This window comes from Franzmannia pantelleriensis (assembly GCF_900102875.1).
Lineage (GTDB): Bacteria > Pseudomonadota > Gammaproteobacteria > Pseudomonadales > Halomonadaceae > Franzmannia > Franzmannia pantelleriensis.
Window position 1 is genome coordinate 1 of sequence record NZ_FNGH01000016.1, and the last position, 56,736, is coordinate 56,736.

Below are 56,736 nucleotides of genomic sequence, written 5' to 3' on the forward strand. Positions count from 1 at the left end.
CAGGGAAAACGCATGAAAAATCCTACACCGCGAGAACGTCGGCCAGATAGGTCTCATCCAGGGCGGCTTTCTTCTGCTTCCGCCGGATTCCGCCTTTGAAACGCGTCTCCCCTTTGAGGTAATTCAAGGCGATATGACGCACCCTGGCGAGATTTTCAGCGGCCTGACCGCGATGGATTTTGCAAGCATCCTCGCGGAGCGCCACATCCAAGGACCAGTGGAGCTTATTCTCGACAAACCAATGCTGGCGAGCCGCTTCGGCGAGCTTCTTGGCGCTCAGTTCGGCAGAGCTGATGTAGTAACGGATCATTGGCGCCTCTGGTGCGTCATCACCTTGCTGGCGGAAACTCATCACCACGCTCACCGTTTTCAGGCCTGGCCATTCATAGCTAAGCTCCTGAAACTCTTCAGTAACTTCGCTGACAATATGGTACCTCGTCTCTTTTCGGCCACGGTTCTTCTCATCTGTGACATAGGCGTCACCCTCGAAGCTGACTACCTTGGCCATAGGAAACGCGGCCTCGAAGGCGTCTGCCAGGGCCGGCTGATTGTCCTTCACGGACAGTAGGTAATCGGCGCCCTTCTGCAGGACCTGTGTGGCGATCTTCTTCTGGCATCCCATGGCATCGATCGTCACCAGGCAGCCTTGCAGATTGAGAAGCTTGAGCAGCTCGGGAATCGCCGTGATCTCGTTGGACTTTTCGGCCGTCTTGACCTGGCCCAGCACCACACCATTCGCCGCACTGAAGGCACTGACCATGTGGATCGCCCCTTTGCCCTTCCCTCGGCAGTACGACCCACGCAGCGTCTTGCCATCGATGGCCACCACCGCGCCCTCCGTCACATCGTGGCAGGCCTTCATCCACTCGGCGAATGCGCTTTGCAGCTGCTCGGCATTCACCAGGGCCATGACCCTAGCCAAGGTGTCATGGCTCGGCACGCCAGCTTCAAAATCGCCGTACTGGCGCAGAAAGTCGAGCTTTGCGTGGCCAAAATCCTCGATTTCGTCCCAACCCTCGGCACCACAGATCACCGCACAGACCGTCAGAAACAGGATATCCGACAGCTGATGCTGCACTTTCCAGGCCTGGCGGAAGTCGGGAACGATCGATAAATGGTGCATAAGCGATGGTGTCAGCATGAGGTCATCTATGAGCAAAAGCCGTTAGATGACCACATTAGCTCCTACTGGTAAAGCGCTACGAGGCCCGTCGTAGAGCGGTTTTTCATGCGTTTTCCCTGCAGAACCACGTTGCTCCCGGCGAGCTGTATTCCCGCCTTACAGCATCAAATCTCCACAGCTAAACAGCAACTTAACTATCGCCTGCAGTATTGCCGCGTACCGGTGACCCTACCCCACGCGCTGGATCGTAAGTACCCGAACGCGGGCATCTCCGTGGCTTGGCAGTGGCTATTTCCTGCCACCCGGCCCTGCTGCGACATGGATGGGGAGGTTGTTTTACACCATATCCACCCATCGGCAGTGCAAAGGGCGGTCAGAAATGCCATGCGTGCCGCATCGCTACCACGCCCCGGCTCCTGCCATACGCTGCGGCACAGCTTCGCCACTCAATTGCTGAGCCAAGGGACGGATATTCGCACCGTTCAGGAGTTGCTGGGGCACAAGAGCGTGGAAACTACCCAGATCTATACTCACGTGCTGGGTAAGGAATTCGCCGGTGTTCGTAGCCCGCTAGGCTAGGTGATTGATGGCTGAGTCCAGGCACGCTACCGCCCCTACCCGGCAGCATGAATGATGGCAGTATCATCCCTGATGCGGCAGCCCTTGCGTACGTCTTGGTAAAACGGCCATCTTCAGTGGCCTTTGCCTTACCGTAAACAAACGCCATGCGCTGAGCAACGCCAACAACGTCGACACCGCACAAGAGCATTATGGGAAGAGAGGGATGCTACGCAGGGCTCTGCTCTCGCCCTATATCGCCTAGCATGCCCTCCAGCTCGCTTTCATCAACGCCGAGCATCTGCAGGATGTTGCGCTGGGCGGCGTTGAGGATATGCTGTCGCTCCGCTTCACCAGGTAGGCTCTTGGCGATAGCCACGGCGCCGACCAGGGAGGCGAGAATGGCACGTGACTTGTCGGCGATAACTTCGCGATCCGGCTCGAAGGGGAGTTTATTTAGACGGCTCAAGGCGATAAGACGGGTTTCCAGCATCTTTTTCATGCGCAGGTAGGAGGCCTCAAACAGCGTACGGATCTCGGCGTTATCGTTGCCGATCTCGTTGAACAGTACCGACTCGGGCCCCGGCTTGCGCTTACGTTCCAACTCCTGGAGGTTCCAGCAGTTCGCGACCAGCTCCGTCAGATGCTTCACTGATAGAGGTCCTTTGACCAGCCTGGCCGCGCGGCTGCTCTCCAGCGTTTCCTGCACTGAGGCGTGATAGAGCGCCTCCTTTGAAGCGAAGTGGGCGTAGAAGGCGCCGTGGGTCATCTTGGCCAACGTCATGATCTGCCCGATGGAGACTTTCTCGAAGCCTTGACGGCTGAACAACTCGATGGCCGACCTGAGAATGCGTTCGCGCGACTTGGCCTTACGGTGCGTCGAGTTGGGCATGCCCACCTCACTCTCCTACGCTGAATATTATCTTGATCATATCAAGTCCAGTGTTAGCTTGGCACAAACCCAAGCTGTTCAGGAAACTACCATGCAATCTCCACTCGTGATTACCGGTATGGGCATGATCAGCCCGCTTGGTTGCGGCGTTAAGGCGGGCTGGGAGCGCCTCCTTGCCGGCCGCTCCGGCATTTCCTCCATCACCCGCTTCGACACCGGCGAGCTGCCGATCAAGGTGGCGGGCTCGGTACCCAGCTTCGAGGACGATCCCGAAGCCGGCCTCGACCCAGATCAGGTGCTGGATGCCAAGGAGCGTCGCAAGCTGGAGCTGTTCAGCCTCTACGCCATGGGCGCCGCCGAAGAGGCCCTGACCCAGGCCAACTGGTTCCCCACGAGCGAGGCGGAGCGCCTGGCCACGGCCACCATCGTGGGCTCGGGTATCGGCGGCTTCCCCACCATCACCCAGGCACAGAACACCCTCTTGACGCGCGGCCACCGCCGGCTCTCGCCTTTCACCGTGCCAGCCTTCCTGGCCAACCTGGCGGCGGGCAATGTGTCGATCCGCTATGGCCTTCGCGGGCCGATGGGCTGCCCAGTCACCGCCTGTGCGGCAGGCGTGCAAGCCATCGGCGATGGCATGCGCATGATACGCAGCGGCGAAGCGGAGGTGGCCCTGGTCGGCGGCGCCGAAGCCTGCATCGACCCGCTGTCGCTGGCCAGCTTTCACGCCATGAAGGCGCTCTCCACCGAGCAGGACGCTCCCACCAAGGCATCGCGCCCCTTCGACCAGGCCCGCAATGGCTTCGTCATGGGAGAAGGTGCCGGGCTGCTGGTGATCGAGACCCTGGCCCACGCTGAGGCCCGCGGGGCAACGCCGCTGGCGATCCTCAGCGGCTACGGCACCAGCACGGATGCTCACCACATTACCGCCGGCCCGGAAGATGGCGCCGGGGCCGCGGCAGCCATCCGCGCCGCACTGCGGATGGCAGGACTGTCTCCCGAAGCGATCGACCACATTAATGCCCATGCCACCTCGACCCCCGTAGGTGATAAAGGTGAGATCGCCGCCCTGCGCAACGCCTTCGATGACGCTCTCGCCGGCATCCCGATCTCTGCCACCAAGTCGGCCACCGGCCATCTGCTCGGCGCGGCCGGTGGGGTGGAGAGCATCTTCTCTACCCTTTCGGTCATGCACGACCGGCTGCCCCCGACCCTGAACCTGGAGAACGTTGATGACGACCTGCGCGATCTGGACATCGTCTCGGGCACGGCACGCGAACATGCGACCCAACACGTGCTGTGCAACGGTTTCGGGTTCGGTGGGGTGAATGCGGCGCTGATCGTCAGTAAGGTGTAGCCCCCAATGGGCCGAGCACGGGAGACGCGCGAGATATGCCAACACTGATCGATTTCACCGCCGGGGATGAAATCCCCCGCTGGCACGCCATCAACGACGATGTGATGGGCGGCGTCTCCCAAGGCGCCATGCATGAGGCAGAAGGCATTGGCGTCTTCGCCGGCGAGCTTACGCTTACCAACGGCGGCGGCTTCGCATCGGCAAGGCGCGAGCGCGAGCCGATGCGGCTTTCCGACTATGCCGGCGTAGTGGTCAGGGCGCGTGGCGACGGGCGCACCTACCAACTGCGCTTATACACCCATCAGTTGACCGACGGCGGCGCCTACCGCGCCCTGGTGCACCCCCCTGCGGGAGAGTGGCAGCGTATCGCCCTGCCCTGGCACGCCTTCGAGGCAATTCAACGTGGGCGGTTGCTGGAGAATGCCCCGCCGCTCGCGCCAGACGATATCCAGCAGCTCGGCCTGTTGATCGCCGACCGTCGCGATGGCGCCTTTCGGCTGGAAATCGCCCGTATCGAGACACTGGACGCTCGCTAGTACGCTACGCTGCGCCTATACCAGCAGGGCAAAGGCCACCTTGCCGTCGCTGGCAGAATCAGGAGATGCTGGCGACATGTGTGCTACCAAGCCCTCCCCGACTCGGGCGCAGCATACCTTCAAGCGCCCTCACCGCCTTGCGCTGGCAACGCTGCCGCCGCGTACCTTCGCGTTTTGCCACACCTTCGGGCTCACGGTATGGATCGCACTGGTAGAGGGCAGAGGCTGGGCACTGATCCTGCCGGCCCTGCTACTGCTGCTGTGGCCGGCGGTGGCGTTTGTACATGCCACCCTGGCGCGCAACTCCAAACGCGCCGAGTTCAGAAACCTCTATTTCGACAGCCTGCTGTTTGGCGCCTGGTGCGGCGTGCTCGATTACTACCTATGGGCCACGCTGTTCATCGGGCTTGCCTGCTTCATGAACAACATGGTGGTTGGCGGCCCGCGGCGCATGGCCGCCTCGGTGGCGCTGTTCGCTAGCGGGGCTCTGGGCTGGGGCGTATTGACGGGATTCACGTTTCGCCCTTACGTCAGCATCGGGCTGGACATCTACCAGGTGAGCGGCGCGGTGATCTACATGCTGACCATCGCCCGGGTAATGTACGGGCAGAACCGTCAAATCGGGCGCAGCATCACGGAAATCAAGTACCAGAACCGGGTCTTTCACGCGCTTCACGACCTCGCCGTGGTGGCCAACCGGGCCCCGGACATCAATACCCTGCTCAATGACTCCTTGAAGCACCTGCATACCGACTTCCCGGAGTATGGGTTTGCGATATTCCTCCAGGAACGACAGCGCCCGGAAGTCACGCGCTACGCGGCCGTCGCCGGCCTTCGTCTGAGCCTGGAGGAGGAACGTCGCTTGAGCAGCAGGTTGGCGACCCTGCACGAGCAGGATGCCGGCACCATCAAGCTGAACGAGAGAACCCATGGCGAACAGCTCTATGCCACCTCCATGGCGGGGCGGCTCAGCCTGTACGAGGGCTGGCTGGTGGTGCGTGCGCCCCGGCTGGACGAGGCCCTGGAGGGCGTCCTGACGCTGCTCGTCGACCAGCTGGCGGCGGCGACCGAGAACAAGCTGCTGCATTTGGCACTGCAGAAAGCGGCCGAGCGCGATGGGCTGACGGGGCTCTATAACCGCGGCTTTTTCGAAGCGGCGCTGCAGCAAAGCATCCAGGGTAAGACGCATCAGCCGGGGCTGGATTTCGCGGTGCTGATGATCGATGTCGATGGGCTCAAAGAGGTCAACGATCAGCACGGCCACGTGGTCGGCGACCAGCTCATTACCACCGTCGCCGAACGCCTGGTGATGCAGTGCCGAGAGAACGATATTCTGGCGCGCTATGGCGGTGATGAATTCGTGATCCTGTTTCCCTCCGCCGACCTGTCGGCACCGCAGCGCGTGGCCACCTTGATCAGGACGCATCTGGAAGGTCAGCGCTGTGTTTTCGCCTCCCCCCAAGGTGAGGACGTCGCGGTAACGCTGCGCTTGAGCCTGGGCAGTGCCAGCTCCAGTGAAGTACCCGCTCAGACGGTGCTGACCCTGGCGGACCACCGTATGTACGAGGACAAGACCCAGCGCCGCAAGAACAGCGTCCTCGGTTGAGGCGTATGCCGCGAGCGCCTTTAGACTTAAGTAGAAGCTTGCTATCATGCGTTCGCTCTAGTCGGCGCCATTGCTCGACGGCCCGTCCATCCTCCGTAACTAGAGCGTCCCCATGTCTGCCAATACCCCCACCCCTTCTACAGGGGCCTCGGCGCTGTCGCGCCTGGGCGATCCCCTGGTACTGCTGCTCACGGTCGGTTTTATCGTGGCCTTCGTCGGCCTGTCGCTGTTCGACATCGAGCGGGTGGCTAACAGCATCAGCACCGGCTTTGCCTGGACGGCGGCCACCCTCGGCACTTACTTCCAGCTCCTGCTGCTGCTGACGTTTCTGATCGCCATCGGCGTGGCCGTCTCGCCGGCGGCTGGGGCCCGGGTGGGCAACCTCGACACCCCGCAGATCGGCACCTTCAAGTGGCTATCAATGATCATGTGCACTCTGCTGGCCGGTGGCGGCGTGTTCTTCGCCGCCGGTGAGCCGGTCTATCACTTCGTGGTGACGCCGCCGGCCTTCGACAGCGAGGCGGGCACCGCCGAGGCCGTGGCCGGTGCCCTGGCACAGTCGTTCATGCACTGGGGCTTTCTGGCCTGGGCGGTGCTGGGATCGCTCTCCGCCATCGTGCTGGCCCACGCCCACTACGTGAAAGGCCAGCCGCTGCAGCCACGCACCCTGCTCTACCCGGTGTTCGGCGAACGGGTCATGAAGGGTGTGCTGGGCAGCCTGGTCGACGCCTGCTGCGTCATCGCAGTGGTGGCCGGCACCGTCGGGCCAATCGGCTTCCTGGCCACCCAGGTGAGCTTCGGCCTGCACGAGCTGTTTGGCATCCGCCAGGGCTACGCCACCCAGCTCGGCATCCTGGTGCTGCTGGCCGTGGTCTACGTCGGCTCGGCGATGACCGGCATCCACAGGGGCATTCAGATGCTGTCCCGCTTCAATGTCTTTCTGGCCCTCGCCATCGCCGCCGTGATCCTGGTGGCCGGCCCCACCCTGTTCCTGATCAATGCCTTCAGCCAGGGCTTCGGTGAGTACCTGTCGTCGTTCTTCAGCATGGCCACCATGACCGCCGAGACCGCACCCGCCTGGTGGATGCAGTGGTGGACGGTGTTCTTCTTCGCCTGGTTTATCGGCTATGCGCCGCTGATGGCGATCTTCGTGGCGCGTATCTCCCGCGGTCGTACCATTCGCGAGATGATTCTTGCCGTGGCGGTGATGGCCCCGGTGGCTACCGCCATCTGGTTCACCCTGCTGGGCGGCTCCGGCATCCACTACCAGCTGACCGGGGTGATCGACCTCGGCGCAGCGCTCAACGACTTCCAGTTCGACGTGGCCACCCTCACCGTCGCCCAGGCGTTGCCGGGCGGCACACTGATGGCGCTGGCGATCCTGCTCCTGACCAGCATCTTCGTGGCCACCACCGGCGACTCGATGAGCTACGCCATCGCCGTGGTATGCGCCGGACACGATGCCCCGAACCCGCTGGTGCGCGCCTTCTGGGGCATCGCCATGGCCCTGATGGCCGCCATCCTGCTCTACATGGGCGCCGGCCAGATCGGTGCACTGCAGCAGTTCATCGTCATCACCGCGATCCCCGTCTCGTTGGTGCTGCTCCCCTCGCTGTGGGCCGGCCCGCAGGCCGCCTATGCCATGGCGCGGGAGCAGGGGCTAATTGCCACACCCAAGGAGGCATCGGCAACGCGCTAAAGGGTAGCTACGCCGCAAATGCCTCGCCCAAGCCGCATGGATTTCGACAAAAGCGCCCGGTGATATCTGCTATTTCAATGCGGTTCATACATGTCGCATACCTTCTCTTTGGCTGAGCGGACAACAGCGCTGGCGTACTTCCCTTAGGTTGTCCGCCAGCGCTCTATATCGACTGGCCTGGGGATAGATCCGCCAACTCCCGGGCTAATCGTGTCAGAGCGTTAGGGACATATACCCTCCTCAGCCGATACGCATCCCACCCACCACGCGATACTCACGTGGAACGGTGATGCCCATCTCGTCGACAAATGCCTGGTGGAACGCGATGAAGTCTTCTGCAAACCGCTCGCGCTGCGTTGATTCGAGGCTGGTAGCGAGCGTGCGGACCGGGCCATAGCCTTCCGAGAACACTTGCCACGCCGCCAGGCCGTCAGGCTTGCGGTAGTACGAAACACCGTTCTCGAAATGAAGGTCGAACGCGTTACCCAACAGTTGGCGCACCCGCGCCGGATCGCCCCACTCGAAGGGCGACGGCGGCGGCGTTCCATCGGGGGGTGGCATGTACTCCTTGATGACCTTGAACATTTCGAAGACATTGCCATCCGGCGTCCACACGGCAAGCGCCAGTCGTCCACCCGGCCGACAGACCCGTGCCAGCTCGGCTGCGGCATCCTCGGGGCGCTGCACGAACATCACACCGAAGGTGGAAATGACAGCGTCGAAGGCCGCGTCTTCAAACGGTAGCGCCTCGGCATCCCCATGCTGGAAGTCGATATCGAGCCCTCGAGCGGCGGCACGCTCTCGGGCGTGCGCCAGCATGTCGGTGGCAAAATCAACGCCGGTAACGTGGCAGCCGCGCTCGGCCAGGCGCCTGGCACCCCAGCCGGTCCCCGTGGCCACGTCGAGGACGCGCATCCCGGGCTTGGGATCGAGGCGATCGATGGTGTGCTCGATGGCATCCATGATGCCGCGACTGATTTCATCATAGGTGCCACCGCCACTTGACCATACCGCCGACGGGGTCGCGTTGTGCGGACGGATACGCGTCTCGAAAGCTTCATGTGACATCGCCATTGCAGACCTCCTTGCGAATTGCCTCTTCAGGGGGGAGAAGGCAGCGGCAAGGTTCTGCCGTCACTGCCTCCATGACAGAGACAGCGTGCTGAGGCTTAGCCCGTGAAACATCGGTGAAATCACCTATTTTTCGTGGCGGATGCTTCCATGTCTCGACGCACCGCTTCGGCCGCGATCTCGGCTCGGTTGGTGAGGCCACGTTTGTCGAGAATGCTCGAGACATGGTGCTCGACGGTGCGCCGGCTGATGCAAAGGTGCTCGGCGATCGCCGGATTCGAGAGGCCGTCACCGAGCAGGGCCATGACCTGTTGCTCCCGTTTCGTCAGTTCGCCCACGACGCGGGGACCCGGTGTACACCCCGCATCGCCAAGCCTGCGACGCAGGGCCGTGGCCAGATCGGCATCGCGTTGCGCGCCCAGCGCGCGAAAGGACGCCTCGGCGGTTCGCGCTTCCAGCAACGCCATGCGAGGCTCCGTTTCACACAGTGCTTGAGCCAGGCCGAAGCTACTTCGAGCAGCCTCGTAGGGCATGCCCAACTGGCGGAAGGAGGTCAGTGCGGACTCCAGAGCTTCACGACTGGCGACAGTATCTTCCTCGGCATAGCCGATTAGGCGTCGACCGTAGGCGGACAGCACCGCGCCACCGGCCGCCCCCTGTTCCACCAGAGCGCGGCCGATGGAGGCGGCAGCCTCATGGTCGCCGCGAAGCAGCGCGGTTTCCCCCAGTACCTCCTGCAGACGCGCGCTCACCAGCGGCTTACCGGCCAAGGCGCCGCGCCAGTGACGGGCGATATGTGCAGCCCTGTCCAGGTCTCCGCGCATGAGCTGCAGACGAGCCCGGACGACGGCAGTCGGCGGATCTTCTTGCCGGTCAGCGAGTAGCCGTTGCGCATCCCGCTCACGGCCCTGGGCAAGCCGCAGATCGGCAAGTGTGGCCAGCACTTCACCGAAATACACCGGTGCCACCTGGCCACACTCGAGCATTGCCAGGCGCAGTTCGCGCTCGGCCATTGGCCAGTTGCCGGAGAAAAAGAGCAAGGCACCGTAGGTGGTGCGGCAGCCAACGAAGAGAAAGGGACAGTCGTAGCGCTGGCAGAAGCGATCGCTGTTGTGCAGCCACTGCCTGGCGCGCTCGAATTCGGCGCAGTCCTGGCAACCGCGAATCATGCAGCAGCTGGCGAACACCAGCGTGGCAAGATGCGCGCCCTCGCCGCCAATGGCGCCCGCCATAGCCTCATCGAGCAGCTCGATGCCTTCACGGATTCTGCCGCGACGGATATGGATCTCGCCAAGCTGTGCCAGTGCGCAAAGTTCAACGTCAGCATCCCCGGCGCGCCGCCCTAGTTCCATCGCCTCACGCGCATGACGCGCTGCCTCTGGGGCGTCTTCGAGGATCATCGACTCGAACAGGGCTCCATAGCTGCGCAGCCCCTCCAGGCCATGCTCCTCGATCAGGCGTCGCCCACGCGCACACCAGCCCGCGGCCGCCGGCTGATTGCCAAAGAGGGTCTCCTGACACACGGCAATATAGAGCGCGCTCCAGGCTACATCGGCAACCCGTCCGGCACATCGCGCTTCGCGATAGGCGGCCTCGAGCTGTTCCAAGAGGGCGTCGGCATCGCCCAGCCACCATAGCGCGTCGGCCAAGCCCAGCCGGGCCGCAACACCCGCCCCCTTGGCAATGGCGTCCTCGAACGCTTCTCGTGCGGCAGCCCAATCCGCACGTTCAAGCGCCTTCTGACCGCGCGCCAGCAGCTGCCGGGACGGATCTGCCATGTCACTCACCCACTCGCGTCCGGCTATACCATCACGATAGCGGAATCACACTCAGCTCAACAGTCGACAGTCCATGCCGGCTCATTCAGCTTCGGTATCGACGCCTCTTTCATGGACCTGCCGTGTCTCTAGAACGCTGGCAAGCTTTACAAAGCCGCGCCCCCGAGCCAGGCGACCGGCTCGGGGGCGTGCAATGATGGTGGACCACCACCTCAGCGTGGGGTGACGACTTACATGCCGGCCTTCACGGCCCGGTGGGCATGCAGCTTCTTGTAGCTCTCGATCAGCCGCTGGTGCTTCTCCAAACCTTCGAGCTGCATGTTGGTGGGGGGCAGACCGTGGAAGCGCACATCGCCATTCACCGAACCGATCACCGCGTCCAGGGTCTCGTCGCCGAACATCCGCGCGAGATTGTAGCGGAAGTCGTCGAGCGCCAGTTCGTCGTCGAGGGCGATCTCGAGTACCGCCTGCACCGCCTGATAGAAGAGCCCGCGGGCGACGCTGTTGTCGTTGTACTGCAGGAACATCTGCACCCGCTCCAGCGCCTCTTCGTGCTGGCCTAACGCCAGTTGGATCAACAGCTTCAGCTCGAGGATGGTGAGCTGGCCCCACACGGTGTTCTCGTCGAACTCGATGCCGATCAGGGTGATGATGTCCATGTGCTCGTCGAGCTGGGTCTCCTCCAAGCGCTCGAGCAGCGCGGTCAGCTGGTCGTCATCCAAGGCGTGGAGGTTGAGGATGTCCTCGCGGAACAGCAGCGCCATGTTGGTGTTGTCCCACACCAGGTCCTCCACCGGATAGACCTCGGAGTAGCCCGGCACCAGGATGCGGCACACCGGTGCGCCCAGGTCCTCGTGCACGGCCATGTAGGCTTCCAGCCCCATCTCCTCGAGAATGCCGAACAGGGTCGCGGCCTCCTCCGCATTGCTACCGGAGAAGTCCCACTCGACGAACTCGACGTCCGCCTTGCTGCTGAAGAAGCGCCAGGAGATCAGCCCCGACGAGTCGATGAAGTGCTCGACGAAGTTGTTGGGCTCGGTCACCGCCAGCGAGTTGAAGGTCGGCGGCATGAAGTCGTTGAGCCCCTCGAAGCTGCGCCCCTGCAGCAGCTCGGTGAGGCTGCGCTCCAGCGCCACCTCGAAGCTGGGGTGGGCGCCGAACGAGGCGAACACGCCACCGGTGCGTGGGTTCATAAGGGTCACGCACATCACCGGGTACTGGCCGCCCAGCGAGGCGTCCTTGACCAGCACCGGAAAGCCCTGCTGCTCCAGCGCCTTGATGCCCTCGAGAATCGCCGGATACTGCTCGAGCACCGCCTCGGGCACGTCGGGCAGTACCATCTCCTGCTCGATGATCTCACGCTTCACCGCCCGCTCGAAGATCTCCGAGAGGCACTGAACCTGCGCCTCGTGCAGGGTATTGCCGGCGCTCATGCCGTTGCTGAGGTAGAGATTCTCGATCAGGTTGGAGGGGAAATAGATCGTCTCGCCGTCGGACTGGCGCTCGAACGGCAGCGCGACGATGCCCCGCGATGTCTTGCCGGAGTTGGTATCGATCAGGTTGGAGCCGCGCAGCTCGCCGTCCGGGTCGAAGATCGCCCGGCAGTGGTCATCCAGGATCCCCTCGGGCAGCTCATCATTCGGCCCCGGCTGAAACCACTCCTCGTTGGGGTAATGGACGAAGGCGCTGTTGGCGATCTCTTCGCCGAAGAACTGGTCGTTGTAGAAGAAGTTGCAGCTCAGGCGCTCGATGAACTCGCCCAGCGCCGAACACAGCGCGCTCTCCTTGGTGGCGCCCTTGCCATTGGTGAAGCAGGTCGGCGAGGCGGCATCGCGAATATGCAGCGACCACACGTGGGGCACGATATTGCGCCACGAGGCGATCTCGATCTTCATGCCGAGATCGGCGAGGATCACGCTCATGTTGGCGATGGTCTGCTCCAGCGGCAGGTCCTTGCCCTCGATCCAGGTGCTGCCTTCACCTTCCGGCGCGCCCATCAGCAGGGCCTGGGCGTCCTCGTCGATGTTCTCGACGGTCTCGATCTGGAACTCGGGGCCGGTCTGTACCACCTTCTTGACGGTACAGCGGTCGATGGAACGCAGGATGCCCTGGCGGTCCTTATCGGAGATATCCTCCGGCAGCTCGACCTGGATCTTGAAGATCTGGTTGTAGCGGTTCTCAGGGTCGACGATGTTGTTCTGCGACAGGCGGATATTCTCGGTGGGAATGCCGCGGGTGTTGCAGTACACCTTGACGAAGTAGGCCGCGCACATCGCCGAGGAGGCCAGGAAGTAGTCGAACGGCCCCGGCGCCGAGCCGTCGCCCTTGTAGCGAATCGGCTGGTCGGAGATGACCGTGAAGTCATCGAACTTGGCCTCCAGGCGGAGGTTGTCGAGATAGTTGACCTTGATTTCCATGGACGAGCACCGGACGTGGGGAGCTTCGGCGAAGCGAGAGCAGAAAACCTGCCATTATCCAGTTTTTGGCCACCTCCGGCTAGGTGTCGCCGCCCCCTGGGCCAACCGAGGCCGCGGGCTGTGCGCCACCTCGTTTCCTTAGAGCATGTCTCGCTTGAAATAGGTGCTCTTATCGAACTCACTGACATTCATGGCAATTTTAGAAACATCAGGAAACAATGCCGTCAGCTTTGCCACGATGGCCCGGGACAGCCCGGCTTTTTGCTCGGCGGTGCGTCCCGGCATCATGCTCGAGAACACATGAATGAAAGGCGCAGGCTTACCACCCACTAGGCATTCAGTGTAAGGATTGAGCCTGACCTTGATATCGCCAACCTCAAATAGCCCAGATTCAGCCGCCACCGAGTGGACGTGTTCTAGCACATGATCCTCAGGATGAACGTCCAATATGTCTGATGAGCAATCAATGACAAAATGTGGCATAAGCACTCCAAGCATGAAATTTACGCTACCCACCGGGATCCCATAGTGGATATAGCCAAGCCATTATTTATGAATTCAAGCGTCACTTGACGCCCCATATCCTTGAAACAGCACGCTTTGAGCCCAGCCCTCCTAACACGACGGCAACCAGACCCACGCCAAAGAAAACCACGGCCGGTACAATTGCGCCTGGCTGACCACTTGAATAGCCGACCACCGCCGAGCCGAGCGACAGAGACAAGAACAGAGTGCCCAATATATTCAGGGCAACTCTATGGGACTTCTTATAACTCTCTGGTTCTTCGCCTCTTTCAAAGAAACCCAGAATAGGCCAGAACACCCTGGTTAGCCTCTCTTTCATTACAACATTTCCCTCTCTTCGGTGAAGGCCATGGATGCGCGTAACTGGGCCATGGTAGCTGAAAAACGCATGGACGGCCTGCGCCCTCACTGCGCTCTTCGCTTAGCGGCTACTGGGATCACCCTGCATCCGGCGGTCCGACCCAGAACAGCGGGTTGTGGGCCACCTCCCACAGGTAGCCGTCGGGATCGGCGAAATATCCCGCGTAGCCGCCCCAGAACACCTTCTGCGCCGGCTTCACCAAGGTGGCGCCGGCGGCAGCGGCCTGGGCCATCACCGCGTCGACCGCGGCCTCGGACTCGACGTTGTGGGCAAGCGTGAACCCGGGAAAGCCAGCCCCCTGGTCAGGCACCCCGACATCCTCGGCCAGGGCCTCGCGGCCATACAGCCCCAGCCAGCTGCCATCGAGGGTAAAGAACGCCACCTCGGGCGGCGATTCCCTCCGCGGCAGGCCCAGGCCCTGTTCGTAGAACCGTACCGACGCCGCCAGGTCACTGACACCGAGGGTGATCATGCTGATTCTGGGTTGCATGGTGTATTACCTCGTTGGCCACATCACGACGCGCCGCAGGGTCTGCTGCCAATTGCTTACTATGCACGCGTCGCCAAGGTCAGAAAATATCGGTTCTCAATCACCGCAGTGCCGTCCAGCGCGCGGTTGTAGCGGCTGAATACCGTATGCAGGTCGTGCCGGAATTGCTCGCGCGCGTCTTCGGTAGAGGCGGTGGAGGCGCGGATCGCCGGGCCGAAGTAGCTGAGAAACACGTCGACGGCATGCTCCACGGATCGATAGTACTGCAGGGCCGTGTGCTCCTCGCTGGCGATGGCGCTGGTGCCCGCACCGAGTAACGCCTCGAGCCCGGCCTCGGTCCCCCAGCGCAGCGGTGGCTGAAGACCGGGCGGCGGTGGCATGTACTTCGCGTTGGTGGCAAAGAAGTCCCCGCTCCAGCCCTTCGGGATCGGAGTGGCCAAGCCGATCCTGCCGCCCGGGCGACAAACCCGCAGTAACTCGGATGCGGCACGCTGCTGGTCCGGAGCGAACTGCACCCCGTAGACGGAGAGGATGACGTCGAAACTGGCATCAGTGAAAGGCAATGCCTGAGCGTCGGCCACCTGGAAGTGCGCGTCCAATCCATCGGCGGCGGCTCGCAATCTGGCCCGCTCGATCAGCGCCGGGACGTAATCGATGCCCGTCACATCGCAGTAGCGCCGTGCGGCGACCAGTGCGGCAGTGCCACTGCCACAGGCAATATCCAGTACGCGCTCCCCTGCATGGGGATCGACCGCCGCGCAGAGAGCGTCGGCCATGACGACATTCTGTCGGGCTATTTCGTGAAAGTCGCCGGTGGCCCACACCTCTTTCTGGCGCGCGGTCACCGCTTGGTAATCCACGCCTTTGTCATGACTCATACCATAATCCCCTTGTCATGCAGGGGTAGGCTACTTCCCTCCCCAACCCAAGGTGAGATCAAAGTGTAGTACCTCTTCCCGGGTGCCGAGTTTGCTGTATAGGGCAATGGCAGCTTGATCTTCTTCTGCAGTATCCGCCTGGACGAAGATGGCGTGGACGCCTCGCATCGCCGCAACTTGCTGGAGCTGCTGGATCAAGGCAGTGGCAACTCCTTGACGACGATGGGCTTCTACCACCGCCAGGTCGTAGATATAGATCTCGCTGCGCGGCTGCTCGAACTTGTGCAGTTCGTATGCCGCCAGCCCGCCGATCACCGCGCCGTCCTTGAGCGCCACCAGGGCAATAAAGCTGTCACTGCCTAGCAGTCGGCGGGTATAGCCAGCATCGGGAGGATTGCCGGTGTAGGTCTCCGGCTCGTTGAATACCTCGCCAAAGGTCACCAGGAGTGCATCCATCAGTGCCAGGTCATCGGGGCTGAGCTGGTGGATGCAAAGACGCTCGCCATCCATACGATAGTCTCCGCGTAATCAGCAGGCATGTTGTCGTTATTCTAGCCATCTGCGGGCATGCTTCGATCAGCCGGCTCGGGGGAGCACCTGCCGGAGTAGACAACGCGGCGCCTGCTCTGCACCAAGCTGCCTACTCCGGGGCATCGTTAGCTGCGTTCAGGATGCCGGAGGCATCACACCGGCATAGCGTACACCGCTGAGCAGCGCCATTTCGCGATGCCAGGTGGCGAGGTCGTCCTGGTTGAACTGGTGAAGGGCGTCGTGGCCACAGGCACGCGCCATGACCTGCATCAGCTCCACGGAGGCGCCGAAGAAGGTCTTGAGACGCTCTGCCGAGGCGTCCACGTCGAGGCGCTTGCGCAGGTCTTCACGCTGGGTGGCGATGCCCGCGGGGCAGTTGTTGGTGTTGCAGATGCGCGCACCCACGCAGCCAATCGCCTGAATGGCGCTGTTGGAGAGCGCGATGCCGTCGGCGCCCAGCGCCATGGCCTTGACGAAATCGATCGGCACGCGCAGGCCGCCGGTGATGATCAGCGTGACCCGGCCGCTGGCCTTCTGCTCGTCCAGGTAGCGCCGCGCTCGGGCCAATGCCGGGATGGTCGGCACCGAGATATGGTCGCGGAACATCGCCGGTGCGGCGCCGGTGGCACCACCGCGGCCGTCTAAAATGATGTAGTCGGCGCTGGCGTCCAGGGCGAACTGAATATCGCGCTCGATATGGTTGGCGCTGAGCTTGAAGCCCACCGGCACCCCGCCGGTCACTTCGCGAACGCGGTCGGCGAAGCGCTTGAAGTCGGCCACGCTGGAAAGGTCCTCGAAGGTCGGCGGCGAAACCGACGGTTCGCCTTCGGCGATATGCCGCACTTCGGCAATCTTGGCGGTGTTCTTGTTACCCGGCAGGTGACCGCCGGTGCCGGTCTTGGCGCCCTGGCCGCCCTTGAAGTGGAAAGCCTGGATCTTCTCCAGCAGCGCTTCGCTGTAGCCGAACTTGGCGCTTGCCAGCTCATAGAAGTAGCGCGAGTTCTCGGCCTGCTCCTCCGGCAGCATGCCGCCCTCCCCGGAGCAGATGCCGGTACCGGCCATCTCGGCGCCTTTGGCCAGGGCGACCTTGGCCTCCTGGGAGAGCGCGCCGAAGCTCATGTCGGAGACGAACAGCGGGATCTTGAGGGTCAGCGGTTTCTTGGCCTCGGGGCCGATCACCAGTTGGGTGTCCACCGCAGCGTCTTCCATCAGCGGCTTGGTGGCCATTTGCGCCACCATCAGCTGCAGGTCGTCCCAGTGCGGCAGGGTGTGACGCGGCACGCCCATGGCGGTTATCGGGCCGTGGTGGCCAACGCCCTTGGTGCCCTCCTTGGCGAGCTGATGGATGAACTCCACGGTGGGCTCTTCTTGGCTGGCCTTGGGGGCGGGCTGGCCGTCGCTGCTCTGCTCGGCGGCAGCGTCTTCGCCTTGGGGGCTCTCCTTCCCCACGTCATCGTCGCCGAACTGCTTGTGGGTGCCGTCGCAGAACGGCGCGTCCTGGGTGTGCTTGCACTGGCAGAGAAAGGCGTCGCCGTCCTTGTCGGCCTTGAACATCTTGGGGGTGATACCGGTCCCCGAATGAGAGCCGTCGCAGAACGGCTGATCGCTGGAGCGTCCGCACATGCAGAACGCGTACTCCTCACCTTTCTTCAAGCTCACTTTGGCCGGCTTATTGTCCGCAATGATGGGTTGGCTCATGAGGACTCCATGTCGTGGTTATTGGCGCGCGTCGGGTGTCAGGCCCTGCGCGTGGCGTTATTCGTCAACGGTCGTTGCCACTACCCATTGAGCTAGCCTAGAGGGTTTGGTTCAATCCCGCCGAGCCAACCCCTGTGATAGGCGTTGGCTATGGTGGATACCGCAATTTCGTTCAATATCGGTCGGCGTCGCCACGCCAGACTCCTGGCAATCTGTTCCAGGAGACGAACGATGAACCTTGCCATGATCCTGCCGATGTCGGCCTTTGCCCTGGCGGCGTCCATTTCACCGGGGCCAGTGAACCTGGTGTGCCTCAGCAGCGGTACTCGCTACCCCATCTCGCGCGGACTGCTCTTCGTTACCGGCGCCACCCTGGGATTCGTTGTTCTGTTCCTCGCCGTGGGCCTCGGGCTCTACTCACTGCTGACGATGGTGCCAGGATTGAAGGATGCCCTACGCTGGGCCGGGGTGGCATTTCTGCTCTATCTAAGCGTGCGACTGTTGCGGGATGATGGTCGCCTGCCGGAGGACGATGCCACGCGGGCACCGGGGTTTATGGCAGGCGCACTGATGCAGTGGCTCAACCCCAAGGCCTGGCTGGCGTCGGCCTCAGGCATTGGTGCCTACACCGGCGGCGATGTCGGCCTGCTGTGGTTGTTCGCAGCCCTCTATCTGCCCATCTGCTGGCTTTCACTGGGTAGCTGGGTCTATGTCGGCGCCTTTCTGCGCCGTTACGTGCAGCGCCCCGGCGTTCTGGTCGCCGTCAATCGGGGGCTGGCGGTGCTGCTAGCGGTCAGCTGCATCTATCTCTTGTTCGAGTAACGGGCTTCGGTACTGGTGGGGGGTAGCGGCCACCAGACGCTTGAAGGTGCGCTGGAAGTGCGGCTGGTCGCTGAAGCCAGCATTCAAAGCCGCCTCGGCAATGGGCTTGCCCTGCTTGAGCTGGCGTTGCCCTAGCTGAATGCGGCGATTGATCAGGTAGGCATGCGGTGTGAGCCCGAAGTGCTGCTTGAAGGCACGGATCAGGTGACCGGCGCTGTAGCCGGAGCGCTGGCAAAGGGCATCCAGGGATACTTCCTCAGCAACGTGCTCGTCTAGGTAGGCAGCCAATTCGCGCAGGGTGGCCGGCGGTAGTGAGCGCGGCCTGGCCGGCTGACCCGCCAAGTGGTGCATCAGCGCCGAGAGATATTCGACCAGCTCGCTCTGCTTGTTCAGGAGGTCGCGCTGCGGTTCCAGCAGGGCATCGGTCATACGGCGATAGCCGGCGTACCACCCAGGGTCGGCGATGACGGCGGTGGGAATGTCCTGCCAGCACGGTGTATCGATCAGTCGCGCTGCATGGCGCAGCCGAGTCAGCCACCCGGCGTCCACGTAGAGCATGCGGTAGGCCCAGGGCTGGCCGTCAACAGGATTGCAGGCATGCACCCAGTCCGGGTTCATCAACACCAGGTGTCCGGCGTGGATGCGATATTCATCATCAAGGTAATGGAAGGTGCTCTCTCCAGCAGTCACCGCCCCCAACGACCACTGGGTATGGCTGTGACGGGCGTAGCCGACCTGGCGGCCATCCTCGACCACGCGCAACTCCACGTGGGGCATACCTGGATCGCGCCAGAAATGGGGCTGGTGGGTAAGTGCCATGCTCGGATCGTCTCGCGACCAAGGAAAGAAGCGTGCTCAGCCTCGATGCGATAACTCTACGACATTCGCCGCCGTCCTTCGAGGATGCTGGCTACTCGGCAGCGCTGCGCGCTGCAATCGCGAATGAATTCGCTCCCACACTGGAAGTGGTGCCGAGGTAGATGATGGTAGTGGCCTGACCCAGCAGCGCTGCGCGCTGCAATCGCGAATGAATTCGCTCCCACACTGGAAGTGGTGCCGGGGTAGATGATGGTAGTGGCCTGGCCCAGCAGCGCTGCGCGCTGCAATCGCGAATGAATTCGCTCCCACATGGGAGTGGCGCCAAGGCCAATGTAGAAGTGACTTCAGTCACGATGAGGTTGGGTTGGCCGGCAGCGCTGCGCCTGGCTAGCGGGTCACGTTAGTCGTTCCAGACACCCCTTGCGGCGCACGATGTTCTTGTAGTCCCACTGGATGTCCCGCGCCTTACCAAGCCAGCGGCGTAGCTCCTCTGCATCGATCTGCTCCACCGCGGTGTAGCGGGCCTCGGCGGCCTTGAAGCTGCCTTCCTTGCGCAGCCCGCTCTCATCGAAGGATTGACCACTCCAGAACAGCAGCCGCACGCAGTGCTTGAGCTTGCTGTAGCCGACAATAGGATTGCCATTCAGGAACCACACGGGATGCGCGTGCCATAGCTTGCTGTCGGCCTCCGGCAGGTGCTGGTCGATCAGCTCGGCCAGGCGATCACATATCTGCCTGTCGGCTGGTTCTTGCCGGTTATGGTAGGTCTGGATATCTGGATGCATGCGCCCTCCTGCGGTTAGTCGAGTTCACCTCAGGAGAGTCGGTGAAGCGGGCTGCCATTCGACAGCCGCTCCACGAGGGAGCGGCCTTGGCGTGGCGGGAAGCGCGTCTCGCTTAGAACTCGCTCCAGTCATCGACGGCTTCGGCAGGTTTCTTGTAGCTCTGCTTGGGCTTGTCGGTGGGTGCCGGAACGCGCTGCTGGGCCTGAGATGCATCGCCCTGGCCAGCATCGTGATGGGTCAGTTGGCCGGGCGGGTGGCCGGTGTGTGAGGCCTGGTCGCCGACGCGGAAGGTGGCGATCAGCTCGGCGAGGCGTTTGGCCTGGTCTTCCAGCGAGGTGGCGGCGGCGCTGGTCTGCTGTACCAGCGAGGCGTTCTGCTGGGTGACCGAGTCCATCTCGGTGATGGCGCTGTTGATCTGCTCGATGCCGCTGTTCTGCTCGCGGGTGGCGCTGGAGATCTCGCCCATCAGGGCAGTGACCTGGCGGATCGACTCGACGGTCTCGCCGATGGTGGCGCCGCTGCGTTCGGCCTGCTCGGCGCCGCTAGCGATCTTGGTGGTGGTCTCTTCGATCAGCGCGCGGATCTCCTTGGCGGATTCGGCGCTGCGCGAGGCCAGGTTGCGCACCTCACTGGCCACCACCGCGAAGCCGCGGCCCTGCTCGCCGGCCCTGGCGGCCTCGACCGAGGCGTTGAGGGCCAGGATGTTGGTCTGGAAGGCGATCGAGTCGATCACGCCGATGATGTCATTGACGCGACTGGCGCTGGTGGAGATCTCGCGCATCAGCTGCACGGTGTGCTCGACCTCCTGCCCGCCGGCTTCGGCGCGCTGCGAGGCAGACGCGGAGAGGCCATCGGCCTCCTGGGCGGTCTCGGTGTTCTTGCTCACCGTGGCGGCCATCTGCTCCATGCTGGAAGCCGTTTCCTGTAGCGCCGAGGCCTGCTGCTCGGTGCGCGAGGAGAGATCCTGACTGCCCGAGGCGATCTCGCCGGCACCGAGGAACACACTGTCGCTGCTGCTGCGCAGCGACACCACCAGGGTCTTGATCTTGTCCTGCATTCGCGCCAGAGCGCTGTAAAGCTGGCCGATCTCGTTGCGGCCGCGGTCGCGGATCTGCCCGGTGAGATCGCCGTCGGCTATGCGCTCGAAGTGATCGATGGCCTCACGCAGCGGTGTGACCACCACCCGCATCATCGCCAGGCGAATCGCCACGGCGGCAAGCAGCGCCACCACCAGCAGTGTCACGGCGATCATGGCAACGATATCGCCGAGCCGTCCGACCTGCTCGATCACCGTGTCGCCACGCCGCTCGGAGTAGGCGACGAAGTCCTCCATGGCGGCGTCGAGCTCGGCGCCGAGGTCGGCCATCTCATCCTGGCTGCGCTGTATCTGGAAGGGCGCGGCGTCCATTAGCGGCTCGAGCCCCTCTACCACATAGGCGTCATAAGCGGCGATGATCGCCTCGACATAAGGGGCGCGCGAGTCGTCGGCATCGATAGGCACGGCGCGGAACGCATCGAAGCGCTCATGAGCGCCGGCCAGCGCTTCCCGCGCCTGCTGCTGGCTCTGCTGGCCGCGTTCTGGGTCACCTTGAGTGCTGAGGCTGGCGAAGCGGTCCAGCATGATCTGCGCACGCAGCACGTTGACCTGGGTGCGGTTGGCCAGCGTGGAGAGTTCCACGTTGGTTTCCGCGAGCTCGTGGAGCGCCTCTTCACTGGTGGCGCTGGCGTAAAAGCCCAGCCCGCTGATCAAGCCGATCATCAGTACCAACGCGGCCAGCGCCGCCGTCAGGCTCCACTTGATGGATAGGTGTTTCATCTGCCTCGTCCCCCTGCGATGGCGATATTCAACATTTCATCGGCATGCAGGGAGCAGAGTTGAGACCCATCGACCCGATTACGACCAAAGAATAAGACGGAGCATTACTCGTCCACTACTACCTCGAAGCCACCGTAGATCAAGCGCTTGCCGTCGAAGGGCATGGGGTTGACGTCGGGCTGCAGGCGCGGGTCTTCCATCACCTTGGCCATGCCGCGGTCGCGTACCTCGCGGGACGGCCACAGGATCCACGAGAAGATCACCGTTTCGTCCGTCTGGCACTTCACCGCCATGGGGAAGGAGGTGAGCTGTCCATCGGGTACATCGTTACCCCAGCACTCCACCATCTGCAGTGCACCGTGCTCCTTGAACACTATCGCAGCGTCGCGGGCATGCTGAATGTACTTGTCGCGGTTGGCGGTGGGCACCGCGGCGACGAATCCGTCTACGTAGGTCATGGCTGTCCTCCTTCGTTGCTGGAGATGCCCGCGCCGGAGCGGGCGGAGATGTCTCTTCAACGAGTATCGAACGACACGCCGCGAAATCGACATCGACCAGACCTCGGGCATGCCAGGCGCTGCCCGTCTATGCTGATCACTAGGAGAGCTGCATACAGCGAAGGGAGGCGCACGCACAGGTCATTAGCGGCCCAGGCGGCCGAAGGAGCACTACCATGACCATTCCGATGACGCTACGGGAGTACCTCCGCGCCTGCGACATCGACTACGAGGAGGTGTCCCACCCACGCGAAGTCACCACCAGCCGTATCGCCCAGCGGTCGCATATTCCCGGCGATCAAGTGGCCAAGGCCGTCATGCTGCATGGTGAATCCGGCTATGGCCTGGCGGTCGTGCCCAGCACCCACGACACCGATCTCGACAGCCTGACGGCGCTGTTCAAGGAGCGCTTCGAGCTCGCTTCCGAAGAGGAGATCGTCAGGAGTTTCGACGACTGTGATCCCGGCGCCGCCCCTCCGGTGGGCCAGGCCTACGGACTCAAGGTCTATGTCGACGACATGCTGCGCCACCAGCCGGACATCTACTTCGAGGCGGGCGACCACGAAACCCTGCTGCACATGAGCGGCCGCGAGTTCGAACGCCTGATGGACGGCGCTCCCCACGGCCGCTTCAGCCACCATCGCTGACCCCACACCGAGGCCGCAAGCGCCTCGCCTTCCGCGCGCTGTCGGCCGGTGTCGCTTGCCGGCAGCGCGCACTGCACCTACACCTTGAGCATGGACACGCTTCCGGTATCCCATACCGCCGGCCGCGGGCCACTGGCGGTGATACGTTTTCTCGGCCTGGTGCTGCTCGGTGCCCTGGTCGGCGGCGTAGCCGCCCTGGCCGCGGTCGGCTTCGTGACGATCGTGCTGTGGCTCAACGAGGTGCTGCTGATATCGCCACGCAGCCGCATGATGTTCGATCAACGCGGCATGCTGGTCGCCGCCACCGTTGCCGTGCCGGCACTGGGCGGGTTGGTTGTCGGCTTGCTGCACCGTCATATTCCCGAGGGCAGGCCTCACTCTCCCGCCGACGTCATCGCCGCCGTGCAGACCCGCCGCGGCCGTCTGCCGGGCCGTGCCGGGGGCGTGTCGGCGCTTAGCGCGATGATCTCGCTGGGTGCCGGGGCGTCGGTGGGCCAGTACGGCCCCTTGGTGCATCTGGGCGCGACCCTGGGTTCGCTGGGCGCTCGCGTGCTGCGCATGGGCCGCTCGGACGACAACATCACCATCGCCTGTGGCGTGGCGGCGGCCATTGCCACCGCGTTCAATGCGCCGCTGGCGGGGATCGTGTTCGCTCATGAGGTGGTGCTGCGCCACTACGCCCTACGCGCCTTCGCCCCGGTGGCCGCGGCGGCCATCGTCGGCTATGTGATCGCCGCCAACGTGCTCGAGCGAGGCGCGCTGTTCCATGTCGCCGATACCGCCGTGCCACGCCCCTGGGAATTCGCCCTGTTCGTGATCATCGGCGGTCTGGGAGCCCTCGTCGCCGGCGGCTATATGCGCGCCATTCTGGACGTCGGGCGGTTGGCCGGCCGTCTGCCCCTGGCCGCGCCGCTGCGCCCGGCCCTGGCCGGCGCCCTGCTCGGCGTGGTTGCGCTGTGGGTGCCGGACATTCTCGGCATGGGCCAGGAGACGCTGCGCTTCGCTACCATCGCCGGGGCCTTCGGCAGCGGCGAGCTATTACTGGTGCTGGTACTCAAGCTGGCAGCCACCGCGCTCTGCCTGGGTATGGGCTTCAGCGGCGGTGTATTCAGCCCGGCACTGGTGATCGGCACCCTGTTCGGGGCGCTATGCGGCACCCTGGTGGGTGAATTCAGCGATGCGCCCCAGGCGACCTTCGTGTTCTATGCCGTGTGCGGCATGGTGGCAGTCACCGCGCCGGTGATCGGTGCCCCCCTGACCACGCTGCTGATCGTCTTCGAGCTCACCGGCAGTTACGCCCTGACCACTGCGGCACTCGCCAGCGTGACCCTGGCCAGCCCCATCGCCGCCCAGCTGTTCGGCCGCTCGCTATTCGATATCCAACTGCTGAACCGCGGCCTCGATCTCTCGGCGGGGCGCGGCCAGGCGCTGCTGCAGACCACGCCGGTGGCCGAGCAGCTGACCCGTGACTGTGTGACACTGGCGCCGCAGACGACGGTTCACGCGGCCATCCCGGCACTGAGCGAGGCACGCCATGCCGAGGCCTATCTGGTCGATGCCCGGGGCTGTTACCACGGCTGCGTAACGCTACCCGAGCTGGAGGCGGCGCAGCAGGCCGGCGAGTCGCACAGGGCTATCGTCGACTTCACCGAAACCGCGCGTCCGGTACTGCATCCCGATAGCTCGCTATGGGACGCCATGGCGCAGCTCGGGGAGATGACCGGCGAGGCCCTGGCGGTGGTCGACGCGGAGCGCGACGACGCCTTCCTGGGCGTGGTTTACGAGGCGCGCATCGCCCGCGCCTACCTGCGCCACAGTGATGCGTTACGCAAGGAGGAGCATGGCACCGGTTAATCTTGGCACGCTCGCCCTGCTACTGATCGGCGCGACAGCGCTGGCGAATGCCGCAGACGATGACACCCTGCATGTGCTGAGCTGGGGAGGCGCCTATGAGCGCGCGCAGCAGGAGGCTCTCTTCACCCCCTTTACCGAGTCAACCGGCATCCCGGTAGAGGTGCACCGCTACGATGGCGATCTGGCCCCGCTGCGCCGCGCGGTGGCCGAGGGCACGGTGCCCTGGGACGTCATCGACATGACCCGCAGCCAGGCCATGGCGGCCTGCGACGCCGATCTACTCGAGCACCTGCCGGCCGACCTGCCCGCCCCGGCGCCGGATGGCACCCCGGCCAGCCGCGATTTCCTGCCTGGGGCGATCGGTGAATGCGCCCTTACCCACAGCGTCTTCGCCACCGTGGTGGCCTACCGGCGCGACGCTTTCCCCGGCCAACGCCCCACCCACATCAGCGATCTCTTCGACCAGCAGCGGTTCCCTGGCCCACGCGCCTTGCAGCGCACACCGGCGGTCAATCTGGAGTGGGCGCTGCTATCCTATCGCGTGCCCCGCGAGGAGCTGTACGACCTGCTCAGTACCCGGCGCGGCCTGCATCTGGCGCTGGAGCGGCTCGACAGCCTTGATGAGATTCACTGGTGGGAGGCCGGCGACACCCCGCCTCAGCTGCTAGCCGATGGCGAGGTGGTGATGGCGTCGGGTTACAACGGCCGTTTCTTCGACGCCATGCTGGATCGGGAGATCCCCATCGAGATTCTGTGGGACGGCCAGGTACAGGAGTTCGAGACCTGGGCGGTGCCACGCGGTGCCTCGAATGCCGATGCCGCTCGCGACTTCATCCGCTTTGCCACCACCAGTGAGCGTCTCGCCGAGCTGGCGCGACGCATTCCCTACGGCCCGGCGCGCCATTCGGCCAGCCTGCAGGTCACCACGCACCCACACAGCGGACAGGACATGCGCCTGCATATTCCCACCCATCCGTTGAACAGCGCCGGTGCCATCGAGAAGGACGAGCAGTGGTATGCGCGCACCCAGGCGCGTATCGATGCCTACTTCGAGGACTGGCTGGCATCGCGCCCCTGATATCGGCTGCCAAGCAGGTCGCGGCTGGGGTATGATTGCCACCGACTCGCAGCCACGACGCACCGACATGCCCAGTATCGATGTGGTGATCCGCCTGACCCGTGACGAGTGCCTGGCTCACTATGAGGGCCGCGCCCAGAGCGTCCATACCCGCAGTATCGACGGTCGCAAGGTGGTGTTTCCCACCGCTGCGCTGACGCGCATCGTGGGCCGCGACGGTATCGACGGCGTGTTCCGGCTACACTTCACCGCGGCGGGCAAGTTCGCGTCCATCGAGCCGCTGCCGCGACGCTGAGCGTTTAAACCACAAACTCGACTTTGCCGGTCGATCAACTAGTCTCTAATCGACGACAGTTTACCTTCGGAAGCGCCCATGCCATGCCTCCTGGGCTACCGCTCGCCGCTGCGGTGGCTGCTGTTCAGTGCTCTGCTGATCACCGCTCCCCTGGCTGCGGCGGATCGCCCCGAACTCGAACGCGTCGTATTGCAGCTGGCCTGGTATCACCAGTTCCAGTTCGCTGGCTACTACGCCGCCAAGCATCAGGGCTACTTCCGTGAGGCTGGCTTCGAAGTGGAGATTCGCCACGGCGGTCATGACAGCTACGGCCGGCCCATTGACCCGATAGAGGACGTGGTGTTCGGCCGTGCCGACTTCGGCGTATCGCGCTCCGACCTGCTGATCTATCACAGTCATGGCCTGCCGGTGGTGGTACTGGCCAATATCATGCAGCGCTCGCCGCTGGTGTTTCTGACCCTGGAGGAACACGGCTTCACGCGCCTGGAAGAGGTTGGCGAGCGGCCGATCAGCGTCACCCTGCCCGACGTTGATACACGGCTCAGCGCCGAGACCCTGGCAAGCTTTCACCGCGCCGGACTCGACCTGGCACAGCTCAACAACCATACCCCAAGCTGGAAACTCGAGGACCTGCTCGACGGGACCACTCAGCTGATGCCTGGCTACCTCACCGACGCCCCCTACTTTCTCGAGGCGTTCGGCGCCGAGCCGGTCACGATCACGCCGGAGTCATACGGCATCGACTTCTATGGCGACCTGCTGTTCACCCGCACGTCGATGCTCGAAGACCGGCCGGAACGCGTCGAGGCATTCCGCAATGCCGCCCTGCGTGGCTGGGCCTATGCACTCGACAACGTCGAGGAAGTCGCCGAGCTAATTACCGAGTACTACCCGACTCGCAGCCCGCTCTACGATATTCATTTCTTGCATCACGAAGCCGAGAAACTACGTAGCCTGATGCAACCGGAGCTGATCGAGATCGGCTATATCAACCCATCGCGCTGGGAAAACATCGCCGACGTCTATCTGGAGCTCGACATGATCGAGCACTACGACCTGGAGGGGTTTCTCTACCAGCCGCCGGCCGACCCTGATGGTGCAGACCTGAAGCGCCTGGGGCGCTGGGCGCTGGGGGGCAGTGCCCTGCTGCTGCTGGCCATTGCCTTGGCAAGCTACCTGCTGATGATCAACCGCCAGCTACGTCACGAGGTAACGCGGCGCCACAAGGCCGAAGAGGCCCTTCGCGAGCTGGCGGAAAAGGATGGCCTGACCGGCATCGACAATCGCCGGCTGTTCGAGGAACACCTACAGCAATGCTTTGCCTACGCGCGCCGTCACAAGCAGCCGCTGACGTTGATCATGTTCGACGTCGATCACTTCAAGCAGGTCAACGACAGCCACGGCCACCTGGCCGGTGATCGCGTACTGGTGGAGATTGCCCGAATCACCCAGCAGGAGCTGCGCACCGAGGACCATTTCGCTCGCTACGGCGGCGAAGAGTTCGCGGTGCTGCTGCCCAATACCGACCACGGCGAAGCCCTGCAGGTGGCCGAGCGCATCTGGCGGGCCAACCGCCAACATCAGGTGACCAGCGACGCTGGCCCCATCGGCTATAGCCTGAGCCTCGGGGTGGCCAGCCTCGATGAGAGCGACCGAACCCCGCACGACGTGGTCAAGCGTGCCGACGAGCGACTCTATCAGGCCAAGCGCCAGGGCCGTGACTGCTATTTTGGGGCAGCTGACTACGCAGCCAGCAAATAAGTAGCACTAAATATGCGACTAATTTGCACTGCATAACCTGGGTTAAGGTGATGATGCCCAGAGAGGTTCACTGTAGGACGCGTGGGGTCAAGGACGGCCCATTGCGGCCAGGATGCCGCTCACACCCCCTGCTTGCCCTGATCGAGTCAGAGACCCGATCAGGGCAATCTTTTATGGGCGCTTCAGCTGGCGTCGGCTCTCGCCAGATCCCTGCGTTCCGGCAGCATGCCCCGGTCGAGAATGAAGCGGATGATCTCTTCTAGCCCCACTCCGTCGTAGAGGTTGGTAAACACGAACGGTCGCTCGCCGCGCATCTTCTTCGAGTCTCGCTCCATCACCTCCAGCGAGGCGTGCACCTGCTCGGCAATATCGATCTTGTTGATGATCAGAAGATCCGATTTGGTGATACCCGGGCCGCCCTTGCGCGGGATCTTGTCGCCGGCGGAGACGTCGATCACGTAAAGGGTGAGGTCCGACAGCTCGGGGCTGAAGGTCGCCGAGAGATTGTCACCCCCCGACTCCACCAGCACCAGCTCGAGCTTGGGATGGCGCGCCTGCAGGTCGTCGATGGCGGCGAGGTTCATCGAGGCGTCCTCGCGGATCGCGGTATGCGGGCAGCCACCGGTCTCGACGCCGAGAATGCGATCCGCCGGCAGCGCATCGTGCTTGAGCAGGAAGTCGGCATCTTCGCGGGTATAGATGTCGTTGGTGACCACGGCAATATCGTAGTGGTCGCGCAGCGCCAGGCACAGCTGCTTGAGCAGCGCGGTCTTGCCGGAGCCCACCGGGCCGCCGACGCCAACGCGTAAACAATGGGTCATGTCATGTCTCCTCTTGTACTCTTTCGTCATCATCCTGTCGGCACGGGCGACTCACTGGACTCACCACCCCACGCGTCCGAAACCCTGGCACCCCGGTCGGACTCCCGCGGTCGGAAAGACGGCACATCCCTGTGCCGGCTTTCCTCGCTCTTCTTCCCTGAAGATCGCCCGCATCGTCTCGACCGTGCTGCCAGCGGACGCGCGAGGTGGATTCGCCAGTGATCGCCCGGCCTAGCTAGGCACTTGGCACTTGGCACTTGGCGCTCAAGACTAGCTTCTGAATAGTCGGGAATATTGCGTTTCATGCAGCGCGCTGGCCATTGCCAGGCCGGGCAGCGCCGGGCCCAGTTCGTCGTCGTCCAGCTCTAGTGCGAGATCGACGGCCACGACCAGCGCCGGACGCAGCCGTTCGACCAACCGCTGAGCGGCGGTATGTCCCAGCGGCAGCGCCTTGCAGGCCACCGCCAGCTGATTTTCGAGCCAGGCCCAAGCGAAGCCGAGCAGTGCCTGACGCTGGGTCACGCCACGCATGCGGGCGGTCCAGGCGAACAGCGTCACGTAGCCGGCGTCAGGCGGCAGCATGCCACTATCCGGCAGTCGCTCAAGGCTTCCCAACAGACGCGCCAGCGAGGCGCCCAGCCGGCTGTCTTCCGCAGCCAATTCGGCGGTTTCGCGGTTAGCGGCAAGCCAGACATCCCACTCGGCGATGGCCTCGGCGTCGCCGTGCTCCCAGGCCGTATAAAGACCCGCCAGTGCCGGCAGATCGCAGTGGGCCAGTCCGTCGTCGAGCACCCCGGCCAGCCACTCGCCAAGGCTTGCTTCGTCGCTCACCCAGCCCAGTTCGAAGGCACTCTCGAGGCCCTGGGACCAGGCGAAGGCGCCGATCGGCAGCGCCGGGCTGACCAACTGTAGCAGGCCCAGCAGTGCGAGGTCGTCGCCCAGTGCTGGCGACTCAGTGGGCATGCGGGTGATCATGGTCGTGGACGTCCTCGTGTGAATGATCGTGGGCGTGGCCATGCGAATGGCTATGCGCGTGCCCACCAGACTGCTGATAGGCGCCCGGCTCGGGGTCGAAAGGCGCCTGGTGATGCTCGAGGGTTGCGCCCAGCAGCTCGGCCAGCTCCTCGAGCACATGATCCGGCGGGAAACGCACCCAACCCTGGTCGGGCCTGGCATCGTCGCTGCCCAGCGCCAGCTGCACATGGCGGTTGCCGAGATGATAGGCCAACCGCGCCAGCGGCAATCCGGCCGCCACTCGAGCGGTGACCACTGGCTCGTCGGCGGCTTCGATACGGATGACCTCGCCGCTTTCTGCGCGCAGCCCCTCGCCGGCGCGCAGCACCGGGCCGCGGTCGAGGAACAGGCCCAGTTCTTGGCCGCTATCGCTCACCGCCTTGAGGCGGCCCTTGGTGCGCGGCTCGAAGGCCAGCGTCAAGGTGTCGTTGGCCTGGCCATGCTCGATGGGCCCCAGGCGTTCAGTCAGTTTCAGCATCGTTCATTTCCTGTTTCCAGTGTCGCGCTCTTAGCCTATTGCCGCGGCTAACCCGGCGACAGGTCTAGGCGGGGGCGCTGTGAATACGTCCCTGTACGCTACCGATTCCTTCCCTGGAATCGGACCCCCGCTACGACCTGCCCCCGGCGCCGCTCACTGGGGTGGCCGCAGTCCATGGCTCGGCGCTTGGCGCTTGGCGCTTGGCGCTCGGCGCTCGGCGCTCGGCGCTTGGCGCTTGGCGCTTGGCGCTCAGAATAAGTGATAGCGCTGCGCCAGCGGCAGCTCGGTGGCCGGCTCGCAGGTCAGTAGCTCGCCATCGGCGCGCACCTCGTAGGTCTGGGGGTCGACCGTCAGTTCGGGGCAGCCGTCGTTGAGCTTCATATCGCCCTTGCGTACCCCGCGCACGTTCTTGCAGGCGGCGAGCTCGCTGTTGAGCCCCAACTGCGCCTTGATGCCGGCGTCGATGGATGCCTGGCTGACGAAGCTGAGCCGGGTCTGGCTGGCAGCGCGCCCCAGGGCGCCAAACATGTAGCGGTAGTGCACCGGCTGCGGCGTGGGGATCGAGGCGTTGGGATCGCCCATCGGGGCAGCGGCAATCATCCCGCCCTTGATCAGCAGTGACGGTTTGGAACCAAAGAAAGCCGGCTTCCATAACACCAGATCGGCCAGCTTGCCCACTTCCACCGAGCCCACTTCGTGGGCAATGCCATGAGTGATCGCCGGGTTGATGGTGTACTTGGCGATATAGCGCTTGGCCCGGAAGTTGTCGGCACCCAGCGCTTCGTCCTCGGGCAGCAGGCCGCGCTGCACCTTCATCTTATGTGCCGTCTGCCAGGTACGACAGACCACCTCACCGACCCGGCCCATGGCCTGGGAGTCGGAGGCGATCATCGAGATCACGCCCATGTCGTGGAGGATATCCTCGGCGGCAATGGTCTCGCGGCGAATCCGCGAGTCGGCGAAGGCCACGTCCTCGGGAATATTGGGGTCGAGGTGATGACACACCATCAGCATATCGAGGTGCTCGTCGATGGTGTTGACCGTGTAGGGGCGGGTCGGGTTGGTCGACGACGGCAGCACATAGGCCTTGGAGCAGGCAGTCAGGATATCCGGTGCGTGACCGCCGCCGGCCCCCTCGGTGTGATAGGTGTGGATGCCGCGCTCCTTGAAGGCGGCCAGGGTGTCCTCGACGAAGCCCGACTCGTTGAGGGTGTCGGTATGGATCGCTACCTGTATGTCGTACCTGTCGGCCACGCTCAGGCAGTTGTCGATGGAGGCCGGCGTGGTACCCCAGTCCTCGTGCAGCTTGAGGCCCATGGCGCCGGCCTCGATCTGGGCTTCCAGCGCCTCCGGCAGGCTGGCGTTGCCCTTACCCAGCCAGCCGATATTCATCGGCAGGTCGTCCACCGACTGCAGCATCTTGCCGATGTGCCAGGCGCCGGGGGTACAGGTGGTGGCGTTGGAGCCGGTGGCCGGCCCGGTGCCGCCACCCAGCATGGTGGTGATGCCGCTCATCAGCGCCTCCTCCACCTGCTGAGGGCAGATGAAGTGGATATGCGCATCGATGCCGCCAGCGGTGAGGATCTTGCCTTCGCCGGCGATGACCTCGGTACCCGGGCCGATGACGATCTCCACGTCGGGCTGAGTATCGGGGTTGCCAGCCTTGCCGATGGCCGCAATGCGGCCGGCCTGGAGGCCGACGTCAGCCTTGACGATGCCCCACCAGTCGAGGATCAGCGCGTTGGTGATCACGGTGTCCATCACCGCCGCATCGACGCGCTGGCTCTGCCCCATGCCGTCGCGGATCACCTTGCCGCCGCCGAACTTGACCTCATCGCCGTAGTGGGTGGCGTCCTTTTCCACTTCGATCCACAGCTCGGTATCGCCCAGTCGAACCCGGTCACCGACGGTGGGACCGTACATATCGGCGTAGGCCTGCCGGCTGATGCTATTGGTCGGTTTCATGACTGACCTCCCTGGCCTGGTTGGTCGAGACTCCCCATGACGTCGCCGCGGAAACCATAAATATAGCGGCGCCCGACGAAGGGAATCAGCGTCACCTCGCGGGTCTGCCCGGGTTCGAAGCGGATCGCGGTGCCCGCGGCCACATCGAGGCGGAAGCCGCGCGTCTTGTCGCGGTCGAAGACCAGCGCCGGGTTGGCTTCGGCAAAGTGGTAGTGGGAGCCGATCTGCACCGGCCGGTCGCCGGTATTGGCGACCTCGACGCTGATTCGCTCACGTCCGGCACAGAGTTCGATCTCGCCGTTCTTCAGTTGATACTCACCGGGAATCATGGGGCGGCCTCCTTACACTATCGGCGAATGAACCGTGACCAGCTTGGTGCCATCGGGGAAGGTGGCTTCCACCTGCACTTCGTCGACCATCTCGGCCACGCCCTCCATGACGTCGTCGCGGCCGATGATCTCGCGACCATAGCTCATCAGGTCGGCCACGCTGCGTCCGTCGCGTGCGCCCTCCATGATCTCGAAGCTGATCAGTGCCACCGCTTCCGGGTAGTTGAGCTTGAGGCCGCGGGCCTTCCGGCGTTCGGCAAGCTGTGCGGCAGAGAACAGCAGCAGCTTGTCCTTGTCTCTCGGGGTAAGTTCCATCGCGCGCTCCTCGTATCTGGTCGATGTTTGTCGGCAGCGCTGCGCGCTGCATCGCGGTTGAAACCGCTCCTACATTGGGCCGCGGCTCTGCTCCCTTGTGGGAGCGACGTCAGTCGCGATGATGTTGACTGCACCATCATGTCAGCCAGATGCGTGGCGTATGCGCCTGGCACCCCAGCAGCCGCGGCCTGAGCAGTTCCCAGGCCTGCTGGCACAGCGCCCAGGCTTCATTGCGCTCGCAGCCCAGGTAGCGCAGCAGCAGCACGCCGTGACGCAGGGTCACTGCCCAGCGGTTGTTGTCGGGCAGCGCCTCGCGCAGTACGTCGATGGCCGCCGTTGCGTCCGCATCGCCGAGACCCGCGGCCCACAGCGTGGCCTGGACGCTGGCACCGCCCTGGCCCCAGCGACCATGAAAGCGAGGATGCAGTGGGTCCAGCGGCTGACGCTCCAACCACAGCGGCTTGCCATCCCGGGTCAGGCGGAAACGCTGATCGATGCGCCCGGAGACATACGGCAGCTGGCTGGCTGGCCGGCCCAGCGCCAGCACCTCCCACCCCAGGCAGCGCGCAGCGCCGTGAAGGGCGATCTCGGTGTGCTGTGCGCCCCGCGAGCCATCGAAGGCAATGGTCTCCTGAGGCAGCCACTCGAGGCTGGCGCCGTCGTCGACGCTGAGCCGGGTGTGCTGCTGCCAGGCCACGCCCTGGCTGTCAGCCTTGTAGAGCTTATTGGCCGCCGGTGTGGTGAGCAGTGCATGGCTTCCGGTGGCCAGACGCGCCGAGATATTCAAGGCATCGCCGCTGACCAGGCCGCCGGGGGGATGCAGCAGATAAACGTGACAGGCCCCTTCGCGGCCTTCGGGAAAGAAGGGGCGTTGCACCCGCAGCGGCCCCTGATGACGCGCTTGCACCATTCGGGTGACCCCATCGCGGCGCTCGAATCCCAGCGCCAGCGAGGCCGCCCAGCGGCGCTCGGTATCGAAGCGATGCCCCGAGTCATGAGCGGTTGGCAGGGCCTGCGAGATAGCCGTCATCAAATGGATTCCATCAATGAAGTGTGCGATGCGTAATACGAAGCAAGGGGCGTACCATTTTGGTGAATTGCTATTTTCACCATTAAAAATCAGCACTTTGAAATGTATACAAGGTCGCCACCAGGGCTTCGATGCACCACACAAGCGCCCAGGCGAATGCCTTTTGCACCAGATGAGCGCACTGACTACACGCTGCGCACCATCAAGAGGCAAAACGCCCGCCGCGGTATGGCCGGGCGGGCGCTGGGCGCTTCAGCGCCTATACCGTCAGGTGCTGCTTGATCAGCTCGTCCGAGAGCTCGGTGATGGGGCCCTTGGCCACCTCTCGGCCGCGATCCATGATCACGAACCGATCGGCGTACTTGCGCGCGAAGGGTAGCTTCTGCTCCACCAGCAGCACGGTCAGGCCATCTTCATCGATCAGCTTGCGAATCACCTCGCCGATCTGGGCGACAATATTGGGCTGGATGCCCTCCCCTGGCTCATCGAGGATCAGCATCCTGGGCTCGATCACCAACGCCCGGCCGATGGCCAGCTGCTGTTGCTGGCCACCGGAGAGGTCGCCGCCGCGGCGGTGGCGCATCTCCTTGAGCACGGGAAACAGCTCATAGACACGTTCGGGGATACTGCGCTTGCCGTCACTGCGAGCCGCCAGGCCGGTGCGCAGGTTCTCCTCCACGGTCAGCAGCGGGAATATCTGCCGCCCCTGGGGCACATAGCCGATGCCCAGTCGCGAGCGCTCCTCGACCCGCTTGCGGGTCAATTCAACATCGTCGGCGAAGCGCAAGCTGCCGTCGGCCACCCGCTCCTCGCCCATCACGCACTTGAGCAGCGTGGTCTTGCCCACGCCGTTGCGGCCCATCACACAGGTACACTCACCTGCCGGCACGTCGAGGGTGAGGTCCCACAGGGTATGACTTTCCCCATAATAGTGATTGAGCTTGTCGACCTTTAGCATCAGGCGGCCTCCTCGCTTTCCCCGAGGTACACTTCGATTACCCGCGGGTCGCTCTGCACCTGGTCCATGCTGCCCTCGGCCAGCACACTGCCCTGGTGAAGCACCGTGACCTTGCGCGCAATCGAGCGCACGAATCCCATGTCGTGCTCGACCACCACCACCGACTGCTTGCCGGCCAGGCCGGTGAGCAGCTCGGCGGTGCGCTCCATCTCCTGCTCGGTCATGCCAGCCACCGGTTCGTCAACCAACAGCAGGCGTGGGCGCTGCATCAGCAGCATGCCGATCTCCAGCCACTGCTTCTGACCGTGGGAGAGGATACCCGCCGGCCGTCGGCGCAGCTCGGCAAGGCCGGTCATCTCGAGCACCTCGTCGATCCACTCGCGGGCCGGGCCATCGAGGCGCGCAATCAGGGTCGGCAGCACTCGCTTGTCGGCGGTCATGGCCAGCTCGAGATTCTCGAACACCGACAGCGCCTCGAACACCGTGGGCTTCTGGAACTTGCGGCCGATACCCAGCGTGGCGATCTCGGGTTCGTTCATGGTCAGCAGATTATGACGTGCGCCAAACCACACCTTGCCCTGATCGGGCCGGGTCTTGCCGGTGATGATGTCCATCATGGTGGTCTTGCCGGCGCCGTTGGGGCCGATGATGCAGCGCAGCTCGCCGTCGTCGACGGTGAGGTTGAGGTCGTTGATGGCCTTGAAGCCATCGAAGGTCACCGTGACGTCCTCCATGTAGAGGATCGGTCCATGGCGCACGTCCACCGGCGACTCGGCGGGCACCATGAAGTCGAAGACACGGTCGCGCTGGGCGAGCGATTGGATCAGGCTCATGGGGTCACCTCTTGTCCGGGAGCAGCATCGCTTTCATCTCGACGCCGCTTGAAACGATAGGCCAGCAGGCCGGCGACGCCCTTGGGCAGGAATACCGTGACCAGCACGAACATGCCCCCCAGCGCGAATAGCCAGGCGTCCGGCATCACCCCGGTGAACACGGTCTTGGCATAGTTGACCAGGATGGCGCCGATCACCGCACCATACAGGGTCGCACGGCCCCCCAGCGCCACCCACAGCACGATCTCGATGGAGAACAGCGGCGAGAACTCGCTGGGGTTGATGATCCCCACCTGTGGCACGTAGAGCGCGCCGGCAAGGCCGGCAAGCATTGCCGAGACCACGAACACGAACAGCTGGAAGCGCTCGACCCGATAGCCGAGAAAGCGCGTGCGCGCCTCGGCGTCGCGGGTCGCCACGCAGACCCGGCCGAGCTTGCTGCCGACGATGGCGCGACACAGCAGATAACTGGCGCCAAGCGCCACCCCGCTGGCCAGGAACAGGCCCAGGCGGGTCTCGTTACTGCGCAGGTTGAAGCCCAGGATGTCGCGGAAGTCGGTGAGACCGTCGCTGCCGCCAAACCCCATCTCGTTGCGGTAGAAGGCCAGCATCAGGGCAAACGTCAGCGCCTGGGTGATGATCGACAGATAGACCCCGGTGACCCGCGAGCGGAACGCCAGGAAGCCAAACACCAGTGCCAATGCCCCAGGCGCCAGCAGCACCATCAGGAAGCCGAACCAGGCCATGTCGAAGCCTAACCAGTACCACGGCAACGACTCCCAGCTGAGGAACACCATGAAGTCGGGAAGCACCGGATCCCCGTAGGTGCCACGGTCGCCGATCTGGCGCATCAGGTACATGCCCATGGCGTAGCCGCCGATGGCGAAGAAGGCACCGTGCCCCAGGCTGAGAATGCCCAGATACCCCCACACCAGGTCCACCGCCACGGCCAGCAGCGCATAGCTCAGGTACTTGCCGAACAGGTTCACGGTATAGGCGTTGACGTGCAGCGGGTGCCCCGCCGGCACCACCACATGCAGTAGCGTGACCAGGGTCATCGCTGCCAGCAGCACGCCGATGAACAGCTGGGTCGAACGCTCATTGAACGGTTGCGTTAACCACATCGCGATCAGCCCTCCGCCGCGCGGCCCTTCTGCGGAAAGAGTCCGCGGGGGCGTTTCTGAATGAACAGGATGATGAACACCAGCACGATGATCTTGGCCAGCACGGCGCCCGCCCAGGGCTCCAGAACCTGGTTGATCACGCCCAGCGAGAGGCCGGCGACCAGGGTGCCCCAGAGGTTACCCACCCCGCCGAACACCACCACCATGAAGGAGTCGATGATGTAGTTCTGGCCGAGGTTGGGGCCGACATTGGTGAGCTGCGACAGCGCCACCCCGGCGAGCCCGGCCACCCCGGACCCCAGGCCGAAGGTGAGGATATCGACACGCGTCGCGCGAATACCCATGGAGCGGGCCATGGCGCGGTTCTGGGTGACCGCGCGGACCTCGAGGCCGAGCCTCGTGCGGCGCATCACCAGCATCAGCGCGGCGAATACCACCAGCGCAAAGCCCAGCACGTACATGCGGTTAAGGGTCAGCGATAGCGCATCGTTGATCGCCACCGAGCCGCTCATCCACTCGGGAGTGACCACGGTACGGTTGAGCGGCGAGATGCCGGTGCGTACCAACTGCTGGAGGATCAGGCTGACGCCGAAGGTGGCCAGCAGCGTCTCCAGCGGCCTGCCCTTGAGGAACTGGATCACGCTGCGCTCGATGGCGATCCCCGCCAATGCCGCAACCATGAACCCGGCAGGTATCGCCAGAATCAGCGCCAGCCCCGGCTGGCCGGGCAGCAGCTGCTGCATCATCCAGGTGGTGTAGGCGCCGAGCATGATCAGCTCACCGTGGGCCATATTGATCACGCCCATCACGCCGAAGGTGATCGCCAGACCGATCGCCGCCAGCACCAGCACCGACCCCATCGAGAGGCCGAAATAGAGCGTCTCGGCGGCGCGGTTCAAGCGCAGGTTCTGCTCGATGTTGGCCAGCGCCGCGGTAGCCGCCTGGGCGAGCGCCTCATCGTCGCTGCTGGTGGCGCGGTTGAGGGCAATGCGTGCCGACGAGTGCAGGCTGCCGTCAAGATGCTCGACGGCCTGGATATCGCCCTGCTCGAGGCGATGGATGGCCAGTGCCAGGGTCAGGCGCTGGCGCACACGGGCATCCTCTTCTTCTTCGATCAAGGCTTCGATGGGCCCGGCAAGATCCTCGTCCACCTCGCCCAACAAGCGTTCCGCCGAGGTGCGGCGCTGGTCAACATTGGGCGAGTAGAGGTCGACCACCGCGATCACGCTGCGCAGCTGGTTGCGCAGCGCGTTATTGATGCCGATGCGGTCGAGGTCGCGACGCGACATCTCGCCCAGGTCTTCACCGCTCAGGGCATCTTCCACCGGCCAGTCGCGGCCGCTGTTATCGAGCACGATCACGAAGCGGCCATCATCGGCACGCTGCAGGCGGCCATCGAGCAGCGCCTGCAGCCAGCCGCGGGCGCGTTCGTCGTCACTGGCGACGATGGCATCGATGGCCTCGCCCTTGGCCGGAAAGCTGTCGACGTCGAGCGCTTCCAGCAGTTCGATGGCGGCCTCGTCGTCAGCCGAGGGCTGGGCGTGGGCGGTCAATGGCACGACCAGCAGCACCAGCAGCCAGAGTAAAAGGAGACTCCTCATGGGTTCGTCCTTTGCGATAGGGAGTAACGAATAGGTCGAGCAGGCGTGCGCCCCGCCGCCATAAGGCGACGGAGCGGGGGCTTATCACTCTTCGGCGAGGGCTTCTTCGGCTTCTTCGGCCGCGGTGCTGCCGCCACAGGAGCCGGTGGCCACGTTGTAGTTACCGCAGCGCATCGGTGCCTGCCAGTCGGCCATCAGGTCACGCGAACCCGGCAGGAAGTCGGACCAGGCATCGCCAGCCACGGTGGATGGCGTCTGCCAGACGATGTCGAACTGGCCATTATCCTGCACTTCGCCGATAAGCACCGGCTTGGTGATGTGGTGGTTGGGCATCATCGCCGCATAGCCACCGGTGAGGTTGGGCACGGTGACACCGATGATCGCGTCCTTGATCTCGTCAGGGTCGGTGGTACCGGCCTTGCGTACCGCCTCGGCCCACATGTTGAAGCCGATATAGTGGGCTTCCATGGGATCGTTGGTGACCGCCTCTTCATCGTCGTTCCAGTCGATCCAGGCGTCGATGAAATCGTAGTTTTCGTCGGTATCCACGCTCATGAAGTAGTTCCAGGCCGCCAGATGGCCGACCAGAGGACCGGTGTCGATACCCGAGAGCTCCTGCTCACCCACCGAGAAGGCGATGACGGGAATGTCGGCGGCGTCGATGCCCTGGTTGCCCAACTCGCGATAGAACGGCACGTTGGCGTCACCGTTGATGGTCGACACCACCGCGGTGGGCTTGCCCTCTTCACCGAAGCGGCGAATCTCGCTGACGATGTTCTGCCAGTCGGAGTGCCCGAACGGGGTGTACTCGACCATGATGTCCTCGTCGGCCACGCCATGCTCATCCTTGAGGAAGGCCTCGAGGATACGGTTGGTGGTCCGCGGATAGACGTAATCGGTACCGATCAGCGCGAAACGCTCGATGCCGACCTGGTTGATCAGGTACTCCACCGCCGGAATTGCCTGCTGGTTGGGCGCGGCACCGGTATAGAAGACATTTTCGGAGGACTCCTCGCCCTCGTACTGAACGGGGTAGAACAGCAGCCCGTTGAGTTCCTCGAACACTGGCAGGACCGCCTTGCGCGAGACCGACGTCCAGTTACCGAAGACCACATCGACCTCATGCTGCTCGAGCAGCTCGCGAGCGCGCTCGGCAAACAGCGGCCAGTCGGAGGCCGGGTCGACCACCACCGCCTCGAGCTCGCGACCCAGTAGGCCACCCTGCTCGTTCTGCTGCTCGATGAGCATCTCGACGGTGTCCTTGAGGGTCGACTCACTGATCGCCATGGTGCCCGAGAGCGAGTGCAGGATACCGACCTTGATCGGGTCGTCGGCCAGCGCCTGGGCGCCGCCAGTCAGAGCGCCTGCAGCCAGCATGGCGGTAATGAGACGGCGGGGAGTGAAGGATGCCTTGGGTGCGTTCACGTGATTCTCCTTGCAGAACCTGGTTGTTATGCGCCAACGGAGGGGCGTGTTGGCCCACTGCGGCGGCGTGGTGTCCAGCGCCGCATCGGCCAGCGACTGGCGATGCGGCGAGGCGACTGCAAGGGAGTTACCGCAAGGGCTATGCCAACCCGATGGCGGGCCGTACTTTCTTCGCTTTTTCAACCAGTTGTATACGAGGTCGTATCACTCTGCCTCTCCTCCACGCACCATTTGCGTGCAAATTATCTCCCATGCACTCCCAAAATGCGCCAGAACAGGGAATGGCCGCGCACCCAGGCGGTGCATGAAAAATGCCGCCCCTTGAGGCGGCACGGTCAACGTGGCGTGAGCGGCCAGCGTTCACGACGGATAGAAGGCAGCCTCCTCGAGGGCCATCAGCGGCTCGGCACCGGCGCGGATCTGCTGCTCCAGCGCCAGGGTATGGGGCAGCATCCGCGCAATGAAGTGGCGCCCCACCGTCAGTTTGGCCTGATAGAAGGCCGCCCCGGCCGGGCCATCCTGGCGCAGGCCATGCTCGGCGGCACGCGCCATCTTCCACCACATCCAGGCATAGGTGACGTGGCCAAACAGCTGCAAGTAGTCATGGGCGGCCGCGCCGAGCTCCTCGGGGTGACCGTCGGCGGCCTCGAGCAGCACGCCGGTCACCGCCTCGAGGCGGGCCAGCTCCTGTTCACAGGCACGCTGAAATGGCGCCAGCGTATCGCTGGCATCCGCTGCCAGGTCTGCCCGCATGACGGCAGCGAAGCGCTCGACATAGGCACCACGATTGCGAAATAGCTTACGCCCTACCAGGTCCATCGCCTGAATGCCGTTGGTGCCCTCGTAGATCATGGCGATACGCGCGTCGCGCACGTACTGCTCGGCCCCCCACTCCACGCAGTAACCGTTGCCACCATAGAGCTGCTGCGCCTCGACGGTCGCCGCAAAGCCACGATCGGTCAGAAACGCCTTGGCCACCGGGGTCAACAGCGCCACCAGATCCGCGGCCTGCTCGCGAGTAGCCGCGTCGGGATGAAATTTGACGCAATCGAGCTGGCTGCCAACGAAGGCGGCGAAGGCTCGCCCACCCTCGTTCCAGGCGCGGGTGTTGAGCGCCATGCGGCGTACATCGGGATGCACCAAAATGGGGTCCGCGGGCTGGTCGGGGGCCGCCGGGCCATTCGGCGCACGGCTCTGCAAACGCTCGCGGGCAAAGTCCATGGCACTCTGATAGGCCACTTCACCCAGCCCGAGGCCTTGAATCCCGATCGATAGTCGCTCGTAGTTCATCATGGTGAACATGGTCGCCAGGCCTTGGTGTGGCTCGCCAATCAGGATGCCCTCGGCGCCATCGAAGTTCATTACGCAGGTGGCGCTGCCCTTGATGCCCATCTTGTGTTCAAGACCACCGCAGCTCAGCGCATTGCGCTCGCCAAGGCTGCCGTCGGCATTGACCTTGACCTTGGGTACCAGGAACACCGAGATACCCTTGGAGCCCGCCGGTGCGTCGGGCAGCTTGGCCAGCACCAGGTGGACGATATTGTCGACCATGTCGTGCTCGCCGCCGGTGATCCAGATCTTGCTGCCGGTGATGGCGTAGCGGTCATCGCCGAGCGGCTCGGCGCGGGTCTTGATCAACCCCAGGTCGGTGCCGCAGTGGGGCTCGGTCAAGCACATGGTGCCCAACCACTCGCCACGGTGCATGGGCGGCAGGTAGGTCTGCTTGATGGCCTCCGGGGCGTACTGGTCGAGCAGCAGGGTGGCGCCATTGTTGAGCGCCGGATACAGCGCGAAGCTGGCGTTGGTGGCGTAGAGCATCTCCTCGAAGGCCACCGTGAGCATCTTGGGCAGGCCCTGGCCGTCGTAGTCCGGGTTACCGCCCAGGCCCAGCCAGCCGCCTTCGGCCAGGGTCTTGCAAGCCGCCTTGAAGCCCGCGGGCGTGCTCACCTCCCCGTCGCGCAGCCGGCAACCCTCGGCGTCACCGGTCTGATTGAGGGGGAACAGCTCGGCCTCGGTGACCTTGGCGCCCTCCTCGAGGATGGCATCGGCAAGCTCGGCGCCAAACTCGGCGGTAGCCGGCATGGCCGCCCACATCGCGGGAGCTTCCAGCACCTCGTTGAGGACGAAACGCATATCGGTCAGCGGTGCCCGATAAAAGGCCATGGTGTCTCTCCTGATCGTCGCCGGTGGCCGACTATTGGCGGCACCAGTCAAAATTCAAACGCTTGCTTGAATACTAGACCAAGGGATGGTCGGCTGTCATAGCGACCTTGGGCGTAGACACCCAACAAAACGCGGGGGCGCCGGCTCTGCCGACGCCCCCGCGAGGGTAGTGCCAATGAAGCTTGATTTGCGTACAGGCCTTAGGCGCGGGCACGCGCCCCGGCAATAGCCTTCTTGACCATCGGCAGGACCAGCGACAGCGCGGCGATGATCAGCAGCCACATGGAGATCGGTTTGTCGATGAAGATCATCCAGTCGCCGCCGGAGATCTGCAGCGCGCGGCGCATCGACTCCTCCATGATGGCACCCAGAATCAGCGCCAGGATCAGCGGTGCCGCAGGGAAGCCGAACAGCCGCATGCCGAGCCCCAGCAGGCCGAAGCCCAGCAGCAGCAGCAGATCGAAGACGCTGAAGCTCATGCCGTAGACGCCGATCATGCAGAAGATCAGGATCAGCGCCAGCAGCAGCGGGCGCGGCATATCGAGGATCTTGGCGATCAGCGGAATCAGCGGCAGGTTGAGCACCAGCAGGAAGATGTTGCCGATGTACATACTGGCGATCACGCCCCAGAACACATCGGGACGGCTCTCGATCATCGCCGGCCCGGGGGTCACGCCCATCACCAGCAGCGCACCCAGCAATACCGCGGTGGTGCCCGAGCCGGGTACGCCGAGGGTCAGAAGCGGCACGAAGGAGCCGGTACAGGCGGCGTTGTTGGCCGCCTCCGGCGCCGCCACGCCCTTGATGTTGCCCTTGCCGAAGGTGTCACCGTCCTTGGCCAGCCGCTTCTCCATGCTATAACCGAGGAACGAGCCAATGGTGGCGCCGGCCCCCGGCAGTACGCCGGTGAAGAAACCCAGGATCGAGCTACGGCCGATCGGCGCGGCGATGTCGCGGCACTCGCGGCCGCTGAGCTTGAGCGAGCCGATGGCATTGCGCGGCTGCTCCTTGCCCCCGCCGCCGCGCAGCAGCATGTAGAAGACCTCGGCCAGAGCGAAGATACCCAGCGCCACGACCAGGAAGTCGATGCCGTCGAGGAGATGGGCGGCACCGAAGGTGTAGCGCTCGGTGCCGGTCTGCAGGTCGATGCCGATGATCGAGATCATCACCCCGACGACTGCCGCAATCAGGCCCTTGACCAGCGACTTGTCAGACAGCGAGACCACCGCGGTGAGACCCAGCACCATCAGGGCGAAATACTCGGCGGGACCGAAGCTCACCGCCACCTTGCCGAGCAGCGGCGCCACCAGCATCAGGAAGATGATCGACACCGTGCCGCCGATGAAAGAGGAGTAGGCCGCGATCGCCAGCGCCTTGCCGGCCATGCCCTGCTTGGCCAGCGGGTAGCCGTCGAAGGAGGTGGCCACGGTGCCGGCGACGCCCGGCGCGTTGAGCAGAATCGACGACGTCGAGCCGCCGAAGATTGCGCCATAGTAGACGCCGGCCATCAGGATCAGGCCCGACGACGGTTCCATGGCGAAGGTGATTGGAATCATCAGCGCCAGCGCACTGATCGGCCCGAGGCCGGGCAGCATGCCGATGATGGTACCGGCAAACACCCCGAAGAAGACGTAGGCGATGTTCATGGGCTCCAGCGCAATGCCGAAGCCGTACATCAGGTTATTGAAGGCTTCCATGGAAGTATCTCTCTCACGTGACGTTGGCGTCGGCTCAGAGCGGGAGAATGCCCGTCGGCAGATAGACATCCATGACCTTGGTCATGGTCAGATACAGCGCCAGCACCACGCCCAGCGATACCGCCATGTTGACCCCGTGACGACGATAGCCGTAGTACCAGGCCAGCCCGAAACTGAGTGTGGTGGAAGCGACAACGAACCCAATGGGTGCCAGCAGCAGTGCGTAGACAACGATGGCCAGCGAGGTTACTACCACCCGCGACCAAGGACGCAGCAGCAGCGGTTGGGCCTGTTCATTGGGGTCGAGCTCGTCGGGAATATCCTGTGCCTTGGGTTTTTCAAGGAACAGCAGCAGCGAGAGGCCTAGCAGCGTGAAGCCCAGCACCTTGGGGAACAGGTCTGAGTCGACCGGGCGCGGTAGCGGGAAGTCGGGTATCTGCCAGGCCATGGCCAAGTAGCCGACGGCTACCAGTGCCAGGCACAGCGCCAGAACCTGGTTTACGTTGAGTCGTGTCATGAGGAGTCTGCCCCGAACCCTGAGAAGGCGGGTTCAAGTGTCGCATTCGAGAATGCGTGGGCCCCGTTAGCGAGGCCCACGCCGTAACAGCGCTGGATGGTCGGCTTAGTCGCCGAGCAGGCCTAGCTCGCTCAGCACTTCGCTGAACTGCTCTTTCTGCGCGTCGAGGAAGTCGCCGAACTCTTCGCTGGTCTGATAAGCGTCGAGCCAGCCCAGCTGGTCGCGGGCATCGGCCCAACCGTCGGTCTCGAGCATCTCGGCGAAAAGGTTCTCGTAGTAGGCCACCGCCTCTTCCGGCATGTCCGGGGTGCCCATTACGCCACGCCAGATGTCGAAGGTGTAGTCAATGTCCTGCTCGAGGTAGGTGGGGATATCGGCCAGGGCGCCACCCAGACGCTCCGGCGCCGAGACGCCCAGCGCACGAATGTCACTGCCTTCACCCAGCTGACCCGCGGCTTCGCCGGCACCGGTGATGACCGCTTCGACGTGACCGCCCATCAGGTTGGTCATGGCTTCACCGCCGCCGGAGAACGGGATGTAGTTGACGTCTGCGGCGTTGAGGCCGGCAGCAGAGGCCAGGCCGGCGATGGAGATGTGATCCATGGAGCCCGGTGCACTGCCGCCACCGACGCTGAGGCTGGTGTTCGCCGCCATGGCTTCCATCAGGTCATTGAGGCTCTCATATTCGGAGTCTGCCGGGACCAGCACGATGGAGTAGTCGGTGATCAGGCGCGCGATCGGGGTGAAATCGGTGTGATCGTAGCGCGAGGTGCCGGCCAGCGGAACCAGGATGATCGGCGGGCTGGTGGCGAAGATCTTGTGCGGATTACCAGCGTCGCGGGCAATCTGTGCCCAGGCCACGGCACCGCCGCCGCCAGGTGTGTTGATCGCGGCGAAGTTGCGCTCGGCGAGGCCCTCTTCCTGGATCACTCGCGAGGAGGTGCGTACCAGGGTATCCCAGCCGCCACCCGGATTGGCCGGAGCGATGAATTCTACCGAGCTGGTCGGCTGCCAGTCGTCTGCATGGACGGTGGTCGCCGCGCCAAAGGCCATGGTGGCGGCCAGCGGCAGGGCCAGGAAGGATAGACGGGTAAGTTTGGCGGTCATGGCGTTCTCCACTTCAATTGCTTTGGTTGTTATCGGCACGCTTACGGTGCCTTGCTATCGACTCGTCTTGCACCCTAGTGCACGGCGAATCACAGCGACAAGCTTGTGGCGATAAACAAAAAAAAGCGCATTAACGGCATTTTGCTCATTGTGATCACGACACCCCGCCGACCCTCAGGCGCCCTCGCCCAGCCAGTCGTCGGCCCGGCCTATCAGCCGGTAACGACGCTCCGGCCGGCCTACATCACCATAGCCCAGTTCGGCACGCGCCACGTCCACCGAGACCAGAAATTCCAGATAACGTCGCGCGGTGGAGCGACTGGCGCCGATCCGGGTCGCCAGCTGCATGGCGGTGAGCGGCCCGGTCTCCTCACTCAGCGCCCCCACCACGGCCCCCAGCGTCAACCGATCAATGCCCTTGGGCAGCGCCGTACGCCCCGCAGCCGTCGGCTTGTCGGCGTTCGCACGCATGCGCCCCAGGGTGCGGTCGAGCTCTTCCTGGCTCATCTCGGCCTTGTGATCCAGCGCCGCACGCTCCTCGCGGAAACGCCGCAGCATCTGCGCCATGCGCTCGCTCTCGGTGGGCTTGATCAGGTAGTCGAAGACGCCGCCGCGCAGCGCCTCGGCGATGGTCTCGACCTCCTTGGCAGCCGTGATCATGACGATATCGAGGTGCGCGTGGCGGCGGCGCATCTCCCACAATAGCTCGAGTCCTTCGACGTCGGGAATATAGGCATCCAGCAGCACCAGATGAATGCTGGCCGCCTCACGCTCGAGTATCGCCAACGCCTCGGCGCCGGTCTTGGCCATGCCGACTACCTCGAAGCCGTCACTCTGCTCGATGAAGGCGCGGTTGATGTCGGCGATACGGAAATCGTCCTCGACGATCAGGATCCCATATATGGGTTCGCTCATCGGTTTCCCTTTGTGCTATGCGTTGCTGGCGTGTTGTTGCTGTCATCAGACGTTGCTGACGCTGGGCTCACGACACAGCGTCTTGTCGAGCACCACGGTAAAGCCGGCGCCGCCCAGCTCGCTGTCCTCCAGGGTAATGGCGCCGCCGTTTTCCTGACACAGGCGGCTAACCAATGCCAGACCGATACCGCGATGCTTGCCGGGCTTGGTCGAGAAGCCCTCGCTGAAGATCGACTCGATCTGCTCGGGCGGCACCCCGGGACCGTTATCCTCGACCTCGATCAGCAGCTGCTCGCCGAGATCGGTGAAGAACAGCCTCACCCTTGGCTGGCGCGGGCCGGCGTCAGCGTCGAGGCCAGTAGCGCTGGGCGTTCCGATGCCCTGGACCGCGGCGTAGCAGGCGTTGTCGAGCAGGTTGCCGATCACTGTCATCAGCACCTCCTGCCCGTGCAGGGTCAGCGGTACGCTAAGCGAGCTCTGCTCGTCGATTTCGAGCAGCACGCCCAGCTCCCTGGCCCGGGTCAGCTTGCCCATTAGGGTACCACTGAGCACCGGATCGGCGACGTGGCCCATCAGAAACGCCATCTGCGCCTGGGCACGCTCGCTCTCCTGGTGGATCAGCGCCAACGCCTCCTTGACCCGGTCGAGCTGCAGCAGGCCGGAAATGGTGTACAGCTTGTTGGAAAACTCATGGGCCTGGGCGCGCAGCATGTCGACGTCGCGGGTCACGGCGCTCAGCGCCTGGGACAGATCGACGATCTCGCGTCGGCTGCGGAAGGTCGCCACCGCCCCTTCGACCTCGCCTTCGTGCATCACCGGCACGCGGTTGACCACCACCGGGTGGTCGCCCAGCCACATCTCCTGGTCGAACTGCCGTTCGCCGCTGTCGAGCACCTCCATCAGCCGCGAATTGGGCACCACGTCCTGAACCGGCTGACCGAGCACCTCGCGCTCGCTGGGCAGGTCGAGGAAACGCCGACCCTGCTGGTTGAGCAGGGTGATCTCGCCCTCGTGATTGACCGCCAGGATGCCCTCATGGATCGACTGTAGGATCGCTTCCTTCTCCATCGCCAGGCGTGCGATCTCGTGAGGCTCGAGCCCCAGGATCACGCGTTTGAGATGGCGCGACAGCCCATAGGCCCCTGCGAAACCAAACACGATCATCAGCGCTACCAGCAGCCAACCGAGGCTGGTGTGTTCGACGACGTCGAGCTCAACACGGTCGAGCATGAAGCCCACCGAGACGATCCCGACGATATTGCCGTCGGCGTCGAACACCGGTGTCTTGCCGCGAATCGCCTCGCCCAGTGAACCGGTCGCCTCGGAAACGTAGGACTGGCCATGGATCAGCGCACGGTCATTGTCACCACCGACCATCGGCAGGCCAAGACGCTCTTCCAATGGATGGGCATAGCGGATGCCCTCGTCATCGCCGACCACCACGTAACGCGCCCCGGTCTCGCGACGGATGCGCTCGGCGATGGGCTGGATGGTGGCACTGGGATCGTCATCATCGAAAGCGTCGATCACGGCCGGAATGCTGGCCACCGAGAGCGCTACCGAGAGCGCCCGCTGGCCGATCTGGTCGGCAATGATCTCGGCCTTGCGGTGGTTGAGATAGGCACCCTGGGCAAGCAGCATGCCCGCCAGCAGCGCGCCCACCAGCAGCATCACCTGCAGCCGAAAGCTGCGCAGCTTGAGCCCGCGACGACTGCGACCACGGCGTCGCCAGCGGGCCACTTCGGCAATGGATTCGGAACGGGTCGACGGCATCGAAGGGTCTCGGCGAAGAGCGAGACCTCATTGTCGCACGCCAGGACCACCAATCAAGCTACCGTATGGCGCCAAGAGGCCTGTCCACATCGGCCTGCCAGGCGCTGGCAACATCCTACTCAGGCGCTATCGGCGTTGGCCTCGGGGGTCGGGTGCTTGCCCTCCTGCCAGCCGCCGCAGCCCGAACCGCGCGGGTCGAACCACGCCAGGCGCGAGTGCAGCGCCACTACCTGGCCGACGATGATCAAGGTCGGCGGCTTGATCGTGCCCGCCCCCAGCGCGTCCGGCAAGTGTCGCAGGGTGCCGACATGCACCCGTTGGCGGGCCGTGGTGCCCTGCTCGATCAGTGCCAGCGGGGTATCGTCGGCGAGGCCGTGGTCGCGCAGGGCCTGGCTGATGATCGGCAGTCCGCCCAAGCCCATGTAAAACACCAGCGTCTGGCCAGGGTGAGCCAGAGTGGCCCAGTCGAGATCGCAGCTGCCGTTTTGCAGATGGCCAGTGATGAAGCGCACCGACTGGGCATGATCGCGATGGGTCAGTGGAATGCCGGCATAGGCGCCGCAGCCTGCGGCTGCCGTCACACCGGGAATCACCTCGAAGTCTACGCCGGCTAACGCCAGCGTCTCGAGCTCTTCACCACCGCGGCCGAAGATGAACGGATCGCCGCCCTTGAGTCGCACCACCCGCTTGCCCTGACGCGCCCAGTCCACCAACGCCTGGTTGATGCCCTCCTGGGGCACACTGTGCTGCGAGCGGGCCTTGCCGACGTAGAGTCGCCGGGCCTCGGCGTTGGCCATGGCCAGGATCTCGTCGCTAACCAGGCGATCGTGAAGGATCACCTCGGCCAACTGCAGACGCTTGAGCGCCTTGAGCGTCAGCAACTCGGGATCGCCGGGCCCGGCACCCACCAGGGCCACCTGGCCACGCGGGAAATCACGGCGATGGGCCAGACTGGCATCGGTGGACAGAGGGCAGTGAGTCGAGTCGGCCATTCAAAAGAACCAAAAGGTATAAAAAGAAGAGTAGATATGCCGTAGTTTAGGGCATGCAGATCGGCACCGCCAGCCTCACCTGAAGACGACACTGCCCCGCCGGCCAGGGGCCGACGGGGCAGTAGCAGTGTAAGACGCCAGGCAACTCAGGCGTCGCGTGGACGCCGCAGCCGGGGGCTGGCCACTTCGCCGACCACCACCACCAGTGCCAGCAGGGCCAACAGCCACGGCCACTGCGATGCCAGGTGCAGGGTCGCGATGCCCAGCGCATCGACGAAGATCAGCAGGATCCCCAGCGGGCTGACGTAGCGGATCATGAACAGCCACAGCGCGTGCTGGGTGGCAGACAGGCCGAGCTCGGACTTGAAGATCTCATGGCGCAGCAGGAAGCCGGCCATCAGCGCCATTGCCAGGCCACCTAGCGGCATCATCCAGCGCGAGGTCAGGTAGTCGAGCCAATCGAAGGCATTACGCCCGCCCAGGGTCCACTCGGCGCCCCAGTTGAACGATAGCATCGCCAAGGTGCTGACCAGCCACAGTACGATCCCCACGCCCCAGGCAGCACCTTTGCGCGAGATGCCCTTGCTCTCGTTGAGCCAGGCCACGGTGGCCTCGATCATCGAGATCGACGAGGTCAGCGCCGCCATCGACAGCATCACGAAAAACAGAATGCCGAACAGCGTGCCCAGTGGCATCGACTGGAAGGCCAGCGGCAGGCTCATGAAGATCAGCCCCGGGCCCTCACCGGGATCCATGCCGTTGGCGAAGATGATCGGGAAGATCGCCAACCCTGCCATCAGCGCTACCACGGTATCCGCGGCGGCGACACTGAAGGTGGTACGGGCGATCGAGGTGCGATCAGGCAGGTAAGCCCCATAGGTGAGGATCGCCCCGGAGGCCAGCGACAGCGTAAAGAAGGCGTGACCCAGTGCGGCCAGCATGCCTTCGCTGGTAAGCCCGCTGGTATCGAACGAGAACAGGAAGGCGACTGCCTCACCGAAACCGCCAGAGAAGATGCCGTAGCCGATCAGGATCGCCAGCATGATCACCATCCCCGGCATCATCCAGCTCACGCTGCGTTCGATACCGGCCTGGACTCCTTTGCCGACGATCAGCATGGTCAACACCACGACCAGGGTGCTCCACAGGCCGAGATTGAAGGGGTTCTCGTTGTTGGCAACGAAGATCGCCACCATGTCATCGACGTTGGACCCGCCCAGCGAGCCACTCAGCATCTTCCACAGATAGGAGAACGACCAGCCGGCCACTACCACGTAGAAAGAGAGGATCATGAAGCCGGCCAGCATTGCCATCCAACCCACCAGCGACCATAGCCGTCCGTGGCCCGATTCGCGGGTGACACGGCGAATGGCATCGATAGGGCTACCGCGTCCACGCCGGCCGAAGGCGATCTCGGCCATCATGATCGGCACCCCCACCGCCAGAATACAGGCCAGATATACCAGCACGAAGGCGCCACCGCCGAACTCGCCGGTGATATAGGGGAATTTCCAGATGTTGCCGAGCCCCACCGCAGAGCCGGTGGCGGCGAGCACGAATCCCCAGCGGCCAAGCCAGAGATTCTTGGGTTGTTGTCGTGTCGTCATTGCCAAACCTTTTGAGGAAGCTTGTTATTGTCGGCGATTACCGAGCGATTCGCTATACATACGCTCAATAGCATCACCATCTGCCAGGTGAAACGTCATGACTGGCATAAAATAACGTTTCTCATGCAACGATATTCCGCATCGCGTGTTATCGACAAGCGCTGATCGCCTGCCGCCATTCCCATTGCGCCAGAAAACCGTAACGAAATCCTGACGCTGACATCCCCAACGCCATCAACGCTCCTGATCGGTTACACTGGGGCACGATTCGACCGCAACGACACAGGACGTTTGCCGTGAGCCATGCCTCCTCTTCTCCTCCGCCCGAGCTGCAGCTGGAGCAGTTTCTGCCCTACCGACTGGCCCATCTCGCCGAGCGCATCAGCCAGTCGCTGGCCGAGATATACGCCCGTGAGTTCGAGCTCAGTATCGCCGAGTGGCGCATCCTGGCCTGGCTGCATCAGCGCCACAGCCTGACCGCCAGCCAGATCTGTGACCTCACCGACATGGACAAGGCGCGGGTATCGCGAGCGGTCAAGTCGCTCGGCGAGCGCGAGCTGCTGGCCCGCCAGCGCACCCGCCGCGACCAGCGCAGTATGCGCCTGAGCCTCACCGAGGCGGGGCAGGCACTGATGGCCGAAGCAATTCCACTGGCACTCGAGTGGGAGGGTGGACTGGTCGACGCGCTCAGCGGCGCCGAGTATCGCGATCTGTTTCGGCTACTCAACAAGCTCGACACGCGCCTCGATCAGCTGATCGAGACTTGACCCGAGCAGGGGCTCCCGCTAGATTTGGTTTCAAATGAAACTACAATACTAACCAGGAGTCACCGCGATGGATTCCCAGCACCCTGTGCCGTCGTACCACAGCGGCTTTCGCAACCACGTCTCGAGCCAGGCGCTGCCCGGCGCTCTGCCAGAGGGCCAAAACTCGCCACAGCGCTGCGCCTACGGCCTCTACGCCGAGCAGCTGACCGGCTCGGCCTTCACCGCCCCGCGCGGCCACAACCTGCGCAGCTGGCTGTATCGCATTCGCCCCTCGGTGGTGCAGAGCGCCTATCAGCCCCTCGACCATCCGCGCTGGGTGACCGCCCCAACCGCGGCGGCGCTGGCCGACCCCAATCAGATGCGCTGGGATCCGCTGCCGCTACCGAGCGAGCCCACTGACTTCATCGACGGTCTGACCACCATCGGGATCAATGGCGATGCCGCCGGTCAGAACGGATGCGGGGTGCACGTGTATGCCTGCAACCGCAGCATGCAGCGCTTCTTCTATGATGCCGACGGCGAGCTGCTGATCGTGCCGCAGCTCGGCGGCCTGGTGATCCGCACCGAGATGGGCGTGCTCGAGGTGGCCAGCGGCGAAATCGCGGTAATTCCTCGCGGCGTCAAATGCCAGGTGCGATTGGCCGAGGGCGTCGAGGCCGCACGCGGCTATGTGTGCGAGAACTACGGCGCGCCCTTCGAGTTGCCTGGGTTGGGGCCGATCGGGGCCAATGGCCTGGCCAACCCGCGTGACTTCCTCACCCCCTCCGCCGCCTACGAAGATGCCCCCGGCGAGGTCGAGCTGCTGGCACGCTTTGCCGGGCGGCTGTGGGTGACTCGTCTCGGTCACTCGCCGCTGGATGTGGTGGCCTGGCATGGCAACTACGCGCCCTACAAGTACGACCTGGCACGCTTCAACACCATCAACACGGTGAGTTTCGACCACCCCGACCCTTCGATCTTCACCGTACTCACCTCGCCCTCGGACACCCCGGGCATGGCCAATATCGACTTCGTGATCTTCCCGCCGCGCTGGATGGTGGCCGAGGACACCTTCCGCCCGCCCTACTTCCATCGCAACCTGATGAGCGAGTTCATGGGCCTGATCCACGGCGAGTACGATGCCAAGGCCGAGGGCTTCGTGCCCGGCGGCGCCAGCCTGCATAACTGCATGTCGCCCCACGGCCCGGATGCCGAGACCTTCGACAAGGCCTCCAGCGCCGATCTCGAGCCCCAGTATCAGGCCGCCACCCTGGCCTTTATGTTCGAGAGCCGCTACCCGTTCCAGACCGTGCCCGGCGCACGCGATGCCGATTTCCGCCAGCGCGACTATGTCGATGTCTGGTCGACGCTGCGCTCGCACTTCGACGCCGAGCGGCCGTAATCGCCTTACCCTGACAACAAGGATTCCCAGACCATGAAACTCGCCACACTCAAACTCGACCCCAAGCAGCGCCGCGACGGTGAACTGGTGGTAGTGTCACGCGATCTGCGCCAAGCCGTCAGCGCCAGCGATATCGCCGATACCCTCCAGCAGGCCATCGAACGCTGGGACGCGGTCAGCCCGCTGCTGGAGAAACGCTACGACGAGCTCAACTCAGGCCGCGCCGTGGGCGCCTTCGTTCTCGATATGCCGTCGCTGCACTCGCCGCTGCCACGTAGCTACCATTGGGCCGACGGCTCGGCCTATCTCAACCACGTCAAGCTGGTGCGCCAGGCGCGCGGTGCCGAACTGCCCGAGAGCTTGTGGAACGATCCGCTCATGTACCAGGGCGGCGGCGACGCCTTCCTGGGGCCCTACGACGACATCGAGGCGGTCAGCGAGGAGCACGGTATCGACTTCGAGGGTGAGATCGCAGTGATCACCGACGACGTGCCGATGGCGGTGACCCCCGAGCAGGCAGCCGGACATATCAAGCTGATCATGCTGGTCAACGACGTCAGCCTGCGCGGCTTGATTCCCGGTGAGCTGGCCAAGGGCTTCGGCTTCTTTCAGGCCAAGCCCGCCTCGAGCTTCTCACCGGTGTGCGTGACCCCCGACGAGCTGGGTGACGCCTGGCAGGACGGCAAGCTGCACCTGCCGCTGACCGTACATCTCAACGGTGAGAAATTTGGTGAGCCCGAGGCCGGCCCCGACATGATCTTCGGTTTCCCCGCACTGGTCGCCCACGCCGCCAGGACCCGCCACCTGGGTGCCGGTGCCATCGTCGGCTCGGGCACCGTCTCTAACCCCGACCCCGACGGCGGCCCGGGCAGGCCGATCGCCGACGGTGGCGTGGGCTACAGCTGCCTGGCCGAGGTACGCATGGTGGAGAAGATCCTGCACGACGAGATCAAGACCCCCTTCATGCGCTTCGGCGACCGAGTACGCATCGAGATGTTCGACCGGGAGGGTCAGAGCATCTTTGGAGCCATCGACCAGCAGGTGGTGAAGTACCCATCACCGTAGGGGCTCACATGACCACGCTATACGACTACTTCCGCTCGTCGGCGGCCTATCGGGTGCGCATCGCGCTCAATCTCAAGGGCCTGGACTACGACCAGATCAGCGTCGACCTGGTAGCGGGTGAGCAGCGCGGGACCGACCACCTCCTCCGCCAGCCCCAGGGGCTGGTGCCGGCACTGGTAACCGACGACGGCATTCCCCTGACCCAGTCGCTGGCGATCTGTGAGTACCTCGACGAGTGCCACCCCACCCCGCCACTGCTGCCGACGGACGCCGCCGGTCGCGCCCGGGTGCGCGCTCTGGCCCAGCTGGTGGCCTGCGAAATGCACCCGCTCAATAACCTGCGCGTGCTGAAATACCTGGTAAGTGAGCTCGGCGCCAGCGACGACGCCAAGCTGCGCTGGTACCGCCACTGGATCGACGAGGGCTTCACCGCGCTGGAGGCACAGCTCTCCTGGGACGCTGGCAGCGGCGACTTCTGTCACGGCGACACCCCGGGCCTGGCCGATATCTGCCTGGTGCCACAGGTATTCAATGCCGAGCGCTTCGAGTGCGACCTCGCGAGCTACCCACGCATCCAGCAGATTGCCGCCAACTGCCGCGCCCTGCCGGCCTTCGCCCAGGCGGCGCCAGCGGCCCAGCCCGACGCACGTTGAATCCTCTATTGCCAAACCGCGGCGCCGTGCAGCATGCACGGCGCCGCGCGTTCAGGGAGCCCTTCATGAACGATGCCTGGAAGACCTACCGCTCGTCCCCCGCCAGCGGCGCGCGCCTGCTGCCCGCTTCCGAACTGGCCGTGGGCACCACTCACAGCATGCTGCTCGACAGCCAAGGCGGCCGCTTCCCGCTGCTGCTGGTCGGACTCGCCGACGGCCCCCGCGCCTACGTCAACGCCTGCCCTCACCAGTACCTACCGCTCGACCAGCGTGGCAGCCGCATTCTCAGCCAGGACGGCCAGACCCTGCGCTGTACCAACCACGACGCCAGCTTCTCGGCACACAGCGGTAAAGGTAGCGGCGGCCTGGGCGAGGGCTGCGCACTGGACCCGGTGCCCTTGGCTGTGGATGAAGGGGGCTGGCTGGTGATTGGCGAGTAAACAGACTAAAACCCCGCGGCTAAGGCCGCGGGGTCAAGGATCAGGAGCGGTATAACGAAGGACTCAGTCGTCCTTGATCACGCCGCGGCGGATCTGGTCCTCCTCGATCGATTCGAACAGCGCCTTGAAGTTGCCCTCGCCGAAGCCGTCATTGCCCTTGCGCTGGATGATCTCGAAGAAGATCGGGCCGATCACCGTCTCGGTGAAGATCTGCAGCAGCACACCCTCGCCTTCGGCGCCGTCCACCAGCAGGCTCAGCTCGCGCAGCTCATCCACGTTCTCCTCGTGGTTAGGTACGCGTGCATCGACCTTCTCGTAATAGGTGTCCGGCGTGGATAGGAAGGTCACGCCGTTGGCCCGCAGGGCGCGTACCGTGGCGTAGATGTCGTCGGTGGCCATGGCCAGGTGCTGAATGCCCTCGCCATTGTACTCGCGAAGGAATTCGGCGATCTGCGAGTTGTCATCGGCGGACTCGTTGATCGGGATGTGCATCTTGCCGCACGGCGCGGTCATCGCCCGCGACAGCAGCCCGGTCTTCTTGCCCTTGATATCGAAGTAGCGGTTTTCACGGAAGTTGGCGATATCGGTATAGAAGTTCGCCCACACATCCATCTGGCCACGGTCGACGTTGTGGGTCAGGTGATCGAGCACCTGGAGGCCAACGCTGCGATCATTGGCGCTGCGGCCGGGAATCTTCTCGAAGTCGATGTCGTAGATAGTGCGCCCTTCACTGTCGACCTTGTTATCGACGAAGTAGAGCAACGAGCCACCGATACCGCGCACCGCTGGAATCCCCACCTCACCAGGCCCAACCGGGTTCTCCACCGCCTCGGCGCCGTTGGCGATGGCATGCTCGAAGGCCTGCCGGGCGTCGGCGACCTTCCAGGCCATGGCGCAGGCGCTGGGGCCGTGAACCTTGCCGAACTCGGCGGCGTGGCTGCCCGGCTCGGCGTTGAGCACGAAATTGACGCCCTCCTGCTGGAACAGCGACACCTGCTTGGAGCGGTGCTTGCGCGTCTCGGTGAAGCCCATCTGGATGAACAGCGCGCGCAGCGCCTCAATGCCCTCCGCGGTGGGCGCGGTGTACTCGACGAACTCGAAGCCATTGGTACCGATCGGGTTGTTCGCGCTCTGCTGTGGGGCGACCTGTGCCGGTGCGTTCATGGGGAACCTCCTCAGGGTGTTGTTGTGCATGTCGTGCCCCCCAGCCTAGAGCCCCTGCCGCGCCGCGAGCAGCGCTATTTCATGTCGCGGAGGGGGTGTTTCGACCGCCCGCCGACCGCTGCTGTAACGAAAACCTTCCAGCTAGACGCAGGCGTGATATCGTGCCGCCCCGGCGGTCTAAACCCCTGACACCCCGTAACGAATGCTTTACATATCACGGCAGCATGGCGCCGCTGGCCAGTCGCCAGGCCACCCAGGCCAGAATCGAGGCGATCAGCGCGTCGATGACTCGCCACACTCTGGGACTGGCCAGTCGCGGCGCCAGCCAGCCGGCGGCGGCGACCAAGCCGAAGAACCAGCCAAACGAGGCCAGGGCCGCGCCGATGAAGAACCCCAGTGGGCTTGGCTGCACGGCCCCGATGGCCCCGAGCAGTACCACGGTTTCCAGATAGACCTGGGGGTTGAGCAGTGTGACCGCCAGGGTCGCCGCCAGCGCAGCGCGCCAGGAGCTCTGGGAGCCCGCACCGGCCACCAGGACATTGCTCAACATCGCTCGGCGCAGTGCCAGCCACGCCTGCCAGGCCAGAAACGCCGCTCCCGCCCAGCGCGCCGCCTCCATCAGCAGCGCCTGTTGGGCGATCAGCGCACCCAGCCCCAGTACCCCCAGGCCGACCAGCAGCCAGTCGCACAGCGCACATACCCCTGCTA

General features: G+C 64.1%; 53 protein-coding genes (1 of these 53 only partly in view). 16 read left to right on the forward strand and 37 right to left on the reverse strand.

Annotation, left to right across the window (positions count from 1 at the left end):
• Nucleotides 1–22 precede the first annotated feature (22 nt).
• A complete protein-coding gene (locus tag BLT16_RS17675; protein WP_089657596.1) occupies nt 23–1,141 on the reverse strand; it encodes an ISAs1 family transposase in 1,119 nt (372 codons plus the stop codon).
• Between the two features lie 300 nt (nt 1,142–1,441).
• Here BLT16_RS17675 and BLT16_RS21190 point away from each other — a divergent pair, with 300 nt between their 5' ends.
• A complete protein-coding gene (locus BLT16_RS21190) occupies nt 1,442–1,702 on the forward strand; it encodes a tyrosine-type recombinase/integrase (RefSeq protein WP_340148272.1) in 261 nt (86 codons plus the stop codon).
• A 208-nt stretch (nt 1,703–1,910) separates the two neighbouring features.
• Here BLT16_RS21190 and BLT16_RS17685 read toward each other — a convergent pair whose 3' ends face one another.
• Nucleotides 1,911–2,573: a TetR/AcrR family transcriptional regulator gene (locus BLT16_RS17685; protein WP_089659975.1), complete on the reverse strand. Its 663-nt coding sequence runs from the start codon at nt 2,571–2,573 to the stop codon at nt 1,911–1,913.
• Nucleotides 2,574–2,664: 91 nt separating this feature from the next.
• On the opposite strand from BLT16_RS17685, the gene fabF reads away from it, so the two are divergent.
• The 4 genes from fabF (at nt 2,665) to BLT16_RS17705 (ending at nt 7,771) form a co-directional block, all read left to right on the forward strand.
• The gene (gene fabF / locus BLT16_RS17690; protein WP_089659977.1) at nt 2,665–3,930 is read left to right on the forward strand and encodes a beta-ketoacyl-ACP synthase II; all 1,266 of its coding nucleotides are present in this window, start codon (nt 2,665–2,667) and stop codon (nt 3,928–3,930) included.
• A 35-nt stretch (nt 3,931–3,965) separates the two neighbouring features.
• Nucleotides 3,966–4,466: a CIA30 family protein gene (locus BLT16_RS17695; RefSeq protein ID WP_089659979.1), complete on the forward strand. Its 501-nt coding sequence runs from the start codon at nt 3,966–3,968 to the stop codon at nt 4,464–4,466.
• 76 nt (nt 4,467–4,542) lie between these two features.
• Nucleotides 4,543–6,072 carry a GGDEF domain-containing protein gene (locus tag BLT16_RS17700; RefSeq protein WP_089659981.1) on the forward strand — a complete coding sequence of 510 codons (1,530 nt, stop codon included), beginning with the start codon at nt 4,543–4,545 and terminating at the stop codon, nt 6,070–6,072.
• Between the two features lie 112 nt (nt 6,073–6,184).
• On the forward strand, nt 6,185–7,771 hold the full coding sequence (locus tag BLT16_RS17705; RefSeq protein ID WP_089659983.1) for a BCCT family transporter: 1,587 nt from the start codon (nt 6,185–6,187) through the stop codon (nt 7,769–7,771).
• A gap of 240 nt (nt 7,772–8,011) precedes the next feature.
• Here BLT16_RS17705 and BLT16_RS17710 read toward each other — a convergent pair whose 3' ends face one another.
• From BLT16_RS17710 to BLT16_RS17750, 9 genes are all read right to left on the reverse strand, one after another.
• Entirely contained in the window at nt 8,012–8,845 is an 834-nt protein-coding gene (locus BLT16_RS17710) for a class I SAM-dependent methyltransferase (protein ID WP_218124468.1), read from the reverse strand.
• 119 nt (nt 8,846–8,964) lie between these two features.
• Entirely contained in the window at nt 8,965–10,620 is a 1,656-nt protein-coding gene (locus BLT16_RS17715) for a LuxR C-terminal-related transcriptional regulator (protein ID WP_089659985.1), read from the reverse strand.
• 230 nt (nt 10,621–10,850) lie between these two features.
• A complete protein-coding gene (locus BLT16_RS17720) occupies nt 10,851–13,037 on the reverse strand; it encodes an OsmC domain/YcaO domain-containing protein (RefSeq protein ID WP_089659986.1) in 2,187 nt (728 codons plus the stop codon).
• 138 nt (nt 13,038–13,175) lie between these two features.
• Complete coding sequence (locus BLT16_RS17725; RefSeq protein ID WP_089659989.1) at nt 13,176–13,520, reverse strand: 5-carboxymethyl-2-hydroxymuconate Delta-isomerase; 345 nt, start codon at nt 13,518–13,520, stop codon at nt 13,176–13,178.
• Between the two features lie 82 nt (nt 13,521–13,602).
• The gene (locus tag BLT16_RS17730) at nt 13,603–13,881 is read right to left on the reverse strand and encodes a hypothetical protein (protein WP_089659991.1); all 279 of its coding nucleotides are present in this window, start codon (nt 13,879–13,881) and stop codon (nt 13,603–13,605) included.
• 118 nt (nt 13,882–13,999) lie between these two features.
• Nucleotides 14,000–14,413 carry a VOC family protein gene (locus tag BLT16_RS17735; protein WP_089659993.1) on the reverse strand — a complete coding sequence of 138 codons (414 nt, stop codon included), beginning with the start codon at nt 14,411–14,413 and terminating at the stop codon, nt 14,000–14,002.
• Nucleotides 14,414–14,472: 59 nt separating this feature from the next.
• Nucleotides 14,473–15,291 (reverse strand): class I SAM-dependent methyltransferase, encoded by an 819-nt coding sequence (locus tag BLT16_RS17740; RefSeq protein WP_089659995.1) that lies wholly within the window; start codon nt 15,289–15,291, stop codon nt 14,473–14,475.
• Between the two features lie 30 nt (nt 15,292–15,321).
• Nucleotides 15,322–15,801 (reverse strand): AAC(3)-I family aminoglycoside N-acetyltransferase, encoded by a 480-nt coding sequence (locus BLT16_RS17745; protein WP_089659997.1) that lies wholly within the window; start codon nt 15,799–15,801, stop codon nt 15,322–15,324.
• 156 nt (nt 15,802–15,957) lie between these two features.
• The gene (locus BLT16_RS17750; protein WP_089659999.1) at nt 15,958–17,520 is read right to left on the reverse strand and encodes a glutamate synthase-related protein; all 1,563 of its coding nucleotides are present in this window, start codon (nt 17,518–17,520) and stop codon (nt 15,958–15,960) included.
• A 231-nt stretch (nt 17,521–17,751) separates the two neighbouring features.
• On the opposite strand from BLT16_RS17750, the gene BLT16_RS17755 reads away from it, so the two are divergent.
• The gene (locus BLT16_RS17755; RefSeq protein WP_089660001.1) at nt 17,752–18,342 is read left to right on the forward strand and encodes a LysE family translocator; all 591 of its coding nucleotides are present in this window, start codon (nt 17,752–17,754) and stop codon (nt 18,340–18,342) included.
• On the opposite strand, the gene BLT16_RS17760 is transcribed toward BLT16_RS17755, so the two are convergent.
• From BLT16_RS17760 to BLT16_RS17775, 4 genes are all read right to left on the reverse strand, one after another.
• Nucleotides 18,307–19,161 carry an AraC family transcriptional regulator gene (locus BLT16_RS17760; protein WP_218124469.1) on the reverse strand — a complete coding sequence of 285 codons (855 nt, stop codon included), beginning with the start codon at nt 19,159–19,161 and terminating at the stop codon, nt 18,307–18,309. The two genes, BLT16_RS17755 and BLT16_RS17760, sit on opposite strands and share 36 nt — an antisense overlap.
• Before the next feature lie 395 nt (nt 19,162–19,556).
• On the reverse strand, nt 19,557–19,946 hold the full coding sequence (locus BLT16_RS17765; protein ID WP_089660003.1) for a DUF1801 domain-containing protein: 390 nt from the start codon (nt 19,944–19,946) through the stop codon (nt 19,557–19,559).
• A gap of 112 nt (nt 19,947–20,058) precedes the next feature.
• Nucleotides 20,059–21,762 (reverse strand): methyl-accepting chemotaxis protein, encoded by a 1,704-nt coding sequence (locus BLT16_RS17770; protein ID WP_089660005.1) that lies wholly within the window; start codon nt 21,760–21,762, stop codon nt 20,059–20,061.
• A gap of 104 nt (nt 21,763–21,866) precedes the next feature.
• The gene (locus BLT16_RS17775; RefSeq protein ID WP_089660007.1) at nt 21,867–22,220 is read right to left on the reverse strand and encodes a DUF1428 domain-containing protein; all 354 of its coding nucleotides are present in this window, start codon (nt 22,218–22,220) and stop codon (nt 21,867–21,869) included.
• 215 nt (nt 22,221–22,435) lie between these two features.
• Between BLT16_RS17775 and BLT16_RS17780 the strand changes: the two genes are divergently transcribed.
• From BLT16_RS17780 to BLT16_RS17800, 5 genes are all read left to right on the forward strand, one after another.
• Nucleotides 22,436–22,906: an aminoacyl-tRNA deacylase gene (locus BLT16_RS17780; protein WP_089660009.1), complete on the forward strand. Its 471-nt coding sequence runs from the start codon at nt 22,436–22,438 to the stop codon at nt 22,904–22,906.
• A gap of 90 nt (nt 22,907–22,996) precedes the next feature.
• Nucleotides 22,997–24,760 (forward strand): chloride channel protein, encoded by a 1,764-nt coding sequence (locus BLT16_RS17785; protein WP_089660011.1) that lies wholly within the window; start codon nt 22,997–22,999, stop codon nt 24,758–24,760.
• Entirely contained in the window at nt 24,747–25,838 is a 1,092-nt protein-coding gene (locus BLT16_RS17790; protein WP_089660014.1) for an extracellular solute-binding protein, read from the forward strand. The genes BLT16_RS17785 and BLT16_RS17790 overlap by 14 nt, the downstream gene beginning before the upstream one ends.
• Before the next feature lie 31 nt (nt 25,839–25,869).
• Entirely contained in the window at nt 25,870–26,133 is a 264-nt protein-coding gene (locus BLT16_RS17795; protein ID WP_340148271.1) for a DUF2835 family protein, read from the forward strand.
• Nucleotides 26,134–26,211: 78 nt separating this feature from the next.
• The gene (locus tag BLT16_RS17800) at nt 26,212–27,894 is read left to right on the forward strand and encodes a GGDEF domain-containing protein (protein ID WP_089660016.1); all 1,683 of its coding nucleotides are present in this window, start codon (nt 26,212–26,214) and stop codon (nt 27,892–27,894) included.
• A 182-nt stretch (nt 27,895–28,076) separates the two neighbouring features.
• Here the strand turns inward: BLT16_RS17800 and ureG are convergent, their stop codons facing one another.
• The 20 genes from ureG to BLT16_RS17900 form a co-directional block, all read right to left on the reverse strand.
• Complete coding sequence (gene ureG, locus BLT16_RS17805) at nt 28,077–28,715, reverse strand: urease accessory protein UreG (protein ID WP_089660018.1); 639 nt, start codon at nt 28,713–28,715, stop codon at nt 28,077–28,079.
• A 270-nt stretch (nt 28,716–28,985) separates the two neighbouring features.
• On the reverse strand, nt 28,986–29,678 hold the full coding sequence (locus BLT16_RS17810; protein ID WP_089660123.1) for an urease accessory protein UreF: 693 nt from the start codon (nt 29,676–29,678) through the stop codon (nt 28,986–28,988).
• Nucleotides 29,668–30,207 (reverse strand): urease accessory protein UreE, encoded by a 540-nt coding sequence (gene ureE / locus BLT16_RS17815; RefSeq protein WP_089660020.1) that lies wholly within the window; start codon nt 30,205–30,207, stop codon nt 29,668–29,670. The genes BLT16_RS17810 and ureE overlap by 11 nt, the downstream gene beginning before the upstream one ends.
• Before the next feature lie 249 nt (nt 30,208–30,456).
• Entirely contained in the window at nt 30,457–32,172 is a 1,716-nt protein-coding gene (gene ureC / locus BLT16_RS17820) for an urease subunit alpha (protein ID WP_089660022.1), read from the reverse strand.
• The gene (locus BLT16_RS17825; protein ID WP_089660024.1) at nt 32,169–32,501 is read right to left on the reverse strand and encodes an urease subunit beta; all 333 of its coding nucleotides are present in this window, start codon (nt 32,499–32,501) and stop codon (nt 32,169–32,171) included. The genes ureC and BLT16_RS17825 overlap by 4 nt, the downstream gene beginning before the upstream one ends.
• 12 nt (nt 32,502–32,513) lie before the next feature.
• Entirely contained in the window at nt 32,514–32,816 is a 303-nt protein-coding gene (locus BLT16_RS17830) for an urease subunit gamma (RefSeq protein WP_089660027.1), read from the reverse strand.
• A gap of 136 nt (nt 32,817–32,952) precedes the next feature.
• Nucleotides 32,953–33,846 (reverse strand): urease accessory protein UreD, encoded by an 894-nt coding sequence (locus BLT16_RS17835; protein WP_089660029.1) that lies wholly within the window; start codon nt 33,844–33,846, stop codon nt 32,953–32,955.
• Nucleotides 33,847–34,105: 259 nt separating this feature from the next.
• Nucleotides 34,106–34,804, reverse strand: coding sequence for an urea ABC transporter ATP-binding subunit UrtE (urtE, locus tag BLT16_RS17840; RefSeq protein WP_089660031.1), 699 nt, complete (start codon nt 34,802–34,804; stop codon nt 34,106–34,108).
• A complete protein-coding gene (urtD, locus tag BLT16_RS17845) occupies nt 34,804–35,637 on the reverse strand; it encodes an urea ABC transporter ATP-binding protein UrtD (RefSeq protein ID WP_089660033.1) in 834 nt (277 codons plus the stop codon). The genes urtE and urtD overlap by 1 nt, the downstream gene beginning before the upstream one ends.
• A complete protein-coding gene (gene urtC, locus BLT16_RS17850; protein WP_089660035.1) occupies nt 35,634–36,761 on the reverse strand; it encodes an urea ABC transporter permease subunit UrtC in 1,128 nt (375 codons plus the stop codon). The genes urtD and urtC overlap by 4 nt, the downstream gene beginning before the upstream one ends.
• 5 nt (nt 36,762–36,766) lie before the next feature.
• Nucleotides 36,767–38,362, reverse strand: a complete 1,596-nt coding sequence (gene urtB / locus BLT16_RS17855) for an urea ABC transporter permease subunit UrtB (RefSeq protein WP_089660037.1) — start codon at nt 38,360–38,362, stop codon at nt 36,767–36,769.
• Between the two features lie 84 nt (nt 38,363–38,446).
• Entirely contained in the window at nt 38,447–39,739 is a 1,293-nt protein-coding gene (gene urtA / locus BLT16_RS17860) for an urea ABC transporter substrate-binding protein (protein ID WP_089660125.1), read from the reverse strand.
• A 408-nt stretch (nt 39,740–40,147) separates the two neighbouring features.
• Nucleotides 40,148–41,950 (reverse strand): acyl-CoA dehydrogenase C-terminal domain-containing protein, encoded by a 1,803-nt coding sequence (locus tag BLT16_RS17865; protein ID WP_089660039.1) that lies wholly within the window; start codon nt 41,948–41,950, stop codon nt 40,148–40,150.
• Nucleotides 41,951–42,150: 200 nt separating this feature from the next.
• On the reverse strand, nt 42,151–43,647 hold the full coding sequence (locus BLT16_RS17870) for a tripartite tricarboxylate transporter permease (RefSeq protein ID WP_089660041.1): 1,497 nt from the start codon (nt 43,645–43,647) through the stop codon (nt 42,151–42,153).
• Nucleotides 43,648–43,681: 34 nt separating this feature from the next.
• A complete protein-coding gene (locus tag BLT16_RS17875; RefSeq protein ID WP_089660042.1) occupies nt 43,682–44,164 on the reverse strand; it encodes a tripartite tricarboxylate transporter TctB family protein in 483 nt (160 codons plus the stop codon).
• A gap of 105 nt (nt 44,165–44,269) precedes the next feature.
• Nucleotides 44,270–45,271: a Bug family tripartite tricarboxylate transporter substrate binding protein gene (locus BLT16_RS17880; protein ID WP_089660044.1), complete on the reverse strand. Its 1,002-nt coding sequence runs from the start codon at nt 45,269–45,271 to the stop codon at nt 44,270–44,272.
• Between the two features lie 174 nt (nt 45,272–45,445).
• Nucleotides 45,446–46,186 (reverse strand): response regulator, encoded by a 741-nt coding sequence (locus BLT16_RS17885; protein WP_089660046.1) that lies wholly within the window; start codon nt 46,184–46,186, stop codon nt 45,446–45,448.
• A 45-nt stretch (nt 46,187–46,231) separates the two neighbouring features.
• On the reverse strand, nt 46,232–47,959 hold the full coding sequence (locus BLT16_RS17890; protein ID WP_089660047.1) for an ATP-binding protein: 1,728 nt from the start codon (nt 47,957–47,959) through the stop codon (nt 46,232–46,234).
• A gap of 119 nt (nt 47,960–48,078) precedes the next feature.
• The gene (cobA, locus tag BLT16_RS17895) at nt 48,079–48,951 is read right to left on the reverse strand and encodes a uroporphyrinogen-III C-methyltransferase (RefSeq protein WP_089660049.1); all 873 of its coding nucleotides are present in this window, start codon (nt 48,949–48,951) and stop codon (nt 48,079–48,081) included.
• Between the two features lie 146 nt (nt 48,952–49,097).
• Nucleotides 49,098–50,558 (reverse strand): sodium-dependent transporter, encoded by a 1,461-nt coding sequence (locus BLT16_RS17900; RefSeq protein ID WP_089660051.1) that lies wholly within the window; start codon nt 50,556–50,558, stop codon nt 49,098–49,100.
• Between the two features lie 296 nt (nt 50,559–50,854).
• Between BLT16_RS17900 and BLT16_RS17905 the strand changes: the two genes are divergently transcribed.
• The 5 genes from BLT16_RS17905 to BLT16_RS17925 all read left to right on the forward strand — a co-directional run bounded on the left by BLT16_RS17905 (nt 50,855) and on the right by BLT16_RS17925 (nt 54,864).
• A complete protein-coding gene (locus BLT16_RS17905; protein ID WP_089660053.1) occupies nt 50,855–51,325 on the forward strand; it encodes a MarR family winged helix-turn-helix transcriptional regulator in 471 nt (156 codons plus the stop codon).
• Between the two features lie 67 nt (nt 51,326–51,392).
• Complete coding sequence (gene hmgA / locus BLT16_RS17910; protein WP_089660054.1) at nt 51,393–52,706, forward strand: homogentisate 1,2-dioxygenase; 1,314 nt, start codon at nt 51,393–51,395, stop codon at nt 52,704–52,706.
• Nucleotides 52,707–52,739: 33 nt separating this feature from the next.
• Entirely contained in the window at nt 52,740–53,771 is a 1,032-nt protein-coding gene (locus BLT16_RS17915; protein WP_089660056.1) for a fumarylacetoacetate hydrolase family protein, read from the forward strand.
• An 8-nt stretch (nt 53,772–53,779) separates the two neighbouring features.
• Nucleotides 53,780–54,424: a maleylacetoacetate isomerase gene (maiA, locus tag BLT16_RS17920; RefSeq protein WP_089660058.1), complete on the forward strand. Its 645-nt coding sequence runs from the start codon at nt 53,780–53,782 to the stop codon at nt 54,422–54,424.
• A gap of 65 nt (nt 54,425–54,489) precedes the next feature.
• A complete protein-coding gene (locus tag BLT16_RS17925; protein ID WP_089660060.1) occupies nt 54,490–54,864 on the forward strand; it encodes a Rieske (2Fe-2S) protein in 375 nt (124 codons plus the stop codon).
• Nucleotides 54,865–54,927: 63 nt separating this feature from the next.
• Here the strand turns inward: BLT16_RS17925 and hppD are convergent, their stop codons facing one another.
• Nucleotides 54,928–56,028: a 4-hydroxyphenylpyruvate dioxygenase gene (gene hppD, locus BLT16_RS17930; RefSeq protein WP_089660062.1), complete on the reverse strand. Its 1,101-nt coding sequence runs from the start codon at nt 56,026–56,028 to the stop codon at nt 54,928–54,930.
• Nucleotides 56,029–56,242: 214 nt separating this feature from the next.
• A protein-coding gene (locus BLT16_RS17935) for a LysE/ArgO family amino acid transporter (RefSeq protein ID WP_089660064.1) crosses the window boundary here: on the reverse strand, nt 56,243–56,736 show its 3' portion. Its footprint extends 115 nt past the window's final position; only the last 494 of its 609 coding nucleotides appear in the window; its start codon lies beyond the right edge, outside the window; its stop codon occupies nt 56,243–56,245.

Bases quoted from the DNA above. Each gene is read 5' to 3' on its own strand.
- BLT16_RS17780 (WP_089660009.1), top strand. From the start codon at position 22,436: ATGACCATTCCGATGACGCTACGGGAGTACCTCCGCGCCTGCGACATC.
- hmgA (WP_089660054.1), top strand. From the start codon at position 51,393: ATGGATTCCCAGCACCCTGTGCCGTCGTACCACAGCGGCTTTCGCAAC.
- BLT16_RS17775 (WP_089660007.1), bottom strand. From the start codon at position 22,220: ATGACCTACGTAGACGGATTCGTCGCCGCGGTGCCCACCGCCAACCGC.
- cobA (WP_089660049.1), bottom strand. From the start codon at position 48,951: ATGGCCGACTCGACTCACTGCCCTCTGTCCACCGATGCCAGTCTGGCC.
- BLT16_RS17705 (WP_089659983.1), top strand. From the start codon at position 6,185: ATGTCTGCCAATACCCCCACCCCTTCTACAGGGGCCTCGGCGCTGTCG.
- BLT16_RS17720 (WP_089659986.1), bottom strand. From the start codon at position 13,037: ATGGAAATCAAGGTCAACTATCTCGACAACCTCCGCCTGGAGGCCAAG.
- BLT16_RS17925 (WP_089660060.1), top strand. From the start codon at position 54,490: ATGAACGATGCCTGGAAGACCTACCGCTCGTCCCCCGCCAGCGGCGCG.
- urtE (WP_089660031.1), bottom strand. From the start codon at position 34,804: ATGCTAAAGGTCGACAAGCTCAATCACTATTATGGGGAAAGTCATACC.
- urtC (WP_089660035.1), bottom strand. From the start codon at position 36,761: ATGTGGTTAACGCAACCGTTCAATGAGCGTTCGACCCAGCTGTTCATC.
- BLT16_RS17760 (WP_218124469.1), bottom strand. From the start codon at position 19,161: ATGGCACTTACCCACCAGCCCCATTTCTGGCGCGATCCAGGTATGCCC.
- BLT16_RS17735 (WP_089659993.1), bottom strand. From the start codon at position 14,413: ATGCAACCCAGAATCAGCATGATCACCCTCGGTGTCAGTGACCTGGCG.
- maiA (WP_089660058.1), top strand. From the start codon at position 53,780: ATGACCACGCTATACGACTACTTCCGCTCGTCGGCGGCCTATCGGGTG.
- BLT16_RS17885 (WP_089660046.1), bottom strand. From the start codon at position 46,186: ATGAGCGAACCCATATATGGGATCCTGATCGTCGAGGACGATTTCCGT.
- BLT16_RS17870 (WP_089660041.1), bottom strand. From the start codon at position 43,647: ATGGAAGCCTTCAATAACCTGATGTACGGCTTCGGCATTGCGCTGGAG.
- ureE (WP_089660020.1), bottom strand. From the start codon at position 30,207: ATGCTGAAACTGACTGAACGCCTGGGGCCCATCGAGCATGGCCAGGCC.
- BLT16_RS17730 (WP_089659991.1), bottom strand. From the start codon at position 13,881: ATGAAAGAGAGGCTAACCAGGGTGTTCTGGCCTATTCTGGGTTTCTTT.
- ureG (WP_089660018.1), bottom strand. From the start codon at position 28,715: ATGACCCATTGTTTACGCGTTGGCGTCGGCGGCCCGGTGGGCTCCGGC.
- urtD (WP_089660033.1), bottom strand. From the start codon at position 35,637: ATGAGCCTGATCCAATCGCTCGCCCAGCGCGACCGTGTCTTCGACTTC.
- BLT16_RS17700 (WP_089659981.1), top strand. From the start codon at position 4,543: ATGTGTGCTACCAAGCCCTCCCCGACTCGGGCGCAGCATACCTTCAAG.
- BLT16_RS17795 (WP_340148271.1), top strand. From the start codon at position 25,870: ATGATTGCCACCGACTCGCAGCCACGACGCACCGACATGCCCAGTATC.
- BLT16_RS17715 (WP_089659985.1), bottom strand. From the start codon at position 10,620: ATGGCAGATCCGTCCCGGCAGCTGCTGGCGCGCGGTCAGAAGGCGCTT.
- BLT16_RS17875 (WP_089660042.1), bottom strand. From the start codon at position 44,164: ATGACACGACTCAACGTAAACCAGGTTCTGGCGCTGTGCCTGGCACTG.
- BLT16_RS17825 (WP_089660024.1), bottom strand. From the start codon at position 32,501: ATGATTCCCGGTGAGTATCAACTGAAGAACGGCGAGATCGAACTCTGT.
- BLT16_RS17900 (WP_089660051.1), bottom strand. From the start codon at position 50,558: ATGACGACACGACAACAACCCAAGAATCTCTGGCTTGGCCGCTGGGGA.
- BLT16_RS17740 (WP_089659995.1), bottom strand. From the start codon at position 15,291: ATGAGTCATGACAAAGGCGTGGATTACCAAGCGGTGACCGCGCGCCAG.
- BLT16_RS17830 (WP_089660027.1), bottom strand. From the start codon at position 32,816: ATGGAACTTACCCCGAGAGACAAGGACAAGCTGCTGCTGTTCTCTGCC.
- BLT16_RS17750 (WP_089659999.1), bottom strand. From the start codon at position 17,520: ATGAGCCAACCCATCATTGCGGACAATAAGCCGGCCAAAGTGAGCTTG.
- BLT16_RS17770 (WP_089660005.1), bottom strand. From the start codon at position 21,762: ATGAAACACCTATCCATCAAGTGGAGCCTGACGGCGGCGCTGGCCGCG.
- BLT16_RS17695 (WP_089659979.1), top strand. From the start codon at position 3,966: ATGCCAACACTGATCGATTTCACCGCCGGGGATGAAATCCCCCGCTGG.
- BLT16_RS17765 (WP_089660003.1), bottom strand. From the start codon at position 19,946: ATGCATCCAGATATCCAGACCTACCATAACCGGCAAGAACCAGCCGAC.
- BLT16_RS17880 (WP_089660044.1), bottom strand. From the start codon at position 45,271: ATGACCGCCAAACTTACCCGTCTATCCTTCCTGGCCCTGCCGCTGGCC.
- BLT16_RS17835 (WP_089660029.1), bottom strand. From the start codon at position 33,846: ATGACGGCTATCTCGCAGGCCCTGCCAACCGCTCATGACTCGGGGCAT.
- hppD (WP_089660062.1), bottom strand. From the start codon at position 56,028: ATGAACGCACCGGCACAGGTCGCCCCACAGCAGAGCGCGAACAACCCG.
- fabF (WP_089659977.1), top strand. From the start codon at position 2,665: ATGCAATCTCCACTCGTGATTACCGGTATGGGCATGATCAGCCCGCTT.
- BLT16_RS17745 (WP_089659997.1), bottom strand. From the start codon at position 15,801: ATGGATGGCGAGCGTCTTTGCATCCACCAGCTCAGCCCCGATGACCTG.
- BLT16_RS17685 (WP_089659975.1), bottom strand. From the start codon at position 2,573: ATGCCCAACTCGACGCACCGTAAGGCCAAGTCGCGCGAACGCATTCTC.
- BLT16_RS17810 (WP_089660123.1), bottom strand. From the start codon at position 29,678: ATGCCCACTGAGTCGCCAGCACTGGGCGACGACCTCGCACTGCTGGGC.
- BLT16_RS17915 (WP_089660056.1), top strand. From the start codon at position 52,740: ATGAAACTCGCCACACTCAAACTCGACCCCAAGCAGCGCCGCGACGGT.
- BLT16_RS17725 (WP_089659989.1), bottom strand. From the start codon at position 13,520: ATGCCACATTTTGTCATTGATTGCTCATCAGACATATTGGACGTTCAT.
- BLT16_RS17800 (WP_089660016.1), top strand. From the start codon at position 26,212: ATGCCATGCCTCCTGGGCTACCGCTCGCCGCTGCGGTGGCTGCTGTTC.
- BLT16_RS17790 (WP_089660014.1), top strand. From the start codon at position 24,747: ATGGCACCGGTTAATCTTGGCACGCTCGCCCTGCTACTGATCGGCGCG.
- BLT16_RS17710 (WP_218124468.1), bottom strand. From the start codon at position 8,845: ATGGCGATGTCACATGAAGCTTTCGAGACGCGTATCCGTCCGCACAAC.
- BLT16_RS17785 (WP_089660011.1), top strand. From the start codon at position 22,997: ATGGACACGCTTCCGGTATCCCATACCGCCGGCCGCGGGCCACTGGCG.
- BLT16_RS21190 (WP_340148272.1), top strand. From the start codon at position 1,442: ATGGATGGGGAGGTTGTTTTACACCATATCCACCCATCGGCAGTGCAA.
- BLT16_RS17675 (WP_089657596.1), bottom strand. From the start codon at position 1,141: ATGCTGACACCATCGCTTATGCACCATTTATCGATCGTTCCCGACTTC.
- BLT16_RS17755 (WP_089660001.1), top strand. From the start codon at position 17,752: ATGAACCTTGCCATGATCCTGCCGATGTCGGCCTTTGCCCTGGCGGCG.
- urtB (WP_089660037.1), bottom strand. From the start codon at position 38,362: ATGAGGAGTCTCCTTTTACTCTGGCTGCTGGTGCTGCTGGTCGTGCCA.
- ureC (WP_089660022.1), bottom strand. From the start codon at position 32,172: ATGAAACCGACCAATAGCATCAGCCGGCAGGCCTACGCCGATATGTAC.
- BLT16_RS17865 (WP_089660039.1), bottom strand. From the start codon at position 41,950: ATGGCCTTTTATCGGGCACCGCTGACCGATATGCGTTTCGTCCTCAAC.
- BLT16_RS17890 (WP_089660047.1), bottom strand. From the start codon at position 47,959: ATGCCGTCGACCCGTTCCGAATCCATTGCCGAAGTGGCCCGCTGGCGA.
- urtA (WP_089660125.1), bottom strand. From the start codon at position 39,739: ATGCTGGCTGCAGGCGCTCTGACTGGCGGCGCCCAGGCGCTGGCCGAC.